The organism is Paenibacillus sp. R-74696 (assembly GCF_055814915.1).
Window position 1 is genome coordinate 1 of sequence record NZ_JBPULM010000021.1, and the last position, 57,671, is coordinate 57,671.

Genomic DNA, 57,671 nt, shown 5'->3' on the forward strand with positions numbered 1-57,671 from the left:
CTGCGCCGCCAGAGGACGGCGACAGCCGTTTCACCTTGCCTTGCTATTGTTCGTCAGTCAATCCATAAGCTATTCGGTCTTATTGCTGCCCTCATGGCGTCTTGGATGCTGCATATGAGCTTCGGGATCATTGTCATCGTCTTTGGGGATGAGCCGCGGATCGGTCCGCCCTTCATGATGGTTGTCGAAGTCCAGCTCCACCAGCCGCCAAGTCGCCGTCCCCATCTGGGGATCGGCTGGAAACACCTCGCCGCGCTCCAGTTTCTCTTCACGATTCCAATCGTTGCGGTATACACCCGCCACTTCAACAGGCTCGCCCGACATCGGCTTCATTTCATTGTATTGATGCTGCTGTTCTTGGTCCAATTGCTGTTCGTTCATCGTATCTCCCTTTCCAGGCCTGCATAGTCCGTCCAACATGACGGCGGGTCATTCTGCTATAGCATGCCTCAAAAGGGAATATGTATGAGTGCTAATGGATATAACGTTTTTCCAGCCGCTTGCCGCCGAACCACATCAGCACAATGACGATGCAGGCAACGACGATGCGCCAAGGCTCATGGGCGAAGTTTCCTATATCAAAGCTGAGCAGCGATACGCATAAAATCATGACCGCCTTGCCTAGAAGGGTTGCGATGATGAACGTGCGGAAGGGCACGGCGCTTAAGCCCGACACAATGTTAATGAGCGAGGACGGCGAAAATGGAAAGCAGGCGAGCAGGAACAGCGGCGTAAAGCCGCGATGCTCGATCCATTCGAAGAACCGCCCAGATTTCGGAAAGCGACGCTCGACTTTTGCTTTGACATTTTTCCCGAGCTTGCGCACGACCCAGAAGACGCCGATGGCCCCAGCAGAAACGCCAATCCAGGAAAATAAGAAGCCGAACCATAGGCCGAAAATATTGGCATTGGCCGCCACAATCGCCAGCAAAGGCAGAAAGGGCAGGAAGGCCTCCAGCAGAGGTAAAAGGATGCCAAGCAGCGGTCCGAATTCCCGATAGCTTTCCAGCGTGCGCTGCAGATGCTCTAAATCCATATGCTTTATTTGTTCTATCCAATTTTGCAGCAACGCCATACGTTAACACCCTCACTCACTTGATCAAAATATCAGCCGTTCTAAAAGACATCGTATGGCTAAACAATACCAGAAAATAGTGGTAGATGCCAAGCTCTCGTATGTGGAACAAGCCAGCCCTGCCAGCTCGAGCTCGTTACCCCTGCTCTAAAATAGACGCCTCGCGGTTGCGGATAAACTGCCGCAGCTTATTGGCAAGGTCCCGATTGATTTCTCCGCGCTCATACAAGGTTTGCACCTCGACCCGCTCCGCCTGAATGGCAACCCAATGCAAATCGCGCTGCACGTCGGCGTCGCCTCCATTCTTTTTCGGCGATATCGGCTTTTGAAGCTTTTCCTTTATAAAATGGTAATGGCTGATCAGCTCGCTCCGCTCCTCCGAGCCAGATTCGTCCAGCCGCTTATCGAAAGTGTCGATAACCGCATCGCAGGCTCGCAGCTTCGTCCTTCTCAGCGCCTCGCGATCGGCTTGGCCTATCTTGGCATAGGCAGGCGCTTTCGATTTTTTGAGGGAGAGCATCTCCAGCGGGAGCCTCATCAGCTTTCTCATAATAATCGGCCAAAAGCTTCGGCGTCCTGCCAGCATCTGCTCAAGCTGCTCGAGGCTTCGTTCGAACAGTTCGAACTGCTGCCCGCTGATTTCCCCTTGTGCCAGCATGCGGCGGGCAGCTTCCCGCTCCATGCGGAACGCCTCAAAGCGTAGATCAATGATCCCCTCATCCGCTTGCTTCGTTGTCAGCCGGGGCTTCTGAAGCTCCAGCATGCGGAACCAACGCTCATATTCGGCAAGGACGGCAGTCGTTTCCGCTTCATTTTCCTTGCTCGCCGCTTGGTGGATGGCCTCAATGGCCGCATTCATCATTTTGAGCTGCCCTTGGCGCTCCTTCTCCGTCCGTTTTGAAACATTACCCGTATCGCTGCTGCTTGCGAGTAGCGGAAGCACGGTGCTCGCGACGAGCAGCGATAATAGAATAACCGCAGTCGCAAGAAAAATAATGACATTCCGCTCGGGAAATGGATTTCCGTCGGCTAGAAACAGTGGAATGGAGAACGCGCCGGCAAGCGTGATGGCACCGCGTACGCCAGAAAGCGAGGTCAAAACTAATATTTTGAACGAAGGCTTCTCGCGCTGCTGCTCAGAGCCGAATAAGCGGCCCCCTCTTGTAAAGGCGTACGTCCACAAAAATCGCAGAAGCAATAGCAGAACGAAAATGAAGCAAGCATAGCCTGTCACCTGAAGCGAGTTAATCGCAGGATTAACAAAAACGGTACTGAAGACGACAGGTATTTGCAGTCCTAATATGACAAAAACGAGTCCATTCAGTATGTACAAAATAACCGACCATGTATGGTCAGGCACCTCATCATTCCGGGCCCGAGCCTTATCGTATTCATCGCGTTCAACGGCATGGACGACGCCTCCGGCTACAGCGGCCAAAATACCGGATACGCCAAGATGCTCTCCAGTCAAATAAAGAGCAAATGGCGTGAGCATATGGATAAGCATATGCAGCGTTGGATCTTCCAGACCAGACCGGCGCAAAACAGCGCGAAGTCCTGTAATCAGGAAGGCCAGCACGCACCCGACCGCAAGGCCGCCCGTTGCAATAACGACAAAGCTGATGCTTGCTTTCGTTAAGGAAAACGTGCCGGTTAGCGCAGCTGCCATCGCAAATTTAAAGGCGACGAGCCCGGAGGCATCGTTCATCAGTGCTTCCCCTTCCAGCAAATGCCGCAGGCTCTTGGGCAGATGAACTCGCCCCGCTAATGCGTTGACCGCTACGGCATCGGTCGGAGACAGCAGGGCAGCAAGTCCAAACGCTGCTGGCAGCGCAATGGACGGAATCATAAAGTGGATCGCATAGCCGATAAGAAATACGGTGACAAACACAAGGCCGACAGCGAGTAGGAAAATCGGGGCGCGAAGCCTCCATAATTCATTGCGCGGCGTGTGCTTGCCATCGTTATACAGCAGTGGAGCTACGAACAATATGAAAAATAGCTCGGGCTCCAGCGTCATATGGACGCCGGACGGTAGAAGCGTAATCCCAATGCCAAGCGCAATTTGGATAAGTGGAGCTGGAACAACCGGAAGATGCCGATTGATAATATTGGACAGCCCGATCAGAGCAAGCAAAATTAATATGGAAGAAAATATAGCCATTCCATCACCCTCTCTTGTAAATGCGTTCAGCTGCTGCTGCTGTCGCTCATGACGGGCTTATTTTCACCTGTGTAACTAAATTTTACCCATAATCAGTCTTATTGCTTTCTAGGAGGAACAGCAGGCTTTGCATGCGCTTTCAGCTTGGTTATGGACTTTCGGTTATGTATAATAGGAAGGGTATGGCAATCAAAAAAATGATTGAAGGAGTGACTTTCTTTTATGCAATACACTTATTTGGGTCAGTCAGGTTTGCGCGTTAGCCGCTTATGCCTTGGTACCATGAATTTTGGTGTGGATACAGATGAGAAGGAAGCGTTCCGGATTTTGGATGCCGCTTTAGATGCGGGCATTAATTTTATTGATACGGCGAACATTTATGGCTGGGGCGAAAACTCTGGACGTACGGAGGAAATTATTGGGAAATGGTTCAGTCAAGGCGGCGGACGCCGTGAGCGTACCGTGCTTGCGACCAAAGTATATGGCGATATGAATGATGACCATGATGGGCCGAACCGAGAAGCCGGCTTGTCCGCTTATAAAATTCGCCGCCATCTGGAAGGCTCGCTGCGCCGTCTGCAGACGGACCATATCGAGCTATATCAGATGCACCATGTGGATCGTAACGTCCATTGGAATGAATTGTGGAGCGCATTTGAGACGGCTGTCTCACAAGGCAAAATCGGGTATGTAGGCTCCAGCAACTTTGCAGGCTGGGATATTGCTGTGGCGCAGGGCGAAGCAAAAGCGAGAGGTATTTTGGGGCTCGTATCCGAGCAGCACAAATATAATTTGCTGTGCCGTTTGCCGGAGCTGGAGGTGCTTCCTGCATCGAAGGCGCTCGGTCTTGGCGTTATTCCGTGGAGTCCACTGGATGGGGGGCTGCTTGCGGGCAATCACCGCAGGGATAATGGCGGACGCCGCAGTGGAGACACCAAGCGTCTGGATAAGCATCGCGCGCAGCTGGGCGAATATGGCAAGCTTTGCGATGAGCTGGGTGAGCCTGAGGATCTCGTATCGCTCGCATGGCTGCTGGCGAATCCGGCGGTTACGGCTCCAATTATTGGGGTGCGCACGCTGGAGCAGTTCGAGCGCTCGCTTCGTGCGGTAGAGCTAGAGCTGGATAGCGCGACGCTCGCCCGTATCGATGAGATTTTCCCAGGACCGGGCGGCGATGCACCTAAAGCTTACGCTTGGTAATTGGTGATAGAACAGCCGATCGTCAAATTAATAAATTGAACAGTACAGGGTCTTTGTTCAGCTCGATGAAGGAATAGCCTTTCATCTGCATGCGACTGATCAAGGGCTCATAGTCCTCGCGGTGCTTAAGCTCAATGCCGACGAGTGACGGGCCATTGTCCTTATTGTGCTTTTTCGTATACTCGAAGCGGGTGATGTCATCGGTCGGACCGAGCACATCATCGAGAAATTCTCGCAGCGCACCCGCGCGCTGTGGGAAATTTAACATGAAATAATGCTTGTATCCTTCATAAATGAGCGAACGCTCCTTAATCTCCTGCATGCGGTCAATATCGTTATTCCCTCCGCTAATGACGCACACGACGGTTTTTCCGGCAATCTGATCCCTGAACATTTCTAGCGCAGCTATAGGCAGCGCACCGGCTGGCTCCGCTACAATCGCATTTTCATTGTAGAGATCGAGCATGGTCGTACAAATTTTGCCCTCGGGAACAGGCACGGTATCATCGAGCAATTCGCGGCAGATCGCGAACGTCAGCTTGCCGATCCGCTTTACTGCAGCGCCATCGACGAATTTGTCGATATGCTCAAGCGTAACGACTTCCCCGGCATCTAGCGATTCGCGCAGCGACTGCGCCCCTTCTGGTTCTACGCCAATCACTTTCGTTTCCGGCGAAATGGCTTTTACATATGAAGCTACACCAGCAGCAAGGCCGCCGCCGCCTACGGCCACAAATACAAAATCCGGCACCGTATCCGACGCTTCCATCAGCTCTTGTCCGACTGTGCCATTGCCGGCAATAATTTTCAAATCGTCAAACGGATGAATGAAAGCCGTACCGCTGCGCTCGCTCTCCTTAATGGCTTCTGCATAAGCATCATCAAAGGTGTCGCCAGTCAAAATAACCTCGACACTGTCGCCACCGAAGAAGGACACTTGGTTTACCTTCTGGCGCGGCGTTGTGCTAGGCATATAAATTTTGCCCGGGATGCCAAGCGCATGGCAGGAGTAGGCAACGCCCTGCGCATGATTGCCTGCGCTTGCGCAGACGACGCCTGCGGCAAGCCGCTCTGGCGGCAGTGAACGCATTAAATGGTAGGCACCGCGAATTTTAAAGGAACGCACAATTTGCAAATCCTCGCGTTTCAGCAGGACATTGCAGCCGTAGCGCTCGGAGAGCACGCGATTATATTGCAGGGGCGTGCGGAGAATGACGTCTTTCAAATGCATTTGGGCGTGAACGATGTCTTCAAGCCCAACTCTAGGCGAATGAGATGATAAATATTCCATGTGAGGCCACCTTCCGGGATTAACATTTTGCGAAAGCTTCCAAACGCACCACGCCGCCAAAGGAGGCGACAGCCGTTTCACCTTGCTTGTTGTTGCTCATTATAGCACTATCGCAGGCAATGCATAACCATGGAATTACAGGGGGAGGGTCAGGTAGTATGGCAAAAGAATGAACAACGGGCGAATGCTGCCCACGGCTAGGCACATTTTCCAATTTCGATAGATAATGATTGACATTAGGTATGAGAATAGTTATCATATACTACGAAAGTGATAATCATTATCAGTTTGTCCACCTATACAATGATGCAAAATAATATACGATAGTATATATTGATGGAGCTGGTTTAATCGTGGCAGAGTTTAATCGCAAGGAGCATCAAATGAATGATGCGCCAGCCGAAACGGGCAAGCCGTGGAATTGGCAGCTGTTCCCGTTCTCATCAGTGAAGGCGGGCGAGGATGCGCTGTACGTGGCATCGGTTGGTTATGGCGTCTATCAGATTAATGGCGAAGAGCAATGGTTGAAGCTTAGTGCAGGGATGCCGCAATCGGCAATGGTTAATCGACTGCAGCTGCAAAGCAGCGTGCTTCATTCCTGCACGAGTGAAGGACTTTATCAATATACAAATGGGCAATGGGTCAATGATGGTCTCGCCATTCCTTGCTATCAATACCGGATGCTTGGCGGCACAGGCTATGCGGCAACGGATTATGGGCTGTGGTCAAATTCCGGAAGCTGCTGGGAAAAGTCAGCCTGCTCCGACAAGCGGGTCTATGATTTCATGAACCTGCCGCAATATCTCGTTGTTGGTCATGAAAGCGGAGTCGCGCTGTACGACCGTTTTATGGATGAGTGGGCCGAGTTTGAGCTGGACCGTGCGGTTACAAGCCTTGCTGTATACCGAGGACATCTCATTGGCGTCAGCGATCGCGGCGAGCTGATGATTGGCGACAAGAAGGGACGGTTTGACCGCATCCGCTTCAGCAAGCAGTTTATTTTCTCCATTGTTGCGAAGGGGAAAGATATTTATGTATGTACGGATAAAGGCTTGTTCCAGCTCGCTTATATCCGCAATCAAGTAACGCTGCTGTCTGTGAAGCTGGGTATTCCGGTGACGGATGTGGATCTGCAGGGCGACAGCTTGTATATGGCCACGTTGTTTCAAGGTATTCAAATGATGGATGCCTAGTTCATATAAAATCAGCCATTGGCGCGCGGAGGAGAGGCTGCTCTCCCCCAGCTGATGGGAAACAAAGCAGCCGATTGTCCAAAATGGCGACGGCTATTTACACTTGGGAGGAATGTATAGGTGTCAAAGGTAATTGTGGTATACGCGAGCATGACGGGTAATACAGAGGAAATGGCTGAGGCGATTGTTGCTGGAGCACAGGAAGCGGGCGTTGAAGTTGTATCGAAGGAAGCTTTCGATGCAAATGCAGCTGATTTGCTGGAGTACGATGGCATCATTATCGGCGCGTATACTTGGGGAGACGGCGAGCTTCCAGATGAAATTCTTGATTTCTACGAGGAGCTTGAAGGACTTGACCTCAGCGGCCGCAAAGCAGCCGTATTCGGTTCAGGGGACTCCTCCTATCCTGTATTTTGCGGCGCGGTTGATACCATCGAAGCTAAGCTGCGCGAGCTAGGGGCAGAAATTGTCTCCGAAAGCCTGAAGGTTGAATACAACCCTTCCGATGATGAGAAAGAACAATGCAAAAACCTAGGCAAGCAAGTAGCTGGCCTTGTAACTGTAGCGGGCTAATAAGCAGGGCGGCTGTTGCTGCTTTATTTCTAAGTGACCCGCAAGAAAGATGAGGTGGCCGATTATGGTGCAATCCGCAGCAGTAAAGCTGATTGAGGATTACAAGTTGGAAGAGCTGCTGCGCTGCCCCTATCGGTTCATTAAACGGCAGACGGCGAAGAAGCGGGCAGGCGAAGTGAATGGGCGCCAGCTTATGCAATTCGCCGTCAGCCATATTGTGAATGATTTTTATGAGCTGCCGCCCCATGCCCGTACAGCTGATGTAGTGAAGCGGCTGGCGGAGCGCTGGTGGACGCCGCGAGTAGCTAAATTCGATAATGCGGAGCATTATTGGGACTCGAAGCTGCAAGCGGTTGCACATTTGACGGCTTTTTTATTGGAGGAGCAAGAGGCGGCGCCGATTATCCAATTTGAGCAGCATCGCACCTTTGTTGAGCCGCTCGATATGGAGCTCACGCAAATCTTCCAAATTGTCGCCGAAGATCCGTATGGGACGAATACCGATTATATTGTGCAAAAGTTTGTCGTGGACGAGGATGAGGATGTCATCGTTACGTTCCAGCATATGACCGCCGTATTTTGTAACAGCGCCTTCGGCAAGCTGCCGAGCCGGATCGATGTTTTGTCGGTGATGAGCGGTCAGCGGATTTCCTATTATCCAAGCGAAGCTGATATACCGCAGTCCTTGGATTATATGAGGCTCGTGCAGACTATGCTGCCCGAAGCCGAGCGGCTGCGCAAGAGCAACAATGCGGCGGAGTGCCGAAGCTGCCCGCTGCGCAGCGAATGCTTCAGCAAGACGTCAGAAGCAGCAGCTGAGGCTGTGCTGCAAAAGTCAGCAAGTCTTATTATGTAGGCTAGAGCATCGTTCGATGGTTCATCGATTGATGCTCCTTTTTTATGCTCACTATTAGGAAGACGCATCCGGAGGCAAAGGTAGACAAACGATTGTTAGTTATGTAACATGGGGCAATACATAAATACTAACTTACATAGTTGCACAAGGAGAGATTGTCGTGTCAGAGGAACTGCTGCTAACGTTTCGTTCGCCGCCGCTGCCCTTTTTTATAGAATCAAACCGTCGTACGTATCAAGCGGGTGAGGAACATCCGAACCGGACTAATATTGGCGTATTCGATATGCTGTTTGTGCATGAAGGCGCTCTGCATCTTGCGGAAGGGGACAATAAATGGCTGCTTGGCCCAGGGGATGTGCTTATTTTACGGCCGGACAGCTATCATTATTCGTATCAGCCCTGCCAGGAGACGACCGTGTTCGACTGGATCCATTTTCAAACGGTGGGTGCATGGGAAGAAACTGAGGGGAGTCAATCGGGCTCCTTGAGGGGAGACTATTATACGTATGCCATTCGGCTGCCGAAAAAAATTCACCTGTCTTACCCGGACGAAGCGAAGCTCATCTTCGCACAGCTGCATGATGCAGCGCAAAGCTCGTCGCATGGCGCGTTCTGGGAGCGGCAGCAGCGTTTTCTGCATTTATTGCAAATGCTGGATGAAGGCTGGCGTTCGGATGCCGCAAGAGCAGGCGTATCGGTGGCAGAACGTGCCGCGGCCTATTTGAAAATGAATTACCGCAGCCCAATCAGCAATGGCATGCTCAGCGAAGTGCTGCAACTGCACACCAATTATATTACGCGCTGTATGACCGAGGTGTTCGGTTGTACGCCGCAGCAATATTTGCTCTATTACAGGCTGGATCAAGCGAAGCTGCTCCTTATTAAGACAGACTGGACGATTGCCCGCATCGCGGAGGAAACGGGCTTCCGTCAAACGCCGCATTTCTCGCGGCTGTTTGCCTCCCACACCGGAATGCCGCCGCTTAAATTCCGCAAGCGTTTTACGACAAATTAAGCCAAGAAGTGAATAAAAAACCTCCTCATATGCAAATAATGGGCAAGACGATATTTTGAGCACAGCGGAATGCTTGCCCGCACAGCTTAGAGGGGGATATACAGATGATTGAGCGTTATTCGGTTAGGGCAAATGTCGATGATTTGGTTCGGTCGTTCCAGGTTGGGAATGTAATTGATTGTGATGTGACTAGGTTTAATATAGCGCCGACCCAGTCGGTGTCAATTGTAATGAATGACCGTTTAGGTGAGCGGACGCTTCAGGATGCCAGATGGGGCTTGTTTCCGTTCTGGGCGAAGGATTCAGTAAATGCGGATTGCGAGCGGTTGTCTGAAAAGCCATTTTTCGAGCGGATGCTGCGCAGGCAGCGCTGTGTTGTACCATGCAGCGGCTTCTTTGGCTGGCAGCAGTATGGGCAGGAGCGAGAGCCGCGGGCGATGCATATTGTTGTGCCGAGCCAGCGATTGTTTGGTGTGGCGGGGTTCTTTGATGCTTGGAAAAATTATCAGGGGCAGGAAGTGCGCGCTTTTACGATGATCACAGCCAGTTCTTCAGGGGCGTTATCCGGCTGGCAGCCGCGCGTGCCTATCGTGCTTGACGAGGAAGGGCTGGAAGATTGGCTCAATCCGCGCATTCATGATTTCCGTTCATTGCGCAAGCATCTCGACCCGCTGGAATCCTATCAGCTAAGAGCTTATCCGGTAACGAATGCGGTAGGGAACGAAGCATACGAGTCACCGGATTGCATTCAGGAAATTATGCCGGATTTTGCATAGCTGCGGCAGACAGGCTTGCCCTGCTGACCAGACCTATTTGAAGCTTGAGATAGAGCCTTCGTTCCAATGGAATTGTGGAAGCGGAGGTTTTTTTGGGAAATAAATGAAAGGGCTTACATGATTATGCAGCTAGTCTTTTTCGTTCTTAGGACAGTTGAAGACGGGCTGGATTTTCGCTATAATGTAACCTATATTTGGAAATATCTGTAGCTTGAAAGAAAGTGGATTTTTGCCGATATTAAAAAATATAAGAAGGTATAAGCTCCCCTAATAATGGGCTTATATTTCTCGGAATGAAACGCGCCGCGCTGCCAAAGGCAAGCGACAGCCGTTTCACCTTGTCAGAGAGGAGCTGGGATAATGGTTCAAGGCTGGGTCACTGCGCTGGTGCTGGCGTTCGGTATTGCGGTCGCTATTTTCGGGGTTGTCGCCTATTTACGAATGTTTCATAAAGACCGGAGCGCAGCTTCTGTCCGTTCATCCATAGAGCGCCATGCTAGTGCTGACGAGGCTTCCGCTGGTGAGGAGGAGCGTGATTCACCCCTGGACAGGACGCCTGACTAGTGCGGATTTCGCATAAATTATACGCTTGGTGGACGAGCCGGTCAAATGCATGCTTTCCCAAGTGTAGCATAAATGTTATAATAGTAAGAAAAGTTCAAACATTTTGAATCATCAAACCATGGTGACGCTTGACCGATGGGAGTCCGGCGGTGTTTTAGCCGAATGTGTTCTCGGAATTTGTTGTTTAGGACGACCATCCAACGTTAAGGGAGGAGATTTCATGGCGAAGCACAGCCAGAATGAAGTCAAGGAAAGCCTGAAAGAACTAACGAGAATTTTCCAACCCAAGGATTCACGCAAATTTGTTAGGGATTATATTCGAAAGTACCGGATTACCGGCGGCTACGAGGAAGAATTAACATTGCTGGTGGAAGATGAAATGGGCAAGCTCAACTCCTCAGTCGGCTAATCGCATGGTTATACGGGCTCTATTCCCTTCAAGGGGAATAGGGCCCTTTTGTTTGAAGGGAAAGAGAGAAAACAAAGCATTACACGAATTGTTCACATTCGTGAGAATGTCCGCTTTGCTCCTCGAATATGGTGAATAGAGGAGGGAGGTTTGGATATGCTGACGAAGCTTGCGCTTGGCACGGAAGAGCAGTATGTACAGCATGCAGGGAGCATTATAGCTGCATGCCATAAGGAGCTGTCAAAGCGGATTACCTGCGGGGTGACAACGCTTGAGATCGAGCGTTTTACGGAGCGATTCATGCTGGAAAGAGGGGCGTTTCCGGCCTACAAGGGGCGAAAAGGTTATCCGTTCGCCATTTATGCCTCGGTAAACGGGATGCTGCGCGGCGGGTTTCCCGGCACGGCTCCTCTGTCCAGCGGTGATATGGTCAAAATCGAGATGATTGCCGGGGTGGATGGCGGCGCAGCTGAATTCGCCTGGACGTATGCGATAGGTGAGCCGTCCCCGCTTGCCCGCAAGCTGCTGCGCACGGCGCAGCACACGCTGTATCGCGGCATTGCCGAGGCGAGAGTAGGCAGAAGCGCCGGTGATATCATCGTGGCTATCCATACTTCAGCGGCCAAGTCGGGCTGCCTGGTCATGAACAGCATGCCGGATATCGCGGTGCACGGCATTCTTCAGCGGCTGCAGCAGGGAGAGATGCGCCCGGTGGAGCAGCCAGAGGAGCTATTGGCAGAAGGCATGATTTTGACGATTGATTTAATTGTGGGATTAGGTACGCTGGCGGGTGACACTGCTAGTGTCGAGCCAGGACTTGCGACAGCGCATGTAAAGCATACCGTTGCGGTTACCCGCTCGGGCCCGGTTGTGCTGACAAAATGAAGCGGATAACGCTGTACGCTTAAGCAGACGAAAAGGAGATCACACCTCACGGAAGGCGAGGGTGATCTTTTTTGCTCTTTAAGCGCTTCTCTCTCAGCCTGTCAGGAGCTAATGACCAGCCTTCATAAATCGTTTTCCTCCTGAGAAGTGGCGTGCTGTCAGATATCCTATTAAAGGATCACCGTACAAGCCGTACAAGATATTTCAACAGTTCACCAAAGTTAAAATAGTTCAGTCGTAAAATGCCAAATTGTTCACTATGCTTGTATTGTTGCTCTTTCGGGCTGTGTGAGCATTGGGCTAAGCTAAATACAGACCGGAGGGGTACCATGATGTGCTTAGGAACGAAAATTCTTTTCAGCTATTTAATGAAAGCGCTTACCATTTATCCGGGCTGTAGAGTCAACGCGAAATAAATGTGGGAGGTTGAAAAATTGAAGAGATCCATAGCTGCACTATCCAAGCTTATGCTGGCACTGATGATCATTTTGCCGGGGATTATGCCTGTCTATACGGCAACGGCATCAGCAGAATCTGCGCTGGTCCTAGAGGAAACGGGAACTACAGCAGAGGGAGATCAGCAAACACAGCAGCAAAATGTAACAGGAGAGTCGCAAGAGGGACAAGGAGGAACGGAAGAACAGCAATTGCTCGTCGCTCAGGAGGCGGAAGCTGTTGCGAATGAACCGCTGTTTAAGGATGATTTTCAGGATGGCGATTTGCAAGGCTGGACGGTCAATAACAGCAATATTATTAAATCAGCAGTTGATCCGGCTGCGGCTAGCAATCAGGTGCTGTACGTTAGTGCTGGGGATGAGGCTATTGCCTCGGTCAATCAGGATATCGGCAGCGACTACGTGTATGAGGCCAAGGTGAAAAAAGTGGCTGCGGGAGCGTTTCCCGGCATTTTGGCGCGCTATAGCGATGTGAACAATTTTTATTTGTTCCAGCTGGGGGATAATCGGTTCTCCTTATCCAAACGGGTAGGCGGCACTACAACAACGCTCGGGGAATATCCGATTACGATTAGTGTGAATCAATGGTACACGATGCGTATCATCGTCGAAGGCAGCAAAATGAAAGGCTATGTGGACAATAAGCTTATTTTTAATGTATCAGATACATCCCTTGCGTCAGGGAAAGCGGGCTTCCGCTCCCGCTGGGAAAAAAGCGCGCTTGATGATGTAGGCATTTGGCAAATTCCAAATCCGAAGCCGGAGGCTCCGAGTGATTTGCAGGCAACGGGCATCACTTCGTCTGCGGCTACGATTAGCTGGGACAGTACCGTAACGGGAGCTACCTACCGCGTATATCGTTCAACCGATGCTACCGCGGGCTTCTCTCCGGTGTATGTCGGAACAGACAAGCACTATGAGGACACGGGACTGGCTTCCGGTGTGACTTATTACTATCAAGTTGCAGCGGAGGTCAACAAATATGAGGTTGTTTCTTCCTCCATCTCGCTGACGACGGTGCTGGTGCTGCCGGAATCGCCAGATTTGCTGCCGGGCATTGTAGCGGCATACCCGTTCAATGAAACGTCAGGGACGCAGGTGTCACCGCTTGGCGCTAGCAGCAACCAAGGCAAAGCCACGCTTACCGGAGGGGCATCATGGACAACGGGCCGATCAGGCGGGGCAGTCGATCTCAATGGATCAAATGGCTATGTCTCGCTTCCGGCAGGCATGCTGAAGGATTTGAATGAGGTCAGCTTTGCCTTCTGGGCGAAGCAGGATACGCTCAAGCAGTGGACTCGTGTGTTCGATATCGGGCTCGGCACGAACAATTATATTTTCTTTACGCCAGCCACGGGCGCTAATGAGTCGCGCTTCGTCTTGAAAAATGGCGGCAGCGAGCAAGTTGTCGGCGTTAGTCCTGCGCAGCAGGCAACCGATCGCTGGGTTCATTATGCGATGACGCTTTCGGGCTCTACAGGCGTATTGTATGTGGACGGCGTAGAGGTGGGGCGCAATGCCAATATGACGCTGAAGCCTAAGGATTTGGGCCAAACGACGCTGAATTATATCGGCCGCTCGATGTTTAGCTCCGATCCATATTATGATGGGAAAATTGATGATTTTTATGTGTTCAATCGGGCGTTGGGACCGAAGGAGGTGGCATTGTTCACCTATCCGGAGGATCAGGCTAAGGTGGCGGCAGATAAGGCGGCTGTGACGCTGCCTGGCGATTTGACCAAGGTGATGGCTGATATTTCGCTTCCAGCTAAAGGCGCTAACGGTTCGTCATTGGCATGGGAATCCGACCAGCCGGCTGTTGTTGATAGCGCAGGCAAGGTGACTCGTCCTGCCTACGGACAGCCAGACGTGGACGTGACGTTGACAGTTACGATTAAACGTGGCAATGCGATAGACACGAAGCCATTCCAGCTTAAGGTGCTGGCAGATTTATCAGACGAGGCAGCGGTCGACAATGACAAGGACGCACTTGTAGTCGCGCATGCCGATGGGGCAACAGCAAAGCTCAGCCTGCCGGATGCAGGAGCGAACCGGACGAAAATTTCGTGGCAATCGGATCATCCGGTTAACCTGCGCCCAGACGGCATGGTTAGCCGCCCCGCCATTGGCGAAGGGGATCTGCTCGTTAAGCTGACGGCGACCATTACGCGGGGCAGCGTATCGAAAACGCGAGTGCTCGACGTGTTCATTTTGGAGCAAGATGCGAATACCGCTTATTTATTTGCTTATAACAAGCTCGTCAGCGGCACGGAAACGCTGCATTATGCGGTGAGCCGCAACGGGAAAAGCTGGACGGAGCTGGGCACGAACGCCGCATTCGTCTCGCCTATCGCGAATGGAGCCGATACGTTCAAGCTGAATTCCGAGGATAAATGGCTGAAATATACGTATGCAGGCGGCGCGTGGACGCTTGCTTCCGCTACGGACGTAGCGGGTGTGTGGACGCAGGAGGCAGCCAGCTCTTTTACGCTTCCAGCCGGTGCGCTGGCGGGCAGCTTCAAACGCATGGATGAAGCGGATTGGAGCCGACTTGTACATGGCCTTTCTGTACCGAGAACGCTTGATCCGATCATGACGATCTACACGGAAAAGGGCGTCGCGCCAAGGCTCCCGGATCGGGTGAAAATCGACTATACGAACAATCAGTATACGACGGTACCTGTACAGTGGGATACCCTTGCTCCTTCTGCTTATGCTAGCGTTGGCAGCTTCAAAGCCGAGGGAACGGTAACGGGCACGTCTACCCGCATCAAGGCAGATATTAAGGTGCAGGACAATACCGGCAAAGCGGACGTTATTCGCAACGGCGAATACTGGTTCGATGACGAAGGTGGCATGATTCAGGCTCATGGTGGCTATATCCTCAAAGTAGCGGACACGTATTATTGGTTCGGCGAGGATAAAGGGCATAATTCGGCGGTGCTGAAAGGCGTCTCCGTGTATGCATCGAAGGATCTCAAGCACTGGGAATTCCGCAACAATGTGCTGACGACAGCCTCTCATCCGGAGCTGGAATCGGCAAAAATCGAGCGGCCCAAAGTGCTGTACAACGAAAAAACAGGCAAATATGTGTTATGGGGACACTGGGAGGAAGCGGGCAACTACAATCAGGCGAATATGATCGTTGCTGTATCCGACACGGTAGACGGGGATTACACATACGTGAATCGTTTCCAGCCAGGGGCGATGCAGGCCCGTGACTTTACGTTGTTCCAGGATGATGATGGCAGCGCCTATTTATTTGCATCCTCGAACAATAACGCCGACCTGAACGTGTTCAGGCTGACGGACGATTATTTGTACACCGAGCAGTACATGTATACGCTGTTCCCGGGTGTTAGAAGGGAAGCGCCAGCAGTTGTGAAGAAGGACGGCTATTACTACTTGTTCACATCGGGGCAGTCCGGCTGGTATCCGAATCAAGGCTACTATTCAAGCGCCAAGTCGATTAACAGCCTAAGCGATTGGTCCGAGCTTAAGCGGTTCGGCGATCCGGCGACGTATTATACGCAGCCTTCTTTTATTCTCAGCGTCTATGGCAGCGAAACGACCTCCTACGTATATGTAGGCGACCGCTGGAATCCGTCGGCATTGATGAACTCGCAATATATTTGGCTGCCGCTTGAAATGGATAAAGGCGTGGCATCCATTACGAATAGCGGAGATTTGGATTTGAATGCGGCGACGGGGCATTTTGAAACGGCGACCGATTTGCTTGTATCACAGGGCAAGCCTGTAGTGGCTAGCTCGCAAGCGCCGAGCAACCCGGCGACGATGGCGAATGACGGGATGTATTTTCAGGATACGAACAATGATGGCAGCAATGACAATTTCTTCGATTCGGGCAGCACCTCGTTTCCGACGACGCTGCGGTTCGATTTGGAACGGGAATATGATTTGAGCCGCATTGATCTGAGCTGGCGGGAGTGGAACGGCTCGGAGGTTTATTACACGTATAAGGTGGAAGGCAGCGTCGATGACCAGCAGTATGATCTGCTTATCGACCAAAGCGGCAATAAGACGCCTTCCTTCAACAGCGACAAGCTTGCGGGCAAATACAGGTATGTAAAGCTGACGATTTTGGGGCAGTTTGGACATACAAACAATGCCGATAGACCAGTCACCTGGTACAGAGGCCTGCATGAGGTGAAAATTTATTCGTCCGACATGCAGTTGGATATGCCGCAAGGCTTGCTGGCGACTTCTGTGAAAACATCGTCTGCTGCCGAGGTGACGACCATCAGCCTGAATTGGCAAGGCGTGCCGGGCGCAACAGCATACACGCTCTACCGTTCGGAAAGCGAGAACGGCACGTATGAGCAGGTGTATAACGGAAGAGCGATGGCGTATGACGACAACGGCCTTGTGGTCAACAAAACGTATTATTACAAGGTGAAGGCGACCCATCCGGGTGGCGGCTCGGAGCTTTCACAGTCTGCACAGGCGAGAACGTTCATCGCATCGTCTGATCTGGCTGAGTACGACAATACGAAGGAAAATGTGTGGCTTGATGATGCGGGCAATGTGACGCACACGCCAACGATTACGCATGACGGCTTTTTGAAGCTTGGCAATCTGTATTACTATTATGAATATGTGTCAGATACAGATGGATTTAAGCAGGTGAATTTGCATCAATCGACAGACGGGGTCAACTGGACGTTTGTGGATACAGTGCTGACCCGCGATTCCCATCCGGAGCTTGCGGCTAGCAAATTCGAGGCGTGGAATTTCACGTATAACGAAGCAACGGGCAAAGTTGTCATTTGGCTCCACTATGAAAACAACAGGGACTACTCGCTCGGCAGAGCGGCGGTATTGTCTGGCGATCCCGGCGGGGCGCTGACGTTCCATGGCAGTGTTCGTCCGGCAGGCAACGATTCAAGGGATATCACCTTCTTCAAGGATGATGACGGCAAAGGGTATATTGTTTCATCGGGCAATACAAATGCAGACTTGTTCATTTATGAGCTGTCTGCGGACTATTTGTCGGTAGAACGCGTTGTGCTCAAGGTGTATGAAGGCAAGCATCGGGAGGCGCCTTCGCTTATTAAAAAAGACGGCTATTACTACCTGTTCACCTCCGAGGCGGCAGGCTGGTACCCAAGCAAGGGCATGTATTCTTCCGCCACTTCTCTTGCAGGGCCGTGGACGGACCTGCGCAGAATCGGCAATAATTCAAACTTCTCGGCGCAATCCGGCTTCATTTGGAAAATGGAAGGCTCCGCGGGCCTCAGCTTCGTGAATATGGCGAACCGCTGGGTAGCAGGCGCGGGAGAGGCGAAGCAGCACTGGCTGCCGATTACACTGGGCAATGGCTATGCGAAATATGATTATTATGAAAACGTGTACTACAACCAGGCAACGGGTGAGGTTGTGCCTGAGCAAAACGGCGAGCTGCTGTCGCAGGGCAAGCCAGCCATAGCGAAAAGCGAGCTGGAAAACAGCCCAGCAACCTTTGCCAACGATGGCGACTACACCACAAACTGGGTCGCAGCGAATGGCAGCTGGCCTTCATGGTGGCAGGTCGATCTTGGCGATGTGTACAGCCTAACGAACATTCAGCTGTCGTGGTATTTGCATAACGGCTCGGAAGGGTATCACCGATACAAAATCGAAACGAGCTTGGACGGCGTTACTTTTACGACGGCGCTTGATAAGACGGACAATAAAACCTATGGCTTTACCTCCGATAAGCTGAGCGGCAAAGCAAGATATGTAAGGGTGCAGATGGTCGATGCTGTTCTGCGCAACAATCCAGGCAACTGGTATACGCCGCAGTTTGGCGAGGTGAAGGTGTACGGAACGAAGGTGAAGGAGGAGCCGACGAAGGAGACGCCAGTTGGGCTGAAAGTGAACGCGGCTACCGATACAGCGATTGAGCTGGCATGGACAGCGCTTGCTGGCGTGAGCGGCTACAACATTTATCGGGCGACGGATGAAAATGGGCCTTACGTGCTGGCAAGCGCTCAGCCAATCAGCACAGCATCGTATGCGGATAGTGGCCTGAGCGCCAATACGGATTATTTTTATCAGGTTTCCGCCGTTTACGCAGCGGGCGAATCGGATAAATCAGCCGTGCTGGCGGCGAAGACGCTGGTAGATCCGGGCACGCCGGGTGGCGGAACAGATCCGGGCACACCGGGTGGTGGAACAGATCCGGGAACACCAGGTGGTGGAACAGATCCGGGAACACCAGGTGGTGGAACAGATCCGGGAACACCGGGTGGTGGAACAGATCCGGGCACGCCGGGTGGTGGAACAGATCCGGGCACGCCGGGTGGTGGAACGGGTGGAAGTACGTCGGACGGATCAGGTTCAGGCTCGACGGGCAGTGGCACGAGCGTTGAAGTGGGCGCGAACGGGCTGACCGTGAAGGTGACAGCGGATGCGAGCGGCATGCTGCAAGCACAGCTGAGCGCAAGCGATATGGAGAAAGCGCTGGCTGGCCTGCAAACGGCCAATACGCTGCGCATTCAGCTTGAGCCAAGCAAGGCAGGAGCTGTGGCAGGAGCGAAAGTGGAGATTCCTATGGAATTGCTGCTGGCAGGGGATCAGCCAAAGGTGCGGTTCATCACCGTGCAAGCAGGTACTGTGCAAATCACGGTGGACATTACGCAGACGGCGGGAATCGTTGCGGCAGGCGCCAATAAATTGACACTGGAAGCCGTCCAAGTTGCAGCTTCGGATTTGCCGGCTAATGTGCAGACGAAATTAGGCGATCACCCTGTTTATGACTTCAAGCTTAGTGTAGACGGCAAGGAGCTTCATGCCTTTGGGCAGGCTGCGCCAGTAGCAGTGGAGCTCGCTTATACGTTAAAAGCGGATGAACAAGCGCATAAAGTCGTTGTTTATTATGTAGGCGAGGGCGGCGCACTGGAAGTCGTGCGCAACGTGAGGGTGGATGAGGCGGCTGGAGTCGTTCGCTTCCAGCCGGAGCATTTCAGCCGCTATGCGATAGCTTATGCGGATGTGGCTTTTAAAGATTTGGGCCAAGCGAAGTGGGCCCAAACGATGATTGAGGCGCTCGCAGCGCGCGAAATCGTGAGCGGAACGGGCGGCGGCAGCTTTGAGCCGTCGAGGGCCGTTACGCGAGCGGAGTTCGTCCAGCTGCTGCTAGGCGCACTTGGGTTGATTGACAAGCAGGCGACTAGCAGCCTGCGCGATGTAAGGCAGGGCGCTTGGTATGAAGCGGCCGTTGCTTCGGCAGAGAAGCTGGGCCTCGTGAAAGGGCGCCCAGATGGGACGTTCGGCATTCATGACGCGATTACTCGCGAGGAAATGGCTGTTATTTTGGCCCGTGCGACTACGCAAATCGCTTGGGAAAACACAGCAAGCACGAAGCCTTTTCCTTACTTTGCAGATGAGCAGTCAATCAGCGAATTCGCACAGGAGGCCGTCAGCGCAATGCAGCAGGCGGGCTTAGTGAATGGATTTGAAGACGGCAGCTACCGTCCGCAAGGGCAGACGACTAGAGCGCAAGCAGCAGCTGTGATTTTCAAGCTGCTGAAGCTCTAGGAGCAAGAGAATGCGGTGATAAGCCGCAGGCTTCAAGGATAATCGGCAAGGCAGGTCAGTACCGCAGCTTACAAGCTCGAAAATCCCGCTCGCTTCCTCATATGATGGGGAGCGCGCGGGATTTATTTTTTTCCAGCAGAGGCCGTTGTTTAGCTTTAATAGGTTTGCCATTATTCGAGGGCAATCTCATCCGCCGATTCAAGGCTGGTGAACCGCAGCCTGCGATTATTGCTGATACCCTACAGCTCCAGACACTAACTGCTTCTTTGGCGGACTGAGGTTCGCTATTCTAGCTTTTTATTCGATTTCAGGACATAAGCGGACAGGAGATCCGTTATCGCCCTCAATATCCCGGCAAAATGGCCATTTCCAGCTAAATAGCTGCTCCTGAGTCCGCAGCCGGGGCTAAACCCGTGATCTGGCTAAAATAGCGGCTGCTGTGTCCGCCAAAGTCTATCCTTAGCAAGGAGTGAACCACTGAAACGAAGCATACGAAGATTCTTTTCGAAATGTTTGCATGCACGCTCAAGCTTGAGCGGCTTTTTCCTGAGGCGGATTAGGAGATATAATAGGAAGAAAGAGAATGAAGCGGAGGTGAGCAGGCTGCAGTTGTATGTGATGCAAGCGGATGTAGGCGGGATAAACCGGAGCAAGACATTTTTGGAGGATAACTTCGTATGCTTGTATGGCCCGGGGCTTGGCAATTTGGAGCCCTTCGACGAGGAAGCGTCCAAGGCGCAATTAGTTGAGGTTTTTCAACTTGAGGGTGCAGCACTGGCTGGGCGTATTGCAGAGCTTCGATTGTTCGTGGAAGTAGTGGCAGACGGCGATTATGTGCTTTTAGTGGATGACGATAAGGTTCATTTTGGCGATTTTGGCGACTATTATTATGTGCTGGATGCAGATAACAGGGAGGACGGCAGCTGCCATCGGCGCGGTGTGACCTGGCTCAAAAGCTTGCCGCAGAGCAGGATTGCCCCGGAGCTGCAGTCATTTATAACCAAAGTGATAGTCGAAGGACAATTTCCCGCTAGGTATGAGCAGCCCGTAACCGATTGGCAGATGGAGCTATGGTTGAGCGGGGCTGAGGAAAGTAGCGTACAGAGTGAGCAGTCTTTTGACATAGATCATACGACAATTAGGGAAGCGGTGGATATTTTAAGGCTTGCCATGCAGTGTGAGGATGTAGAGCGCCGTGAGAGGGCAGCAGCTGCTATCTTGCAGTATGCGTCTCGTCCTCGCTCTTCGTGAGCGCTGTGAAGGTGCTGAATAAGGAACTCTACCGCTTGCATGCAAGTTGTGAGTCGTCATTAAAAGTCCCATTAACGAAAACAAGGTACAGCTATCCTCAATTTTTGGAGAAGTCTGTACCTTTCCTAGTTATCACTTTCACTTGCGGCCAGCAAGGAAAAATGTTTGATCGGGTTGTGTGGCTCGTTAATCTTTTTGTAATAAGCTGTTCATACTTTTGTAAGTACTTCGTTGCTGGTTGTTTAGCATTGTTTGCTATGCTTAGTCCGTCATTTCGTAATAGCTTGTGTCAGGCGTTATAATAGTATTAAAAAGCTGAGAAGAAAGAAAATGATAAGGCGCACATTTTAGTTGAAGATATGGAGCTTGGAAAGGGGATATCTCCGAATGAGTTCATTCATTGAACGTTTGCGCAAGGGCTATGGGAAAAAGCTGGTGTCGCTCCACGCTTGGAACGGGTGGATAGTGGTGATTTTGGCGTTGACAGGACTTATGCTGCTGGGCGGCTTTTGGCGGGGGTTTCTAGGAGAAGGCCGCGTGTGGTTAAAATGGCTGCACATCGTGGTCGGCATCGCTTCGCTGCTGCCCGTCGTGTATTATTTATTTCTCGCCGCTAAGCACTGGAAGCAAATTAAGGAAAAGCCGTGGCAGAAATTTAATGTAATCGTCGTACTGGCGCTGCTCACAGGCTGGTTTTTATCTGGTGTGCTGCTGTGGCAGTTTAGACTAGTGGGGCCTGAAATTTCGAATTCGGCGCTGCTCGTGCATGATTTGCTGACGTGGATCGGCCTGCCTTATATCATCTACCATTCCATTACACGGACAAAATGGCTGAAGCAGCCGCATCGTCGTACGATAAATCCGGTTCGTGAGGAGGTCATTCATCCTGCAGCGGGACCGCAGGCGGTTTATTCACGGAGACAGGTAATAAAATGGACGCTGGGCGCGGGGATCGCGATTGCGCTCGGGCCTTCTTTTCTAAAGTGGGTAGGCGGGGCGCTTGGGACAGGCTTCGGAGGAGCTTCGTCTATTGACGAGCTTGTTGCGGAGAATGGCAATAAGCTGCTGCCTGAGCCGCAGCCGCTTCCGGCTTCGCTTCCGCCTACGGGCGGCGGGGCAAAAGGAAATTTCCGCGTATACACAGTGACACCAATTCCGAAATTCGACAATAGCAATTGGTCGTTTACGATTGATGGCTTGGTCGATCAGCGCTTGCAGTGGAATTGGGAGCAGTTCGTGGCGCTGAAACGAACGGTGCAGGTGAGCGATTTTCATTGCGTGACGGGTTGGTCCGTGTACAACAATACGTGGGAAGGGATTCCGCTTAAGGAGCTGCTGAAAAGCGCAGGCGTTCAGTCGAAAGCACAAACGGTGAAATTTTATTCCGGCGACGGTGTGTATACGGATACGTTGACACTGGAGCAGGCGGATATGGACGACGTTATGGTCGCGGTCATGCATGACGGCAAGCCGATTCCAAGCGATCTCGGTGGCCCGGTCAAGCTGATTGTGCCGAAAATGTACGCCTACAAGTCGGTCAAATGGCTGAATCGCATTGAGCTAATCGAAGGGGAGCATGTCGGGTATTGGGAACAGCGCGGGTATGCGAATGATGCTTGGGTGTAAGAGGCTGAGGGGAATGGGCAGCGTTTGGAAAGAGATTAGGGAGAGTGAGTGAGGCATACCTTGGAGTTAGGTGACAAGGGTTATGCTTCAGATGCTGTTTAGAGATTTGTAAGAATTTAGAAATACATTTGCAAGCGGATCGTTCTTGAATGGTTAGTTTTGCTTGTTAAGCTGTACTTGCGAAACAATAATAACTATTTTTCAAGGGGGAAACGGTTGTGAAAAAAGGTATTCTGATGGTTATGCTGGTAGGAAGCATGCTTGCGCTGAGCGCGTGCAATGCGAATAACGGGATGAGTAAGGAGAAGATGAACGACACGAATAATATGAGTAATACTAGTCAGATGGAAGACAAGACAGACAAGACTGACATGGGCAAGATGGACGATAAAAAGGACATGGATGACATGGGCAAGATGGACGATAAAAAGGACATGGATGACATGGGCAAGATGGATGATAAAAAGGACATGGATGACATGGGCAAGATGGATGATAAAAAGGACATGGACGACATGGGCAAGATGGACGATAAAAAGGACATGGATGACATGGGCAAGATGGACGATAAGTCGATGAAGTAAGGCGACAAGTGGGCAGCAGTCAACATCGGAAGTAGAAAGATATAACGCTGGCAAAGCACAGCACAGCTGCGCATTGTATTTCAAAAACAGTTCCTCTGCCATTTGGCAGGGGATTTGTTGCTATATAAGAAGCTGGCAGGAGGAACCCGCATGAGCGCCAAAATTATAGTAGCAGATGATGAACAAAATATAACCGACGTCTGTCGCCGCTATTTGGAGAGGGAGGGCTGGACGGTATGGGTGGCAGCAGATGGCGAGCAAGCGCTTGCGCTGTGGAGAGAGCATCAGCCGGATTTATTGGTCCTCGACCTGATGATGCCGAAGCTAGGCGGAATCGAGGTGTGCGACGTCATCCGGCAAGTAGAGGAAACGCCGATTATTATGCTGACCGCCCGAGGGGAAGAAGCGGACCGGCTGCTTGGGCTTACGATGGGTGCAGACGATTATATGACGAAGCCGTTCAGTCCGCGGGAGCTGGTGCTGCGGATCAAAAATATTTTGCGCCGGACGAACCGGCAGGCAGCCGAAGCGGCGAGGGGACAGCAGCTTGTGGGGACTAGCGGAAGCGGAATTGGGAATGGAATCGGGCTAGGGAGCGGGACGGCAAACGGAATGGTGAATTTAGGAGCTCATGGCAACGGCAACGGAGACCAGGCTCTATTTTTCGACGGATTATCGATCTTCCCGCTGGAGCGGCGTGTCACGGTTAAAGACGTGGAGGCAGAGCTAACGGCGAAGGAATTTGACCTGCTGAGCCTGCTGGCGCAATATCCGGGCAAGGTATTCTCGCGCAGCCAGCTGCTGAATCAAATTTGGGATATCGCTTACGATGGCGATACGACGACGGTGACGGTTCATATCCGGCGCCTGCGGGAGAAAATTGAAGACAATCCGTCCGATCCGCTCTGGATCAAAACAGTCTGGGGAATCGGCTATAAGCTGGATGGGAAAGGGGCAGGCGGATGAGGCTGCGTCCTTATTTAATGCTGGTAAATACGATTAGCATTGCTTTTATTATTATTTTGCTGCTGGTGTTTTATCGGTATATGCTGCTGACGAGAGAGCAGTTCGAATGGCTGACGCTGGCGACGGTGGGAGCGGGGGTCGTGTCGGGCTTGATTTATTTTATGCTGGTGCGCCCGCTTGAAGTTTCGGTAAGGCGGGTGCGGGAAGGGGCGGAGCGTATTGCGGAGGGGGATTTGCAGGCGCGTATAGAGCAGAGCGGTTTAAGGGAATTTAAGCAGCTTGCTGATCAATTCAACCGCATGGGAGCGAGCCTTGAAGAAAGCTTTCGTCAGGTGAAGGCGGCGGAGTCGTCTCAGCGCGAGCTTGTTGCGAATATGGCGCATGATTTGCGGACACCGCTTGCGTCGGTACAGTCTTACGTGGAAGCGCTGGAGGACGGCATCATTCAAGATGAGGAGACGTTTAGAGGATATCTGGCGACGATCCGTACAGAAACGATTCGACTCGGCGAATTGATTCAGGATTTATTCGATTTGTCCACGCTGGATGCTGAGCAGAAGGAAGAGGGCCCACGTCAGGAGGCGGTGGTCGAGGATGTGCTGATCGAACTGCTGCCGCGTTTTGCGAAGCCTACGGAGCAGAAGGACCTGCAGCTTAAAGTGAAGCTGCCGGAGCGCTCACTCAGCTTGTTGATAGAGCCGCGGCATTTGCAGCGGATTTTGCAAAATTTGCTGGAAAATGCAGTGCGGCATTCGCCGCAGGGCTCGTTGATTTTGATTGAGGCGGAAGTGTTAGCTGATACCGATAATGTTTCCCTAGCTGCGGAGAGGGCAGCGGGTGATAGGTTTGAAACGGGTCAGCGAAGGGAGCTTAAGCTGGTGCGTTTCACGGTTTCAGATGAGGGCGACGGAGTGCCGGAAGCGGAGCGAGAACGTATTTTTGAGCGCTTTTATCGTTTGGATCGATCGAGGAACCGACAGAGCGGTGGCGCTGGGCTGGGGCTGGCAATTGCCAAGCTGCTCGTAGAACAATATGGGGGACGAATTGGCGTGCAGCAGGCAGGAATGCAGGGAAGCAAGTTTTGGTTTACGATGCATGAAGCCGGGACAGGCGCCCAGAGGCATGATCAGCCTGAAAATCGTAATTAATCTTCGAAGCAAGGCTGCCAGGGTAATAGACATAGAGGGCTGGCCGGAAGATGTGATTTTGCAAAGGAAATAGTGGGCAAATGGTTGCCCCTCATGGGATTTATCGGGTACGATGGCGGTATATAGCTGGGATAAGCCAGACAATAGGTTGGAGGAGCTGAGCGGAATGACTTATTTTAAAAAGGTAGATTGGCTGCTTGAGCGTTTGGGAGCTGAAAATACAGTAATTGTCGATACGCGTTATTTGCTGACTGAGCCTGAAACAGGTGGGAAATCTTATGAGGAGGCCCACATTCCGGGTGCCTATTATGCCGATCTTAGCCATGATCTATCGGGACCGAAGCGCCCGAACGGAGAAGGCGGGCGCCATCCTTTGCCGGAGCCGGAAGTATTGGCCGCTTTTCTGGGGCGGATTGGAATTGACAATCAAGCGACAGTAGTCGCTTATGATAACCAAGGCGGAGCCATGGCCTCGCGCCTGCGCTGGCTGCTTGAGTGGATGGGGCATGAGGGGCAAGTGTATGTGCTGGAAGGCGGATTCACTGCTTGGCAAGCAGTAGATTATCCCGTTAGCTCAGAAGAGCCAGTTGCGGTGGAAGGGGTTATTTTTGAGCCAGCTTTGCGGGATGAGATTCTAGTAAGCCGCTCTTATGTGAAGGAGAGCATCGGCAAGGACGGGATCGTGATTATTGATTCGCGTGAAGCGCCTCGCTATCGGGGGGAAGTCGAGCCGATGGACCCGGCAGCCGGACATATTCCGGGGGCGATTAATCATTTTTGGGTGGAAAGCCGTCATGTGGATGGCGTGTGGAAGTCGCCAGAGGAGCAGGCGGAACGCTTTGCCGCGCTGTCGAAGGACGATGAGATTATCGTGTACTGCGGTTCTGGCGTTACCGCTACGCCTAACTTTTTTGCGCTGCAGGAGGCAGGGTTTAAGAATGTGAAGATTTATGCGGGGAGTTGGAGCGATTGGAGCGCGAATCCGGAGAATCCGGTTGCGGTGGGGGAAGAGTAAGAGCTGTGAGGCATTTATAGTATGTGTATCTTGAATACATCGCCATGGGGCTGAATGCTCGGGGCGATGTATTTTTTATGCTTGAAATCAACACGGAGTCAACGCACATATTGTGTCCCGCATGCGGTCTTTCGGAAAATACGAATATATTTTGTTGAATTTTATGGCTAAGTATGGGAAAATTTAATTAACATTCTAATTTATCCACAGTGAGGAGTTATTGGTTTATTTATGGATCTTGATGAAAAAAATGAAGAGATGAGGAATAAAATATGAGAAGAGCAATTGCATTTATTTTGACGTTATCTTTGATATTCGCGCTGTCTCCCATGCAGACTTTTGCAGCGAAAAGTCAAGAATTAGTGCTACTGGAACAACAAAAGGAGATTTTTAAAGATGGAGAAATTATTGGAACAACATATAGAACTATAACTAGAACTATTATTGATAATAAGATCCTATTAAATACTAAAGAAATTAATAACTTTAATGATGGTAGTGTTACAGAAAATTCAGATATAACAACAATTGAAGTGATTAATGAGAATGAGGCACAAATAAATGGTGAAAAGTATGATCTAAATGAGGTGATTTACAGTGATTCAAGCTATGAGAACACACCAATGAATCAAAGGTCTTCATATACAGTTCTCGGGAGCGGAGGACGCTATTCCTACATCACTTGGGAAGATCGATTTGTTCCAATGTATCTTCCTACTCCTTATGTTACAACCATGACAACTGCTTCTGGAATTAAAAATAGGCTATCAATCGACGGATCAATGTTTTTAGATACTGGTGGAGCAAAAGATGATGCAATCACCAAGTCAGCACTTACAGATGGTTCGAATAAATTAGCAGTAATAAATTTCAAGCATTATGCTGGCGATGTTGTAGCAGCTAGAAATACCATTAATATAAATGCTCCCTTACTTATGGCCGCATTAGGGTTAACAGTTTTGACAGCAGCTAGTGTCGTTGGTGCTATTGGAGGAGCAATAGGTGTTGCTGGATTCGCAGCTGCTATTTGGTCTGCGGGTAGCGATGCCAATAGTTCGATGGGTAGCGCTTATGCAATTCTACAAAGCATCTGATGAATAGAAATCAGTAATTTCAAGCACATAAGTAAAACTGATTAGCTAATCATTTTTACTTATGTGCAATTTTTATGTTAAACTGCACATATTGGAATTAGGTAAATCAAGTGTTTTAAAATGGAAATAAAGATAATTAAGGAAGTTGGAGGTGGACGGATATTACTTCGGAAATATTATTAATTATTTTGGTTAGCACATGGCCTTTGTTTATTTTATATGCTCTAATATATAAGAAATATAAAACAAAAAAAGAGAAGATAGGAATAATAATAAGTGGATTATTGTGGATAATGTTCCTGATCGCTAATTTTATTATATAAGAGTTTTACAAGAGCCTCTGATTTCGTAACTAATCAGCCGACTAGATCCTCCTTTCCACCTTAATTCAATACGTACTGTAGTTTCTTAGTTATTTTACCTGCCAGTCAGTATTTGGTTTAACTCATTTGCAGCCTTATAGTCCACTCCATACGTATGGCTGTACCTATCCAAAGTGATGCCCACACTTGAATGGCCCAATCGCTCACTAACTAGCTTAGGGTGTACGTTCTGCTGTAGCAATAATCTGGCGTGTGTATGACGCAAGTCGTGGTACCGGATTTTAGGTAGTCCAGATTTCTGAAGCATATCGCGCCAGCGAGATTCAAAATAGTATGGACTTACTGGGTAGCCAAACTTGGTTTGTGTAAGTAGCCCATGGTCGTTATACTTGGCTCCAGCGGCAAGTTTGTCCTGCGCAAGCAGGACTTTTTGCTTTTTCAGAGCGTCTATTGTCATTTGTGGCAAGGAGATAGTGCGTACACCTGCCTTTGTTTTAGGCTCTTGGAAGATATGACCACGTTCCCCACGCGTGTACGACTGAACAACTGTTATCGTCCCCTTGGCGAGGTCTACATCCTCCCAGCGCAAAGCAATAGCTTCGCCACGGCGTAAGCCGCACGTAGCCGCCAGCAAAATGATCATGTAGTAGCGATATTGTTTGGCGTAGTTAAGGAACATTACAAGTTGTTCGTCTGTCCAGACGCTCATCATAGTTTTCGGACTTTTTGGAAGTTGTACAATGGCTACGTTGTGTTTTAGTGTTTCATGGCGTAGGCATATTACTAAACCATTATGAACTACCCCGTGCATATATCACATTGAAACTCTACTGACACCAACAATATTTCGGGAAAATTCATATATTAATCTTTCTGAAAGTCTCTCTCTTGAAGTAAAATGATGCCTTCAGAACACATGAAAGAAGAATTCTGTCACCTATTTACAAAACAGCTATGGGTTCTTGCATCCAACGTGAGGGTTATAAGAAGCGTATCACATTGAAACAAGCTATTCAGTATATAGTTTTGTAATACTTTCGCCATGTTCAACTAAGTTTTCATATGCAATAATAGCTAAAAGATTATAGCATCAAGGAGGAGAAAGATATAAATATTGACCACATTGTCAATGCGCTAGAAAATGAAACCAGACAAAGGCTTAAAGAATTCGATGAAGCTTTTGGTTGGTTACTTGACGTAATAACTCACTCTGCAGAGGTGGATTTTTCTTCATATCAAGTTATTCATGAATATTTTCAACCTGAGACGGAAGAAGAACGTTTGGAAATGGTAAATTGTATTGTTAATTATATGAATAGAATGACAATAAACTTTTATGAAATTCTAAAATTGAACTATACACAGATTGAAGGAGCTTTTGCGGAATTAATAAAGAAGATGAATGCTACTGATGACTACAATAAGAGTGTTAAGAATTTAAACGGGTCCAATTTAAAGAAAATGTATGAATATATCGATAAGAAAAATGAAAATATTTTTAATGATTTTGAGCTAAAATTGCTAAAATTTATAGGTGGTACGATAAGGAAAGAAAGGAATGATAAAACACATAATTCCCTTAAAGTGGCTACTATTGAAACTGTATCGGAATTTATAGGCGATGGTGTTGACTTGAATAGTAAATTGCGAGAGTTTCATAAAATCCATATGAACGGTATGTACCAAATATCTTATATTTCAGTAAAAAATTTATTTATATGTAAAAGATGTTATAATATAGTTCGATGACACCTTGTTTTATTAGAGTAGCAAACCAAAGTTTGGAAATCAAAATGAAACAAGAATCGTGATGAATTGTATTAATCGCTGCTTGAATAATCGTCTTTAATTCGAGTAATTGACAGACTGGAGTTTTCCGTGTTTTGCTTTTTTTGAAATTATTGAACTAGCACTACAAGCGCTTAATTGTCCTTCACTGGACGATCAGGCGCTTTTTTTGCGGTCAAAATGAGGCTATGGAGGATTGTTAGTATGCGTGGATGTGTGAGTAAAAGAGGTAGTAGTTGGTGTTACGTTGTTGAATTCGGTCGTCACCCTGAAACTGGGCGTAGGCGTCAGAAAAGCAAATCTGGCTTTGAGTCCAAGGTCGAAGCTGAAAAGGCGCTTGCCAAAGTGCTTCACGAGCTTAATACGAATACATATATTGAACCGACAAAGGAGGATCTAGCCACCTACATGGCTTCATGGCTGGCACAGAAGAAAATGAGTATCCGACCAGGAACATATAAAACTTACCGCTGGTTAGTGAACTTCCACATCATTCCGCGTCTTGGTCAGCACAAAATGACTAGCTTAGCTCCACAGCACGTTGTTGAAATGTATGATCAGTTGCTAAATGGAGATCACAAGCTATCGGCTCAAACCATTACCCATCTCCATAAGGTACTTCACGATGCAATGGAGACGGCGGTTCAGTGGGAGGCTATAACGAAGAACGTGGTTAAGCTGGTGAAACCACCGAAGATACCAAAAGCTGAAACGAAAGTATGGGACGAGGAAGAATTAGGGCAATTTCTATCTTTCACAAAAAATGTTCGTTATCATATTATCTTTTTGCTGGCGGCGACCACAGGTATGAGGAGAGGAGAGGTTCTCGGATTGAAGTGGGAGGACATCGATCTAGAGCATCGAAAGCTTTCAGTAAGGCGATCATATACACAAGGAGATAAAGGGTATATCTTTCAGGAGCCTAAGACGGCATCAGGGATTAGAACGATTGTATTGTCGAAAATGACGGTCAATGCTTTGTTGAGGCAAAAGGAAATGCTTGAGGAAGACAGGAAGAAAGCCAAGCTGGCAGGGACGGAATATAAGGACTTTGGTTTGGTTGCTCAAACGAAGAACGGTATGCCTATTAATCCAAGTTTTTTGGAGGCACGTTGGCGTGAATTAGTTCTAAAATCAGGGTTAAATAGGATTAGATTCCATGACTTGCGTCATAGTCATGCGAGCATTTTACTCAAAGCTGGAATTCATCCAAAGGTGGTTAGTGAGCGGTTAGGCCACTCCAGTATTCTTATCACGCTAGATAGGTATTCACACCTTTTTCCCGCGCTGCAAGAGGATGCGGCCAAACAGCTAGATGAGATGTTGTCAATAGTAGAGCGTGGAAGTAAGGATGATATTCATATGAGGGACCAGAAAAAATAATGCCAACTAGCAATGCTTGAGTACAGACATGATTAGAAGGATTGTAGGTTGGTTCTTCTCTAGAAAATTCATTTTGAGGTATCTTTGCATAAACAAAATAGCCGATGCCTTCCTGATAATCGGGAAGGCATCGGCTATTTTTTGTGTTTGCCTTTATCTAAATAAATCGCTTGTCGTCTAAACGCCGCAGCCACCGTTCCCCGTGCAGCTATGGCCTAGATGCCTCGTTAGCGGGTATATTGATGTATGCAAAAAATCGTAAGAAGGGGTCAGATACACTATGAAAGATTCATTCAAATTTATTCCAAAAATTACAGTTATAAATTTACAGTTTTGTCCGCCAGGCTTTGCAAGCCGCCGCGAGGCGCCTCCGTAAGGGGGCTTTTCAAGCTCCGCTTCCATCTCATATAATCAATGCCTAAATAGCTAAACCGACTAATTAATGAGGGGTGTTTCAGTGGGAGAAGCATACATGGAAGTTCAAATCTCAGGAGATGCGGTTGAATTAGTATCTGTATATGAACATAAAGAAATTATAACAGCTGTAGTAGAAATCAACAAGCAAAGAGCCGGGATTACGCTTAGATTTACTGAAATTGTTTTGAAGTGCCATTCCCATGTTGTTCATAATAAGGGAAATGACTTTGCTATCTTAAAGTTGAAAACGTGAGCTGTCAGCTGAAATCAAGCCATAGTATAAAAGACTGACTGAGGGCTGCTCATTCGGAATATTTGAATACTCTCTTGGTGAGTGGACAACAAAGCAAAAACTATATTTTAATTGTTAATTTATAAGAAAAGATTGAATCGGATATATTGACTCAATGAAATTACGCATTATACGATTAAATATAACAAAATATAACTGTGTTTTTTGTTATAACGAATACGGTGAGTAGGTGAGGATATGGAAATAGAGGAGCAATTAAAGCTTCTTTGTGAACGATTTGTCAATCGCACCGATATATATGCTGAACATCACAATGGGAATAAGAGTAAATCAGGTAAAGAACTAAAGTGGTTGTATGCTAAACACTTAGATACTGGAAAATATAAAGAAATGACAGAATACAATAATCCTCTAATTCGTCATTTGGGCTCAGGATATCAGTTTGGAACAAGTTCTGCAGACTCGGAGGGGCTTTCAAAATTTTTCTTAATAGATCTTGATGATAAAGGTGGCAAAGCCCAAGAACAGCTTTACAAGGATTGTACAGCCATTGTCCAAGAAATGAATCTGCCATTTTTAATGGAGCGTAGTCGGGGTGGGAAGGGGATTCATATTTGGTATTTTTTAGATGGTAAAGTACACAGTGGAGCTTTGAGCCAGCTCATGCAGGAAGTGATTAGTAAAGTCAAACCTGTTACCGCTATCGATTTAATACCTAAAAAGGCTGCTGTACAAGGAGGAGCCTTGCCGCAAATCGCTGGTATCCCCATGTGTGGAAGCCGACTTAAAGAAGAATGCACTGCAATTCTTGATCCTGAGACTTTTTTGCCATTGCCAAATGAGAGCGCTTGGGAACGAATTAGGGACGTGGAGCTAATATGCTTGAGCCATCCCCTAATTGCTGAATGTATTCAGAGATTCAATTCAAATATTAGCCGTGACATAAAAGGTAGATCTGAGACGGTTGGTAATACGATAGAAGAGAAAGCAAGATTATGGGAGGAGTTAACGCGGTTACCGAATCAATTTGAACGCATGCAGCAATGTGATATTTTTAATGCTGATCCTAATCTATTTAATAACTTTGCATGGATGGGGATTATCAGCAATATAGCATTGTACGGTTCAATAGCGGAGGGGCTCGCCCATGAGGTAAGCAGAGGGTATGACCGCAGAATAATAGACAATGATCCAAGTAAGGTATATGACCAAGAAGAAACTGAGCGGATGTTTCATACAAAGATGGATGATCTCAGGCGTGGGATGCCCAGGCCAATGAGTTGCTCGAAAATCATGGGCGAGAGCGGATGGGAATGCCCAAGCTATTCAGCAGGAACCTGTCGTCACAGATTTATTGCTAGATTTGGCCTACCAGCCCTTGAAGATCCAGAGTTACAGCCAATTGATTCAAACACGGTAAGCATTATAAGGCAGATGAAAGAAGGGAAGATATTCTCTTATTACAAGCAAATGGTCCTTGTAAACACAGAGTACCAGATGATGAACGGAGAGGGGAAGTGGTGGGTCCAACGGCATTGGAGTAATGGCAAATCAACTGGTATTAAAGAGATAGATCATCATGTGCTGTTCTATCATTTGCTGGGTGGAACTGCAGTTAAAATCCGTAAAAGTTACAATGGTCGTGTGAGGTGGACTATGATCTCGTCCAAGACTATCGAAGAAATGAACGTAGTTAACGAAAAGCTTAATCGAGCAAATTTTAATGTATATAACGATAAAAACACTGAGACGCAGGAATTTCGAACCTTTATATTCTGGAATAGCATAATTAAGGAGTCATTTGCTTTAGAGATCATTCATGAACGTACAGGAATGGATTTGGCGCTTATTATTCAGTTGGACTGGGAAATAGCCCCCTTCAGTGTTCGTACTGTTCTTGAAGGAGGTGAGGTAGCCATCAAGCAATTTATAGGGCTTAAGCTTAATGATCCATTTAAAAGTTAAAGTAGCTTATCCGTACGCCCCGAGCGGCGCGGCAACGCCCTCGGCGGCTCTCTCATTAATTTTATGGGTCGATTTTATCACGAAGTGCTTTCGGTAGCAAGGTATGAAACTTAAATCATAAGTGAAAGAAGGAATGGAAGAGTGAAACTGACCAATGAAGAGCAACAAACGTTTGTCCAAAATGTGCTACAAAATACGGACTTGAGCATTGTGGAGAAGGAAAATGAACTCGATGCCTATATGGCTAAAGCAATCAAGGAAAACGCTGAATTCGACGAGAAGCAGTTCGAATTGCTAGTTCAAACCGAGATGCAGTGTTTGGCTGATAATACCGCAGTTTCAAACTCAGAAGTGTCGCTGCATTCTGTTTTTCCTGATGCTCCACACGGTGCCATGTTTAATCTGCCCAAAGGGTATTACTTTGACCCTGTGCGTGGTATCCTTCGTGAACGAGCAAATGGTCATGTAGAATCTATCATGCCTTATGTTGTGTTTCCGTGCCAGTGGGTACAAGATGAAGCGGAACGATATAAGTTGGTTAGATTGACTAAGTGGAATAACAGCAAGCAAAAATGGGAATACCATCCGACTCCTGTTCCACTAGGAGAGATCACAGCTTCACGTGAGATTAAAAAGTTGGATTCTTATGGTGTAATTGTTGTGGGTGATAATCATAATCGTGAATTAGCTTCTTTCTTTACGAGTCTTGTGAATGGAAACAATGGACTTGAAGGGCTTAAGACTGTAGGGATAGTCAAGGCTTGCGGTTGGACGCCAGAAGGGTTGTTTTTTCCCTTTACCACCAAATCAGCTATCCAATCTGGAGACTTGATTTTCGCGGGAGATCCAGGGACGACAGTTCATGGGATTTATGAGAGAAGTAAGCAACTCCCCGTCGGTTCTTATGATGTTTCTTTTTCCATTCTGAAACAGCTACAAGATAGCTTGGTGTTTTGCTTCATGCTTGCTGGATGCTTAGCAAGTCCATTAGTGCCTAAGCTTACAGGTGAGCTAAACGAGAATATTGGAAGTGAACTTAATGGTCTAACATCAGGTGGTAAAACCACTATCCAAATGTTGGCTGTTGAAATCGTATTTGGGTTAGGAGAAGAGTTGAAGAACACTTGGTCGAATGCGCGTGTTGCGGGATTGTGGAACTTTGCGAGAAGTATAAACAATCTTCCGATGATTCTAGACGACACACACAGTATCAAAGACGCTCTGAAAGCGATGCCCCATGAGCTTCTTAATGGAAAAGAAGGAAACAAGAGCATCCAGACTGGCGAAAACTCATGGGGCTCTAAGGATGCATCCAAGGACACTTATCGCGGAACGATCTTGTTTAACGGTGAAAATTCAATTTTCTCTGTATCGCCAGAAGATAGTTCTGGTATTTATGGGCGTGTTTTATCTGTTGCCCTATCACCGTTTCCGGAAAACTATAGTGGTGAAGACGTTAAGACTCTAATGCGACAAGCCCGACTCAATGGTGGGCATTTTGCAGAACCGTGGCTGAACTTTGTGAGTAAAATGAATATTGAAACTGTGATTGAGGAATTGCACGAAATTGGGAAGTACTTTGAAGAAAAAGGTGATAAAAATAATCTTCGTGGTCGGCTTATCACCAAAGCATCAGTCCTTGTATATTGTCTTCAGGAGTTTAACAAACTGTTCGAAATTGATATGAACGTGGAGGCCATGAAAAAAATGCTGCTCACGGAGGCGATCAGGCAGACGACTGAAAGTATTGGCGTAGCTGACCGTATCATGAGGAAGATCGTTGATTGGATGCTGGAACAAACGACTCCTTGTTTACCAGACGAAAAGGGATATTACATTGTATTTGATCCACACAAACATGCGCCAATGATTATGTACAAGCCTACAGAATTTTTTGTTATAACCGACACAGCCATGGGTGAGGCGCTAAAAGGATCAGATTATGGTAAAAGCAGCGAAGTAAGGGCGAGATTAGTGAGTGCCAAGTACCTTGCGACAGAAAAGGCTAAAGGCCACAAATACACGGGTGATAAAGGTCATCAGCATCGGCTTCATGGGTTTAGATTTGAATATAGTGCCTTTAAAGCTTTTGTTGACGAAAATGAAACTACTGCTGTGGAGCCGCTGGGGCTGCCAGAACTGTAATACGTGTAATGTTTAAGCCATGTGATGAACTTTCTCTAAGTTCGGGCAAGTATGGGCGAAGTTGGGCGAAGGGTACAGGCGAATACACCATGGACGTAGAGAGGGAGTCCTAGAGCTAGGGCGAAAAGAGCAATAAAAATATAATATTATTTAGAATTAAAGTGATATTGAAAGTTTCATTTCGATGGTTTAAAAAGGATAGTGTTATGTTTGGATTGCCCTTGTTGCCTTAGTTTGCCTACCCGTGGACAAGGGGCTTTGTGGCTTTGCCTTAGCGTTCGCCCGGCTTCGTCCTTGTTGCCCGTCCATCCACAAAACTAGCGAGAGCACAACTTACTTCCGTTGCACGGGAAGTTATTTCTCTTGGCTTCAAGGCGTGCCTAGCTACTGCAACCCACCAAAGTTGTTCAAGTCCAAGGGAAGTACAGTCCCGTGGCTCGGACGAGCTAAGAAGTTATCCCACATATCTCGCAATTTCTGTAGCTGATAGCCCTACCATGCTTCCGTGGATATATCGTTAATAGTGTGGCTCAAAAAGTTTTGTTTTTCAACAGTTGTGCTATCCGTATAACTATCCGAGCATATCGTTTAGTAATGCTCGAAGCTCTCAGATCCATGCTTGTGGCTGGATAAACAAAACGCATGATAATAATATAGTTCTGAGCCCTTTTCTCTAAAGTATATCTTAATCGCTTTTGAGAAAAGGGCTCATGTTTATCTATTGATTCACTGGATTCTGAACAATTAGAAACTACTCAATGTGATATTAGGTAATTGGAAGCATATGTTGTAATTGTGTTTGGTAATCAAAAAGTGCGGAGTTTTGCCACAACGAAGTTTGTCTTTTTGCAGCGTAATAGGAGGTCTTATGCATAGATATTTCATGGTGCTTCTAAGCGGATAATTCCTAGTAAAGCAGTGAATCCTGCTGCCCCACAGAGGCTGGTAAGCTTATGTTATCCACCTCTCCTTATTCTTGCTTCACACACAATGGATTTAAAACTAAACACTTTTAATGTCCAACAGACAAGGAGGGATATCGGTTTCTTTACATATTTGTCTTTAGCTTCAGCTTGAATCTGCTCCGTGAATGTTTTGTAAAGATCACCGAAAGCCATTTACTAAATAAAGAAGTCAGTGTATTCTTGCCCGGGAAGCAATCCATTTTGTGGGGATATGAATTGGTGATGCCTAAAATCACACTATACAAGACATTTCAACATCCATATTTAAGGTTAAAAGAAAAAATAAGATTATTAAGTATATATTTATTAAAAATCAATGAGGCAAATAACCTATTTACAAGGAAAATTATAGTTGATATACTTTGAAAGTCGACTTGGTAAATATTTCTTAGAATATACCATTCTTTTCTGTGGGGCAAATTAGACTGTGCTAATACCAGCTGGCCTTTGACAGTGAGCTGGTATTGGCTTCGATAGTCTAGCAGTTTTATTATACAAATGGTAGAGCTGTTGGTGCTAAATCACAGTTGGGTGGCATATGTCAAGTTCGATGATAAGCTGGCCAGCTATCATAATTGAGTGTTTATCATATTATTTGGAGGAATGTTATCAATGAAGAAAAAATTGATTGCGCTAACAGTTGGGGCACTACTTATTCTCCCAGTAGCTGCATTCGCAGAAGTAGTTAACGAAGGTTCTGCATCGGGATCTTTGAATATTGATGGGCAAAGAGGAAATGGTGGGTTTCAGTTATTCACTCTAGTAACTGAGAATGCTGGTGGAGGTTTTTGGGCTCATGGTTTTTATGATGATGCTCCAAAACATTTCTCAGAGTATTCTCATAACTCTAAAGTTCATAGTGCAGCTGCTGGAAACTATAATGGTAGTATTTCATCCGGATGGATTCAACCAGGGTATCTGGCTCAAGCGATTTGCGTTGATACTGCTTGGGGAAATACAGTCAACTGGGGCGTTCAATAAATTGAAATAAATAGATTTGCCAAAATATTTTTTGGCAAATCTATTTTTCTTGAAGGAGTTTGCTGTATGAAAGTAAATTATGTTTTTCTCTCTGTTTATGTCCTGGCGTTAACCTTATTTGGCTTCAGTTTCACTTTAAACCAACAAGCAGCGAACCTGTTAACGAAAGATCATTTAGTTATGGAAATAAACTTTAAAGACACTAATCAAAACAATGAACTTGATTTCATTAGGATTTTAAAGGATTTTTCTGTTAATGAAGGTGTGAATATATCGCAGTACAACTTTCTTGATGAGCATACACTAAATATATACTCTTCAAATATAGAAAAGGATCCAAATGTACACTTAGAAAGTGGTTCTTGGCCTGAGTCAGATCAGTTTATAGCAAATGATAATTTAATAAATGATAAACAAATCGGACATGTTTCTTTTCCAATATCCGTGTGGAAGGTACGTTATTATAATTTTGATCAAGTCAGTAATGTTGGAGTAGGGAGTACCTTTTATGTGTCATCAATAAATCCTAGTATAGCAAAGAACGCTTCCGTAGCCTTTTCGCATTTTGCAGATGTGAAGTTCCAACAGGTAAGCCTGAGCCCTATTATGTTTGTTGATAAGACACTATTATATTTGATGGTATTCGCTACATTGATTCTTTTTGTCCATATCTTTTTTCAAATTTATAAAGGCCGCAAACAGATATATTTGAAAAAACTATGGGGCTATTCTTTCATGCAATCTTATTTCTCTATGTTAAATCAAATGCTCAAAACGTATTTCTTTATTATTTCTGGACTTGGGGTGCTTCTAGTTCCAGCCGTTTTTCTTTATCATCAATCTCACTTTTGGTTTGCGATTTTGATTACATTTATTGCTATCGCCTTTTTTTCATTATTCTTAATCTCGGGAATGGTATTGTTTTCAGTCATATTTATTGATCGGTCATTTTTTGGCAATGTAGCTTTGAAAGGTAAGCCGCCTTTTGAAAACTATCAACTGGCATCAATCATTATGAAACTATGTACAGTTGTAATACTTCTATTTATCATTAACTTGTCACTTTCCAGCACAATGGCACTGAAACAGAATTTGGATAATATATCGTATTGGAAACATACAAAAAACATGTATCAGATAAGAGTTCATCTTCCCAAAACAAACGGTGACTTAGCTAAGGAGAAAATTGTTAATGATAAAATTAATAATTTTTATCAATTACTAAAAGCAGAAAAGAATGCTTTTGTAATTAATGCGATGCTATTTTTAAACAATGAATCACGTGCAGATAAGAGTCCTATTTTCACATATGAACTAAACACCAAGGGAGAAGAACGAGTTTATGGTCCATATGGCAGGAGAATTGATATAAATGAAAATTATTTATTGTACAATCCCATTGAAACTGCTAATGGAAAGGACGTACTCGAACAAATCAACTCTGATTCTAATGTGTTGAATATATTAGTTCCTGAACAATTTAAAAAGTACGAAGGCTTAATCCGTTCTAATTATAAAGGGTATTTTTATTTTCAAAAGGTGGACATACCTAATATTTATAATAAGTCAATAGATAAACCATTGAATACAACCTCAGAAGACGAATTAGATATTAATATTATCTACACGAAAAGCAATCAACTGTTCTTTACATACAACAGCAGATTAGGTTCATTACAAGAAAATAATTATATTAAAGACCCAATAGCAATAATAATTAATGATAGTTACGATTCCTCTACAATTACTGCGAATGCAACATCGAGTTTGTTTTTTGAGGATAGTTCACAGGGAGAAGCGTATAACAGCCTTATTCCATTACTAAAACAGTCTGATACGCAGGAATATATACATTCAGTGGCTTCTGTTTATCAAGAACAAGGTGAACTTATAGCAAGTTTGTGGAAGAGTTTTATTCAGCAGCTCGTCTCGATTTTATTGATGATTGTATTGTCAGTGTTATTCTTAGTCATTTATATATGGAGTTACTATAAAAATAATATTTATGAACTTAATCTGAAATATTTATTCGGATATTCATACTGGGATCGAAATAAATCATTAATACTAATTATGTTATGTGTTTATACTTTCAGTGGGATTATTACTTTATTGTGGTTCAAAGATATCGTAATTATTTTTGCTGTTTTGGTGCTTATATGTATTGAGATTTGTTTAATATATATCTTCACTAAATACTTCAATACTAAAAACACTTCAAAAATTATTAAAGGAGAAAGTATATGATTCAACTTGAGAATGTTAGCAAATCATTCGATGGAAAAATGGTATTATCAGATTTGTCCGTATCTATCCCGAAAAATGAATTTGTTACCGTCATGGGGGAAAGTGGATCGGGAAAAACCACACTATTAAATTTAATTGGTTTGTTAGATGTCCCGGATAAAGGAAATATTAGAATATTGGATTATTCAAATCCGAAACCAAAAGACATTGAAAAATTAAGAAGGTATCACTTTGGATATATATTTCAAAATTATGTACTCATGGAAAATAAAACTGTGGAAGAGAACCTTCTTCTTTCTACTAAGTTTCGTCTCAAATTGAATCAAGATGGATTAAGGCATGCTCTAAGTCGTGTTAAGTTAGATGAGAGTTATTTAAAGAAAAAAGTATACCAATTAAGCGGCGGAGAGCAACAGCGATTAGCCATTGCAAGAATTATTATCAAACCATGTGACATTATTTTTGCTGATGAACCTACAGGGAATCTAGATGAACATAACAAAAAAATTATCCTCTCCCTATTTCATGAGTTACAGGAAGAAGGCAAAACTATTATATGCGTAACTCATGATAGAGAGATTGCTGAGAATTCGAGCAGAATTATTAATTTATAGTTCTTTTACAAACTAAATATTTCTAGGAGGATATAACTTATGATAAGGGCTTTAGGGTTTTCATTTGTAAACTGTTTATTATTTATTGTAGCAGGTATCATTCATCGAATAGTGATTAGATATTCCAATTTACCTATAAATAATGCTCCGATTTATTGGGGGGTTTTTGTGGGCATATTTTTCTTGGTTTCATTGGTCGTCTTATTAATTTTCAATCCTAAACGGTCAAAGTAATCTAAATCGCTGGTGATTCTATTGAACTATAACTCCTTGAAGGGCAGGATGCCGGTTCGCCTATCACGGGAGCAAAGAAATTTCCAGAGGCAGCTCGGTATCTGCTAGAATTTGTTATCCGAGGTTGCATTTTCATTGGTTAAAAGGGGCATGTTATGTTTGATTTGTTCTCGTCACCCCAGCGTGCCTGCCCATCTACAAAACTTACGATAACAAACCATGCTTCCGTCACACGGGGTTAGTTTTCTTGGCTTCAAAGTGTGTCTAGCTATTGCAACCCGCCCGAAGTTGCTTAAGTCCAGGGGAAGTACCGTTCCGTGTCACAGTTGGGAATGGACTTTCAGGTTTCACCACCTTTGGCCACTAGCAGTTTCAAAGCTGCTTGTTCTTGCGGTAGCCAATGAAACTAGAGTCCTGATCGCTTTTCTCTATAGCATATGCTGAGTGTCGTAGAGAAAAGTGATCATTTTTGTATTCAATTTTTAGGAAATACGAGTAATAAATAACCACCTAACGTTGGGTCAAGTGGCTAGGAGCTAGCATTTGATCGAGCGTATCAACAATTTCCTCTTCCATTTGTGGTAGTACGTGAGCATAAACATTCAGTGTCATGCTGCTTGATGAGTGCCCAAGCCTTTGCGAGATGGCTTTTATTCCTACTCCATTTGCCATTAGCAGCGATGTATGAGTATGACGAATGCTGTGGAAACATACCCTTGTTATTTGCTCTTTATCTATAATGCGTCGAAACTCCTTGTAAAGACTTCGAGGGTTTACAAAGTTTCCTTGTCTCGTATGGGCAATAAAGTCCATCTGTTCATTAAAGAGTCGAGTCTCTCCAGCTAGTTGCAGCATTCTTCTGCTACTGAGTGCCTCCATAATCGCTGGTGGCAAGGCTATACAACGGTTGCTGGAATCCGTTTTAGGCTTGCCAACTTCATATCCTTTCATAGCTTTTGTTATGGATTTAGATATGGTTACAGTACCTTGCACAAAGTCAATGTCCCTCCATTGAAGAGCAAGAACTTCCCCCAAACGCATTCCGGTATAAGCGCTGAGAAGGAACGTGGCGTAAAAGCGAGAGTCTTTAGCTGCTATAAGGAACCGGCTAAGTTCTTCTGCCGTCCAGAAACGAGGTGCTGTTTTGCGAAGGCGTGGAAGTTCGGCATGTTCGGCTGGATTTTCTGCTAATAGTTTTTTGCGTACAGCAAACCGTAGACCTTGTACCAGCAGCCTATGGGTGTAGCGAATAGTTTGAGGCGAGAGTTTCAGTTCCTTTCTCATCTGCCGGTACATCCATTCCACGTGGAGGACAGTCAGTTTAGAAAGAGGGATATTGCCCAGTTGTGGTTGGATATAATTCTGAAAGTAGGAGTTATAAGCCTTGTAAGAGCTAATAGTGATATTGGCTTCTTTTTGAAGCAGCCAAGCTATAAAGAAGCTTCCCACGGTCTGTGTCGGGCTGGGTACCAATAATCCATGTCCTCTATTAAAGTGTCCTTGAATATACGCAGCTTCTGCTGCTTCGCGTGTCGCAAAGCCACCCTTGGTAAAACGTTGTTTCGTCCCATCGGGCTTTTTACCAAGAGGTATGGAGAATTCCCACTTCTGATTTTGCTTGCGAAATCGAATATGCCCATTTAAAGCTGCCATCTGAAACAACTCCTTATTGTGCTTTATTTAAATTTTACCATCCGCTAACATATGCACACAATTATGGGTGGGCGTTTCTATAGGGATGGCGTGTACAAAAGAACAGCAGGTTAACAAAATGATGTTGCATGCTTCTGTGCTTTTTCAACGGATGGAAAGAGACTGAGGAATATTTATTGTGGTGATGGCCAAGGGAAAATATAATGAGGCATAGTTTCTCACAAATGAAAGCAAAGAGCATAAAGGCATCTCCAACCTCTAAATAGAGATCAAATCATAGTGGAATCACTCCTGATGTGAGTGAAGTTAATCGTTTGGTCTCTAAACAAATATGTAAAGTGATATGGGTGACGGCATGTAAGAAGCGATTTGGTGAACGCTGATTACACCAAAAATGCAAGCTAACGAGGAATTCACCCAGAGGGGGATGGCTGAATATGAAAAGGATAATGACCAAGTCGTCGATTCAACGGGCGCATAAACAGAAGCCTAATAACGACAAGCTTCCCGGAATAGGTTGTGACTACAGAAAAGCCTACAGCAAGTTTCTTTTGTTATTGTATACGTTTGATGGACTAACGTGTAGGCAAATAGCGGGCTTATTAGGCCTAAGTATTAAAAATCCACAGACAGTAAGCCGATATATGCAAGCTTTTAAAGAGTTTGGATGGGTTGCAGATGTACGTTTAGCAAGTGGGCGTGTGTACTGGCATATCTTGCCGAAAGCGATAAGGTTACTAGAGCGATTATTTGCTTTTGAGAATGGGTTGGGGGATCGAGTGTTTGAGCAACGAAAAGGGACGTATAGGCTGCCTGAAGCGGGTAGCCTGGAGAATTATAGGCCGAAATATTCACCTAAACATGATGCCTACGTGTCTGATGTGTTATGTAGAATGATAGAGGTTTGTCCGAAAGAAGGAGGAGTGGAGAAAGCGTATGGCCCGATTGTCACCAAAATGCTATATCCAACGACGAAGAGTACAGTAATCGGGAACAGGGATGTTTTATATAAAGAGCCCGTGTATTGGCCGGATGGGTTCCTGCAAATACGGATCGGCAATAAAAGTCTAGGAATTAATATTGAAATGGATACATCCAGGCAAAATTATGTCACGCTGATTGAAAAGGTGAGCAAGCTACGTATATATGCTCATCTAAACTCGAAGCTGTGCAAGATAGATCAGCATGTCATTATGTTTGTGGTGAAGCAGGGTAAGAAAGGAACTAACCGACCCAGCCGAATTGCAGATTTATTTAACCCTAAAATTCCGACGGATAATAATAGTTTTAGCGAAGGCGTTCAAAGAGAACGCGCAGCCTTTTTCAAGGGGATTGCCGTAGCACCATTGGTCATTGCTACAACTTTGGAGGAGGTATTGGAGGGAAGTCAGCCTTACGAGAATTCTGTTTGGGCATCCAGCGATAAACAGGGCTATCTATTCGATCTGAAGGGCATTGTCCAGTGGCGGGGTGTTAATGTGGGAGAAGCAAGAAAGGTCTATATAGCTAGTTCGGAGTGGATAGAAGCTTTAAATGCGGAGGATATAGAGCATATTTGGTGGAAATAAAGGAGCCTGTGTGTGGGGCTCCTTTTTGGTTTACATATTAAAAATCTTGTAGAGTTCATCGCGGGCCCATTGGTCAGGTGCCAGTTTATCAAGGTAACTCGCAAAAAACTTCTTTTGTCCTTCAGTCCAAGGCCTACTTTCTTCTGCTTCAATAGTTGTAAGATAACCAGGATAACAGTTAGGGCAATCACACATGTAAAATTCACTCCTTAAAATTTTGGGTGAATTTTACATTATGAATACGTAGCCTGTCAATTATATAGGTAACAGAGAGAAGAGTTAAATTTTAAGGAGGTGGAAGTAATGCTACCGCCCATCGTCCCCTTGTTTATATACTTCCAGCTACCCCCAGAATAGCCCATCTGCCATACCTGATAAGACTTTATGGTAGCTCCAGCTGGGACGTTTAGGGTTGTGGTTACTGATTGTGTTGAGTTTGAACTAGTGATTTGTCCGGAAGCAAATGGAACAGCTGTTGTTATATTTTGAGTAGCCCCTAAAACTACTGTTGGCGCAGGGGGCAAGACCCCTACGCCAACAGCTAGAATTAGAAGGAGGGCTATTAATCGTTTGCCCATCCGTCTTTCACCTCCGTAAGATACATGGGAGAAATTTTGTTATAACGTTCTAAGTGAATTGGGAGAGCGCCAAAACGCTTGATCTGCCCAGCTACCCAAGTCTTAGGAACGTACCGTATATCATAGTTATACCCTTTGGTACCTACCTTATCCAACGAAAGCAGGAGACGGCTTTGGTAAATCCCTGCGTAATCACGTTGAACTTGGTCATCCATACTACCCTTCCAATAACGGTCGTGTAGGATCACTCCCCCACCTTCACCCTCAGTATAAGGATAGAAACTTCTTTGGGTGCTTTGGAGACCGGAGGAACTCGCCTTTACCTCTCCAACTACCTTGAACAGGTACACGTAGTCTTTTGAACTGTAAGGACCCGTGCCAAAGGTTGCGTCTTTCCAATACTCCGAGTAAAGCTCGCTTTTGTCTGCCGGGTCAAGGATCATAAATTTCTCAATAACTGCATCGTAACTCTTGTTGATGCTGAGACGATGCGGGAACTTGACCAGATCGTTCTGGTTGAACATTGTGATCATGTTATGACCATGCCACTCGACTTCCGCGTAGGAACTTGCACCCTTATCGAAAGCCAACTTATTGCCAGCCTTGATCTTGGCTAGACGTGCTTGCAAAGTGCTGAGTTGTGCCTGAGTGATGATTCCATCTGGCGAAAGGGTTTCAGCCTTAGTGCCTGTTCTGGACAGGAGCCCCAGATTAATGGCGCGGAAAAACAATTCATTAGAGTTGCCCGTTTTACCTGAATACTCTGGAAGCAACCCTCGTACAGCCAATTTAGCAAAATCTTCTCTAGTAGCTTCTTTACTTAGACTACCTTCCATGTCCCCGGCTACGTAGATTCCTGCCCCTATAAGCAACGATTTATGATTTTGGCCTGTCAGCTTGAAGGAAGCTGCAATTGTTTTTAGAAGCTCTGCTCGTGTTACGGAGGGGGAGGTGGTTGTTTTGGCTGCCAAGGCATGGTTTGATGAAAAAAGCCCCATAACTAAGAAGATAGCCATTACTAAAGTCATTATTGCCCTTGTGTTATTGCTCATACTGCATCTGCTCCTTCTTACAGTTATCTAAATCCATTTTGATTGCTAACTTCTGTTGAATATACGGTTTGACAAAGATAGATGCTAGTACGGAGTAAGACAAGGCCAGTGCTAAAGCATACAGCAAAAATTTTTTATCTTTAAGGTAAAGCTCACTCATATGTTTATCCACGTGCGACAACAATGACTGATTTCTCGATAAATTAATCGAAAATATGTAATCAAAACCTATACTGAGTAGAGCAGTTAAATATGGAACAAGTAGAAAGAGAAGTGCATTCACAAACGGTATCAGTGCCAGAATTGAGCTAATGGTACTAACTAATAAGCCAGTGCCAAAACTAATGAATAAAACAGGAAAAAGCTTACGCAGACCTACTTTCAAAACGTTCTTTAAGGACAAGGAGTTCTTGGTTGCCAAATAAGGCAGGAAGTACAGACCTGTTTGAAGGATTTTAATAATGCCACCTACAAACAGTAGACCAAATCCGTACTTAATTACTTTTTTGAGCACTTGAAATAATATTGCTCCTGTCACACTAGAATCTTCAGAATATATTAGGACATAAAAATGATACAAATCATTTGCTAAACTAATAATTGTATTGATAAATAGTAAGGAAGCAAAGACGACAGGGATATATGCAATTAGTAGGTGATATTTTAAAAACACCAAATATTTCATACTCGCGTTGTTGCTATTCATAGACTTACTCAAGTACAGGGTTTATGAGAGCAGTATAATTGCTAGTCCAACTTGTTCCTGTTGTTGTAACTACCAATTGGACGATGTTTGTGACATCTATTGATATAGCCTCGTTAAGACCGTTATATCCTATAGATTGTTCATCTATGAGTCTACCGTTCTCATCCTTAAAAATTAAATTTGTACTTGCGCTCTTTGAAGATCTATCATCAACACCTAGAGAATAGGTCAGTTTCTTATACTTGCTATCCAGATTGATTTTAAAAGCGCCTTCTGGATCGTCAGAACGGTAATTACTATATAAAACGATACTAGGGGCATTATAAACTTTGTTGTTAATCGTCACTTTGTTAGGATAGGAAACAGACTCGATGGCTTTACTATAGGATGCGAGCCCTTTAATGACTTTCCCCTTCATTTTCTCCCCGATAGTAATTGTTTTTGAGGCATTATCCCAAGTTACACTTACGTCTAATAGATCGGCAGCAGCTTTTACTGGCAGTAGCACTCTTCCATTTTGAATAACTGGTTTCAAATCACTTGCGGTTGGTGTTTTATCAATTCCGTTTTGAACAATCTTGAGAGACCCAGTTGCAGCGTAAGAAACTCCTGAGAAAAATAGTGCCCCTGTAACAAAGCCGATAGTAGCGGATTTTAGATTGATTTTTTTCAACATTATATTTCCTCCTGTTTTATGGTGATTTAGGTTGTATGTTTAGCTGTCTATTTGAAATTCATTAATAAAAGACGGGCTTCTTCTGCCAACCACTGCTTGTCTTCAGAGTATAAATTTTTTTGCACATTAATAATCCCACTTCGTTTAGCAAGTCGATCCATCTGATTTTTCATTAACTTGGAGTTGCATAGACAAATGACTTGAATACAATGATTAACGAACCAAAATTGAAGCTTCTCCCAAAGTTCCATCACCTCATTCGTAAAAACAATTGGCTGGCCTTTTGACATCATTGAGCTATTATCTACCAAAAGGCGGACTTTACCCATCTCAAGCTTCAGACATATAGCTTTTAACTCTAACGAGATTTCCCTTACTTCATCAGCATGTAAAGCACCCGTTACTTTCCAAGAAAGTAGGTTCCTTGGTATATCTACCTCATAGGCGAATCGTTCTGCAAGTGGACGTGATAGTTCTCTTTTCAGAAAAGCAGTATGCAGAGAGAAGCGCTCGTCATCGAAAAAATAGCTGATGTCCACATCCAATGTATTGCATAGTAACTCAATGTTTTTTAGAGAAACATTGCGTTCTCCGCGTTCAACCCCTCCAATATACGTTCTGTCCAAACCGGATCGTGAAGCAACCATCTCCTGCGACATACCTGATCGCAAACGTAATTCTTTTAGGCGTCGACCGAAGTCTTCTAAAATGTCCATCTAAAGCACCCTTTTACATCAATTGGTTTATAGGAAGATTATACTATAATAGATGTTTGGAAGGCGACGGACTATAAGTATCATTTTGTTATTTTTTGTTTATTGTTGTCGAACAAAGGGGATAGAATTACAATGAAGAAAGCATTATGATGCTGGTTATGGAGGGATTAGGGTTGGATACTGTGCTGGATAGCATTCTCTTTAAAGGCATTGAGGTTAAGGATAAGGATATGGTTTTTGCCAAGTTTAGTTTGCGTAAAATAGCGAAAAACTCTGTTCTCTTTTACCAGGGAGATCCAGGCTATGAGATGTATGTTATCAATACAGGAACCTTTAAAATATACCGTGAAGAAGCAGAGCGTGAAATAGTATTCGGGCATCAGTTTCCAGGTGAAACGATTGGTGAGCTTGAAGTATTACATTATGATCACCATCGTTTGGCAACCGTAGCTGCACTGGAGCATTCAACCGTGTGGGTAATCAGGAAAGCGGGATTGGAAGAGCTTATGCAAATTTACCCGGAGCTTTGGCGTAAAATGTTTTATATAATGGCCGAGCGCCTTGGGCAAGCAGACCGCAAGCTAGAGTACCTTGCCTTTCTCGATACGGGAGTAAGAGTAGCGAATCTGCTCCTTGACTTAAACTCCAATTTCGGTGAAGTGCAGGAGGACGGAAGTTTCTTCATTAACTGGCGTGTTACCCACCAACATTTTTCCAATATGATTGGTGTAAGTCGTGAGTCTGCTACACGAGCATTGCATGATCTGCAAAAGGCAGGGGTTATTGTTATTAAACAACGTATGATCACCATTCTTGATAAACCTCATTTGGAGAGCTGGGCAGGAGGAAGCCCTCGTCCAGATGAATCTCGCACGTGGCATTCACATAGCAAGTATGAACTGACGGTTAACTAAATCCATTGTAAGATAATATGGTTATAAGTTCTGTGATCCACGCGGCAATGAATTTGTGATCCGCATCACAAAAGTACCTTCAAGAGGTTTAGGACAACAAAAGGACAACAGAAAAGTTGCTGTTTGATTGAAGATTAGATGATGAAATGTTTTGTCTAAATCGCTTTTGGAGTATAGCATGTTGGTATAATACGTAATTGATTAAATGATGTGGGGGAGGCTTCATTGGCACAAAGGAATATACGGTGCTGCAACAGAACCCCACTTATTAATCTATTATTGTTGAGCCACGGAGCGGTATCTTTTTTGCTTTGGAGTAGTCTGGTTGGATGTTAGCAGCTGGAACAAGCTAAAAAGCAAGGACAATATCCTTCCGTGGCTCGGAAAACAATAGTTTGGAATTGCAAACAACAATCAACAGCTTGCCAACACGAGTGTAGAAGGAAATGTTTACATAACCAAGGCGGAGCGATGGCCTCGCGCCTGCGCTGGCTGCTTGAGTGGATGGGGCATGAGGGGCAAGTGTATGTGCTGGAAGGCGGATTCACTGCTTGGCAAGCAGTAGATTATCCCGTTAGCTCAGAAGATCCGGTTGCGGTGGAAGGGGTTATTTTTGAGCCAGCTTTGCGGGATGAGATTCTAGTAAGCCGCTCTTATGTGAAGGAGAGCATCGGCAAGGACGGGATCGTGATTATTGATTCGCGTGAAGCGCCTCGCTATCGGGGGGAAGTCGAGCCAATGGACCCGGCGGCCGGACATATTCCGGGGGCGATTAATCATTTTTGGGTGGAAAGCCGCCATGTGGATGGCGTGTGGAAATCGCCGGAGGAGCAGGAGGAACGCTTTGCGGGGCTTTCGAAGGATGATGAGATTATCGTGTACTGCGGTTCTGGCGTTACCGCTACGCCTAACTTTTTTGCGCTGCAGGAGGCAGGGTTTAAGAATGTGAAGATTTATGCGGGGAGTTGGAGCGATTGGAGCTCGGATAGCGAGAATCCGGTGGCTACGGGGGAAAAGTAAGAGCTGAGAAGCCATGTCGGACGAGGGTTTGGGGGCTGTGACAGGTTGCCTGGTAGTGACCTGTTGCGGCCCTCTTTGGGCTTTTCTGTAAACAGCTTGTAAACGAGAGGTAGAGAAAAGCAGTTGCAAGAACCCTGGAGTCAGCATAGTCCGGCAGTTGGGTAAGATTGTGTTGTTGAATAAGAAATGTGATGGAATTACCGCACACGGCAGCCAACCAAGCGTTGTGCATTCATGTACGCAGCTAGAGGTTCCATAGAAATAGAATGGATATCAACCGAGAACGCAGAGTATGATTTTGATAGCATCATCTCCTGTTGTAATGGTTGCTGGATTGCTCCCGGAAGTCCATATAAAAGTATGAGGGGAGCACTGCATGTCATTGAATATGCAAGAAAAACGGGCATCCTCTGCTGGGGACAATGTAGGGGATATCAGCATGTTGTTATAGAGTTTGCTCGATTACGAATCGATGATGCCGACCACGCCGAGCACGATCCTTACGCCTCTAAATTAGTAATTGGCAAACTTGTCTGCTCGTTAGCAGGGCAAAGATACATCAGTTATAAAACGTTGATAGGCCACCTCTTTTTCGTAAGCACCTTGTTCGTGCCTCAAGCCCGATCTACTCAAGAGAGCCCACATCTATTAGTCTCATCGTTTATTCAGCATGTAATTAACATCAGATAACTGCGTCGCAAACACGGGTTCAACACTGTGCAAACAACACGGTTGCAATTCGGTCTTTTCAAGTGCTATCTTGCTTCACTTGGCCTTTTGTTGGAGTTCTGTTCGGCTTGACCAAGCTAAGGGATGTGGGGGAGCAAGAAGCTGGTCGGATTGGTTTTCTTACCCGCAAAAATGTAGCGACAGGCGATGAGGAAGAACAATGAGGCGTACAACAGTAGGAGGGTTTGCTCATGGAGGTTTGCGCGCATAAACATCCCCATAAAGCGTGCTTGTTGATTGTTAAGTAAAATAGCTCGAAACTCGAAGCTACCGGACTGTTTCATTTCCAAAAATAAAAGCCGAGCAGCGGTATTAGCGATGCTCGGCTGAGGATTGCAAAAAAATATGATATCTAAAATGTAAACGTGATTCAATGAAACGCTGGACAGTCTTCTAAACGCACATTGGGATTCCTGCTTGTTGGGTAGTCCATTCCTTTGTTGTATTAACTGTTGTAGTCATTACTTTGATAAGTCCAACGTTTCCAATGGACAGCCACGAATCTACTTTAACGGTAGCTGTCAATTCAACTTTAGCTCCGGAACTAGTAACTTTAGCCCCAACAGTTCTACTAGAGATTGTGAAAGTCGTGAGAAGATTATCGTCGTTATCTACTACTGAAACAGTCGCATTGTTTACAGAAGTGAATTTGTTCCATGAATAGTTTGAAGCTGCTTCATATGCTAATTCAAATGACCCGCCGAGATTAGTTGTGTAATAGAGCATTTGTAATCCAGTGCAAAAAGTAGACGTATTTTGAGGGGCTACTACACTTTGAGGAGCTATTCCATTGCTGTTATCCAGGGATGTAACTTTTTTAGGCGCTTGTTGTAATTGATTAAGAGCTTGTTGCAATTCCCCCACAGTAATAGCAATGAAATCGTCCGAAGCATCGGCTTTTTGCAAATCACTAGAATCTAAACCCAAATATTCCACAACTTGCTTCACATTCTCTTTAGTTACAATTGTGTCAGGCGACAAGGATCCGCTTGCGCTAACCGGTGCGCTAACCGGTAAAATTAGAGCGATAGATAGACATAGAGTAGTGCACAAACTAGTAAATTTTCTCAACATTGTATTACCTCCTTTTTTTTGCCATAATACCATGATAGAGGGATATTTTCCAATATAGTAATTTATTAAAATGCGAACTAAATGGCGTTTTATGGATTGACGATTCGTGTTATTGTATGCGATTTTTATATGAAGAGTAGGGCAGGATAAGCAGATTAACCAAGAGATCCCCTTGAATTCAAGGATTTAATGAGTTCACATGTCCGCAGGAACTTCATGTAAAAACGATCAGACTGCCAAACCTGACTTGAACCTATACGCACTAGCGTTGCATAAACCCTGACCAAAGATCTGTCTGAAAATTAAGAAAATTTTTCTGGATGCAAATCCAAAAGGTTGAACTCTTCTTAAAGGTAGCACCTTCCATTTGGATGAATTGTGTAAATTTGTTCACATGAGTAATTACAAGGGCTTGCCGATTAAACGGTTGTTTCTCTTCGTCGTCTTCCTTGGGATTAACGGCTCGGCTTTCGCTTCATCCGAATTAACCACTCGGCGTAGGCTGCCACAGTAGTTTCGTCAGCCAACGGGTCAGTTGCAACAGGCTGTGCGGGGCCTTTGTCTCCAACTTTACAAGTAAGAGCAAGCAGAAGGCGATCAACGCGATCCAAATCTGGTTGTGAACGGCATGATCACTTTGTCCGTGAAAATGCTTAATCCGCAGATGCTGCTTCATCCACTTGAAGAACGTTTCAATCGCCCAGCGACTTCGACACATCTCACTTATTTCGTCGCATGAAAGGTCAAATCGGTTCGTGACCAAGAATAGCAGATTACCTTGCGAGTCTTCGGTTTGAACCATCAGCAGCTTATGTTTCATTTTCTTCTGCTGCGAACCCACATGCACGATGACGTCTTCGCTGACGCTGCTTTATGTTTTGATGTCAAGGAATTCAAGCGGCTCCACGCAAGCGTTATTCTTGAACCGAGTGACGAAAGAAATGTCGCTCTCGCAGTAGCGATCGAATGCTGCATAATCGATGTAGCCACGGTCAAACACATAAGTGACGCCAGGTTCATCGACTAGCTCATCGAGCTGGGTGCGGTCATTCTTCTTAGTTGCCGTGATCGTCGCCTTATCCGGTATAACATCATGTTCGCCGAAAAATGCCAGTCGCATATGGAGTTTGATGCCCGCCCTCGTCTTACGAAACGTTGCCCATTTGTACTGTTGCAAACAGAGGACGACCGTTGATGAGTCAATAATCTTGATTGAATGACGATGAGCCGGAGCGTGGTAGGTTGCAAAAATCCGTTTTACGAGACGCTCGAACACCTGCTGAAGCAGCTCTGGATTCACCTGTTTGTGCTTACGACTGAGCTGAGCTGCCGAAATCGATGTGAGCCCAAGTTCCTCTTGAAATGCCTTGCTGAGTACATCGTCAGCGATATGCCGAAGTCCTTCACTGCCTTGCAGCTGTGCATGCAAGAACAGCTTCAGGTACGCAGAAGTCGTTAACTTTTTCGCGTACAAATATTAACAGGACAGAAAGTTATGAATATTCAGATAAAATTTATGCAACGCTAGTGACCTATACCCTATAGCAAAGAGATTTATTATTGATGTATATATAGGCTTACGTTACAATAAAAGGGTAATATTCACTTCCATACTGATTCATTATAGTGCTTCTTATCGCCGGGATCAGCATTTTAGCGCACTTTGATGGATCAAGGAAACCTTTGTTCCATCTCTTCGGCGAATGCGTAGAGGCTATAGATAATTGAAAGAAGGAGTTGTGACGAAATGGAATCTATAGAAACAGGACTTAAACTAGCTGTGTTTATATTAATTATTTCGCTATTTTTTGCTTTGGTAGGTTTTCTGGTCAGAAAATTTTTTGGTGACTCTTTCGATAAAATATTCGTAAAAATAGCTGCTTTATATAAAAAAAAATTTAGAAAGTAGGACTGACCATTTTGTAATTTTCTGAGGATTCAATCGTCGGTGCGGCAATTTTTAATGAAGCTGCCGGATCGCTAAGTTCTAAAATCTACGCTCAGAAATGAGATAATAGCGGGAATGCTAGTAGAAGGTCATTAAAATACCATAACAGAAACTTTAACTGGAGCGATTGGAGTTCGGATAGTGGGAATCCGGTTGCGGTGGGGGAGAAGGAGAAGGCTTAAGCGAAATAATAGTATATGCATCTTGAATACATCGCCATATGGGGCTTGTGCCTTGGGCGATGTGTTTTTTTATTTGGAGTAAACACGAAAAAAGGCGAAACTCGATTCGCGCCGAAGTAGCGCAAGAGAATCCTTCGGATAGGGATTAAATGTCCAACCTGCATCTTTGGGCCTGAGTTGGAATTCAACTCGGCTTGTTTCAGAAACAGGGTGGATGTGAACGAGAAGACCAGACATACATGACAATGTCACGGGGGATTTTGAAATGAGTATATTGATATTATTTAGTAGAATAATGTTATTCGAAAAGAGGTATACAACGTGCATATTAAGCCATCAACGACAATTAGACAGGACTACAATGGGTTTTCAAAGCTTTGTCATGAACGGAATGAACCCGTAATTCTGACCCGTAACGAGGAAGCAGATTTGGTTGTCATGAGTCATGGGCATACCAGCGAATGGATGCACGCATAAAACTGTAATCCAAGCTTTTGGTCGCAGAAAAACAGATTTACGAGGGGATGCAATTGCTTGATCATGATCAAGTCATGGCAAGGATGCGAAAGAAGATCGATGCAGCCCAAGAAAAAAATTAGTTATTCTCCGAATATCTATTGAAGCAGAGCAAGGTGAGTTTGTCGCCGTCGCTCTGTATTTTTTTATGGAGAAAAACCAACGCCACGTTGTGCTAGTCGAGCATGTTACTTACGCTACTTATGATAAAATTTATGGAAAAAGGTTGTATCTTTTTAGCTGTTCGGTCGTCTAACAAGAAGCTGGCAGAAGGGAGGGAAGGGCTGGAAAGCTTTGCTGATGTCTATAAAATGTATGCGGATCAGGTTTATCGATATGTGTTGTCGATGACAGGTGATTGGGATCAGGCGGAGGATCTAACCCAGGAGACTTTTTAACGTGCTTACTTGCATATTGGTGGATTTAGAGGCGACAGCTCCTTATATACCTGACTATGTCAAATTGCGCGTTAACTATACCTGAATGCAGGGAAGCGAGGAAGCAGGGAGCGCCGCAGCAGTCAGTACATGGTGTCCGTTCATTGCATGTCAAACACTGATACTGAGGTTGAGTCATTATTTAGAGAATAAAAAGGATAATTGTCAAAATAAATCGAATACCGAATATATAAATGGATTAATCAGCTTACGGAGGAATCAATCATGATTAGAAGCACAAAATTTCTTATTCCCCCTGCGCGAAAAGCACTGATCGAAAGGCCTCGGCTGACGCGAAAACTGGAGGAAGGCATGGAGGTCAAGCTGACGTTGCTGTCTGCCCAAGCCGGCTACGGCAAAACGACAGTATTAAGCGAATGGGCGCGGCAATGCGGCTCTCTGGTTGCCTGGGTTTCGCTGGATAAATACGATAACGATTGGAGCGCGTTCTGGAGCTGTATTGTGGCGTCCATACGAGAAAGGCTGCCGCGTTTCGGTGAATCAATAGGCTTTCTGCTAGAACAGGAGTCGGCGGCTTCCATTGATTCCGCCATTGCGGCGTTTTTAAATGAACTTAGCACGATTGACAGCGATTTTGTTCTGATTCTGGACGACTACCATGTAATTTACAATGCACCTGTCAACGAATCGATCCGATATATGCTGCAACATCTGCCTCAGCATGTCCATCTCTATATCGCATGTCGTACCGAGTTGCCTTTTCCCACGACCAGGCTTCTTGCAAAAGGCGAGATGCATGTCATTAGAATCGAGGATGTGCGATTCGAGCTGGAGGAGGGGATTGTTTTCTTCCGGGAGACGACGGACTTATCGCTAACGAAGCAGCAAGTCGTCGCATTATTTCAACAAACGGAGGGCTGGGTGAGCGGACTTCAGCTTGCGGCCATCACGCTGAAACGAAGCGGCAATATCGCAGATACCATTCGTCAGTTCAACGGCCGACAGCGTCAAATCTCCGATTATTTATTGGAAGAAGTATTCGGGGACTTGCCGGAATCCTTGCGGAGATTCCTGCTATCTACCTCCGTTCTGAGCCGTATGAACGGGGAGTTGTGCGCAGCGGTAACGGGACAAACCGACAGCCAGGGCCAACTTGAGCGATTAGAGCAGTTGAATTTGTTTATTATTCCTTTGGACGAACAGCGCTATTGGTTCCGGTATCACCATCTTTTGGCCGAGTTTCTGCAGCAACTGAGCGCCAAGGAACATCCGGAGCTGTGGAAACAATCTCATCGTCGGGCTGCGATTTGGCATGAGGCTGAAAGGCTCTACGAAGAGGCGGTGGAGCATTACATTAAGGCGCAGCAGTCAGAGGACGCCGTTCGGCTTATCGAACGTATTATGCCGGCTCTCCTATTATTGAAGAGCAATGTGCTTTTAAGATGGATTGCGTCCTTGCCGGAGAGCAGCTACGCACACAAGCCGACGTTCGAATTGTTCTATATCTCTAAATTATTGATGGATGGAAAATGGAGTCAAGGGCTGCACAGGACCGAACAAGCAGAAAAGCGGTTCCAAGCCATGAAAGCCTTTATCCCTGAGCCCGAATGGAATCAGTTGATTGGCAATCTCTATTATCTAGGCGGGATTTTCTCGTATTTACAGCAGAACTTGCCGCTGACTTCACGCTATTTTGAGCTGTCGGAGCTGTATTTGCCGGAGGGAAGCAGTTTCCAGCAATCATCAAGCAAACGGTATCAGGGGCATGAAGGGTTTATGGATCTTCTCTCGCTGACCGACGAACTTCGCGAGGTGGAACAATTTCTGCTGAAGTGGATTAAGGCATGGGAGAAGAAAAGAGTCTATCCGCATATCGGCTACCTGTATTTGTCGTATGTCCTGCTTCTATACGAGTGGAATCGGTTGGAAGAGGCGGAGACGTATCTCGGACAGGCGATGAGCCGAGAGGATCTGCGGACCAACGTATGGATTTGGATTCAGCTCGGTATTGTCTCATCTGGGCTTCAACAGGCGGTGGGAAGTGGATGTCAAGCGGTCGAATGGCTTGGCCAGTTCGGCTCGAACGTCGATTCGCCCGATCAGCAAGTTATTTGGAAGAGAATCATAGCGGAGCAAGCCCGGCTTTTCCTGAATCAGGGGCAGCTTCGGGAAGCATACGATTGGTTGGAGCAGAGTGGGATGTCGCCTTCTGATGAAGTCTCGGACCGCCATTACGAGGAGTATCTGGTTCTGGCAAGAGTTCTTGCAGCGAACGACCGGACAGAGGACGCACAGCAATTGCTCGAACAACTGGAACGTCTGGCAGACAAGGAGAATCGTTTGCGGGGCCGAATCAAGCTGAAGATCGTGCAGAGTATGGTGCTTCGGCAATCCGATCGTCCTGAAGCGGCGTTTGCTCCCTTGCAAAGCGCCTTGCAGCTCTCGGAACCGGCGGGCTATATTCGCAGTTTCCTCGACGAGGGTCCGCTGATGGTTGAAATGCTGGCCGATCTTCTAAACGAACGGCAAGAAGCTGCGATGTCACCGTCGCAATTGAAATATATCCGCCTGCTTCTTGAAGCTGCTGGCAATGGTCGGTCCAATAAGCTTTTGCCGGATGAGGTGCTGACTGAGAAGGAAGAGCAGGTGCTTGTTTTGCTCACGGAGGGCTTGATCTATAAGGAGATAGCCGATCAACTGAGTATTACCCTGGACACGGTAAAGTTCCATGTAAAGAATGTCTATCGCAAGTTAGGGGTACATAATCGGGTGCAAGCGATTCAACGAGTCAAAGCAGCACCGGCATCCGGTTTGAGGCGATAATAGCGGGGATAAAGCTCTTAGACAGTGCCTATAGGTACTGTCTCTTATGCGTTCGGCAGAGCATGCAGCGATAAAAAGCCTACCCGATTTAGTGTTGCCGACCTACCCGAAAGGGCGGGTCAAA

General features: G+C 46.1%; 43 protein-coding genes and 1 pseudogene. 32 read left to right on the top strand and 12 right to left on the bottom strand.

Going from position 1 to position 57,671, the window contains the following annotated elements:
- Positions 1 to 69: 69 nt before the first annotated feature.
- From ACSR9A_RS05890 to ACSR9A_RS05900, 3 genes are all read right to left on the bottom strand, one after another.
- Positions 70 to 381, bottom strand: a complete 312-nt coding sequence (locus ACSR9A_RS05890; RefSeq protein ID WP_473756153.1) for a transposase — start codon at positions 379 to 381, stop codon at positions 70 to 72.
- A 91-nt stretch (positions 382 to 472) separates the two neighbouring features.
- On the bottom strand, positions 473 to 1,075 hold the full coding sequence (locus ACSR9A_RS05895) for a TVP38/TMEM64 family protein (RefSeq protein ID WP_056031795.1): 603 nt from the start codon (positions 1,073 to 1,075) through the stop codon (positions 473 to 475).
- 136 nt (positions 1,076 to 1,211) lie between these two features.
- Positions 1,212 to 3,239, bottom strand: a complete 2,028-nt coding sequence (locus tag ACSR9A_RS05900) for a Na+/H+ antiporter (RefSeq protein ID WP_473756154.1) — start codon at positions 3,237 to 3,239, stop codon at positions 1,212 to 1,214.
- 222 nt (positions 3,240 to 3,461) lie between these two features.
- On the opposite strand from ACSR9A_RS05900, the gene ACSR9A_RS05905 reads away from it, so the two are divergent.
- The gene (locus ACSR9A_RS05905; protein WP_341280715.1) at positions 3,462 to 4,439 is read left to right on the top strand and encodes an aldo/keto reductase; all 978 of its coding nucleotides are present in this window, start codon (positions 3,462 to 3,464) and stop codon (positions 4,437 to 4,439) included.
- A 22-nt stretch (positions 4,440 to 4,461) separates the two neighbouring features.
- On the opposite strand, the gene ilvA is transcribed toward ACSR9A_RS05905, so the two are convergent.
- Complete coding sequence (gene ilvA / locus ACSR9A_RS05910) at positions 4,462 to 5,730, bottom strand: threonine ammonia-lyase IlvA (RefSeq protein ID WP_473756155.1); 1,269 nt, start codon at positions 5,728 to 5,730, stop codon at positions 4,462 to 4,464.
- A 353-nt stretch (positions 5,731 to 6,083) separates the two neighbouring features.
- Between ilvA and ACSR9A_RS05915 the strand changes: the two genes are divergently transcribed.
- The 16 genes from ACSR9A_RS05915 (at position 6,084) to ACSR9A_RS05990 (ending at position 27,679) form a co-directional block, all read left to right on the top strand.
- A complete protein-coding gene (locus tag ACSR9A_RS05915) occupies positions 6,084 to 6,923 on the top strand; it encodes a hypothetical protein (RefSeq protein ID WP_473756156.1) in 840 nt (279 codons plus the stop codon).
- Between the two features lie 120 nt (positions 6,924 to 7,043).
- On the top strand, positions 7,044 to 7,496 hold the full coding sequence (locus ACSR9A_RS05920) for a flavodoxin (RefSeq protein ID WP_056031783.1): 453 nt from the start codon (positions 7,044 to 7,046) through the stop codon (positions 7,494 to 7,496).
- A 64-nt stretch (positions 7,497 to 7,560) separates the two neighbouring features.
- Complete coding sequence (locus ACSR9A_RS05925) at positions 7,561 to 8,352, top strand: hypothetical protein (protein ID WP_473756157.1); 792 nt, start codon at positions 7,561 to 7,563, stop codon at positions 8,350 to 8,352.
- Positions 8,353 to 8,512: 160 nt separating this feature from the next.
- Positions 8,513 to 9,367 carry a helix-turn-helix transcriptional regulator gene (locus ACSR9A_RS05930; RefSeq protein WP_341280719.1) on the top strand — a complete coding sequence of 285 codons (855 nt, stop codon included), beginning with the start codon at positions 8,513 to 8,515 and terminating at the stop codon, positions 9,365 to 9,367.
- A gap of 104 nt (positions 9,368 to 9,471) precedes the next feature.
- A complete protein-coding gene (locus ACSR9A_RS05935) occupies positions 9,472 to 10,143 on the top strand; it encodes an SOS response-associated peptidase (RefSeq protein WP_341280720.1) in 672 nt (223 codons plus the stop codon).
- Positions 10,144 to 10,503: 360 nt separating this feature from the next.
- A complete protein-coding gene (locus ACSR9A_RS05940; protein WP_473756158.1) occupies positions 10,504 to 10,707 on the top strand; it encodes a hypothetical protein in 204 nt (67 codons plus the stop codon).
- A 220-nt stretch (positions 10,708 to 10,927) separates the two neighbouring features.
- Positions 10,928 to 11,116, top strand: a complete 189-nt coding sequence (locus tag ACSR9A_RS05945; RefSeq protein WP_046229494.1) for a hypothetical protein — start codon at positions 10,928 to 10,930, stop codon at positions 11,114 to 11,116.
- A 156-nt stretch (positions 11,117 to 11,272) separates the two neighbouring features.
- Positions 11,273 to 12,001 (top strand): M24 family metallopeptidase, encoded by a 729-nt coding sequence (locus ACSR9A_RS05950; protein ID WP_473756159.1) that lies wholly within the window; start codon positions 11,273 to 11,275, stop codon positions 11,999 to 12,001.
- A 434-nt stretch (positions 12,002 to 12,435) separates the two neighbouring features.
- Positions 12,436 to 19,995: a family 43 glycosylhydrolase gene (locus ACSR9A_RS05955; RefSeq protein WP_473756160.1), complete on the top strand. Its 7,560-nt coding sequence runs from the start codon at positions 12,436 to 12,438 to the stop codon at positions 19,993 to 19,995.
- Between the two features lie 594 nt (positions 19,996 to 20,589).
- Complete coding sequence (locus ACSR9A_RS05960; protein WP_473756161.1) at positions 20,590 to 21,246, top strand: hypothetical protein; 657 nt, start codon at positions 20,590 to 20,592, stop codon at positions 21,244 to 21,246.
- A 387-nt stretch (positions 21,247 to 21,633) separates the two neighbouring features.
- On the top strand, positions 21,634 to 22,872 hold the full coding sequence (locus tag ACSR9A_RS05965; RefSeq protein WP_473756162.1) for a molybdopterin-dependent oxidoreductase: 1,239 nt from the start codon (positions 21,634 to 21,636) through the stop codon (positions 22,870 to 22,872).
- 218 nt (positions 22,873 to 23,090) lie between these two features.
- Complete coding sequence (locus ACSR9A_RS05970; protein ID WP_473756163.1) at positions 23,091 to 23,456, top strand: hypothetical protein; 366 nt, start codon at positions 23,091 to 23,093, stop codon at positions 23,454 to 23,456.
- A gap of 150 nt (positions 23,457 to 23,606) precedes the next feature.
- A complete protein-coding gene (locus ACSR9A_RS05975) occupies positions 23,607 to 24,422 on the top strand; it encodes a response regulator transcription factor (protein ID WP_473756164.1) in 816 nt (271 codons plus the stop codon).
- Positions 24,419 to 25,570, top strand: a complete 1,152-nt coding sequence (locus ACSR9A_RS05980) for a sensor histidine kinase (RefSeq protein WP_473756165.1) — start codon at positions 24,419 to 24,421, stop codon at positions 25,568 to 25,570. Before ACSR9A_RS05975 ends, ACSR9A_RS05980 begins: the two co-directional genes overlap by 4 nt.
- Before the next feature lie 166 nt (positions 25,571 to 25,736).
- Positions 25,737 to 26,585, top strand: coding sequence for a sulfurtransferase (locus ACSR9A_RS05985; RefSeq protein ID WP_473756166.1), 849 nt, complete (start codon positions 25,737 to 25,739; stop codon positions 26,583 to 26,585).
- 272 nt (positions 26,586 to 26,857) lie between these two features.
- Positions 26,858 to 27,679: a hypothetical protein gene (locus ACSR9A_RS05990; protein WP_473756167.1), complete on the top strand. Its 822-nt coding sequence runs from the start codon at positions 26,858 to 26,860 to the stop codon at positions 27,677 to 27,679.
- Between the two features lie 417 nt (positions 27,680 to 28,096).
- Here the strand turns inward: ACSR9A_RS05990 and ACSR9A_RS05995 are convergent, their stop codons facing one another.
- Positions 28,097 to 28,714 carry a site-specific integrase gene (locus ACSR9A_RS05995; RefSeq protein WP_473756168.1) on the bottom strand — a complete coding sequence of 206 codons (618 nt, stop codon included), beginning with the start codon at positions 28,712 to 28,714 and terminating at the stop codon, positions 28,097 to 28,099.
- A 569-nt stretch (positions 28,715 to 29,283) separates the two neighbouring features.
- Between ACSR9A_RS05995 and ACSR9A_RS06000 the strand changes: the two genes are divergently transcribed.
- The 9 genes from ACSR9A_RS06000 to ACSR9A_RS06040 all read left to right on the top strand — a co-directional run bounded on the left by ACSR9A_RS06000 (position 29,284) and on the right by ACSR9A_RS06040 (position 40,994).
- Positions 29,284 to 29,751 (top strand): hypothetical protein, encoded by a 468-nt coding sequence (locus ACSR9A_RS06000; RefSeq protein ID WP_473756169.1) that lies wholly within the window; start codon positions 29,284 to 29,286, stop codon positions 29,749 to 29,751.
- Positions 29,752 to 29,994: 243 nt separating this feature from the next.
- On the top strand, positions 29,995 to 31,173 hold the full coding sequence (locus tag ACSR9A_RS06005; RefSeq protein ID WP_473756170.1) for a tyrosine-type recombinase/integrase: 1,179 nt from the start codon (positions 29,995 to 29,997) through the stop codon (positions 31,171 to 31,173).
- Positions 31,174 to 31,645: 472 nt separating this feature from the next.
- A complete protein-coding gene (locus ACSR9A_RS06010) occupies positions 31,646 to 31,843 on the top strand; it encodes a hypothetical protein (RefSeq protein ID WP_473756171.1) in 198 nt (65 codons plus the stop codon).
- Between the two features lie 237 nt (positions 31,844 to 32,080).
- Positions 32,081 to 33,808: a TOTE conflict system archaeo-eukaryotic primase domain-containing protein gene (locus tag ACSR9A_RS06015; protein WP_473756172.1), complete on the top strand. Its 1,728-nt coding sequence runs from the start codon at positions 32,081 to 32,083 to the stop codon at positions 33,806 to 33,808.
- A 141-nt stretch (positions 33,809 to 33,949) separates the two neighbouring features.
- The gene (locus ACSR9A_RS06020) at positions 33,950 to 35,953 is read left to right on the top strand and encodes a DUF927 domain-containing protein (protein WP_473756173.1); all 2,004 of its coding nucleotides are present in this window, start codon (positions 33,950 to 33,952) and stop codon (positions 35,951 to 35,953) included.
- Positions 35,954 to 37,530: 1,577 nt separating this feature from the next.
- Positions 37,531 to 37,899, top strand: coding sequence for a lactococcin 972 family bacteriocin (locus ACSR9A_RS06025; protein ID WP_473756174.1), 369 nt, complete (start codon positions 37,531 to 37,533; stop codon positions 37,897 to 37,899).
- A gap of 66 nt (positions 37,900 to 37,965) precedes the next feature.
- A complete protein-coding gene (locus ACSR9A_RS06030) occupies positions 37,966 to 40,146 on the top strand; it encodes a DUF1430 domain-containing protein (RefSeq protein ID WP_473756175.1) in 2,181 nt (726 codons plus the stop codon).
- Positions 40,143 to 40,760 (top strand): ABC transporter ATP-binding protein, encoded by a 618-nt coding sequence (locus ACSR9A_RS06035; protein ID WP_473756176.1) that lies wholly within the window; start codon positions 40,143 to 40,145, stop codon positions 40,758 to 40,760. The genes ACSR9A_RS06030 and ACSR9A_RS06035 overlap by 4 nt, the downstream gene beginning before the upstream one ends.
- A gap of 39 nt (positions 40,761 to 40,799) precedes the next feature.
- Positions 40,800 to 40,994 (top strand): bacteriocin-like WGxF protein, encoded by a 195-nt coding sequence (locus ACSR9A_RS06040; RefSeq protein WP_473756177.1) that lies wholly within the window; start codon positions 40,800 to 40,802, stop codon positions 40,992 to 40,994.
- 510 nt (positions 40,995 to 41,504) lie between these two features.
- Here the strand turns inward: ACSR9A_RS06040 and ACSR9A_RS06045 are convergent.
- Positions 41,505 to 42,647, bottom strand: coding sequence for a site-specific integrase (locus ACSR9A_RS06045; protein WP_473756178.1), 1,143 nt, complete (start codon positions 42,645 to 42,647; stop codon positions 41,505 to 41,507).
- A 437-nt stretch (positions 42,648 to 43,084) separates the two neighbouring features.
- Between ACSR9A_RS06045 and ACSR9A_RS06050 the strand changes: the two genes are divergently transcribed.
- Positions 43,085 to 44,215, top strand: a complete 1,131-nt coding sequence (locus ACSR9A_RS06050) for a hypothetical protein (RefSeq protein WP_473756179.1) — start codon at positions 43,085 to 43,087, stop codon at positions 44,213 to 44,215.
- A 562-nt stretch (positions 44,216 to 44,777) separates the two neighbouring features.
- Here the strand turns inward: ACSR9A_RS06050 and ACSR9A_RS06055 are convergent.
- Genes ACSR9A_RS06055 through ACSR9A_RS06070 form a run of 4 tightly spaced genes read right to left on the bottom strand, consistent with a single transcriptional unit; the run spans position 44,778 to position 47,943 of the window.
- Positions 44,778 to 45,845, bottom strand: a complete 1,068-nt coding sequence (locus ACSR9A_RS06055) for a hypothetical protein (RefSeq protein ID WP_473756180.1) — start codon at positions 45,843 to 45,845, stop codon at positions 44,778 to 44,780.
- Entirely contained in the window at positions 45,835 to 46,530 is a 696-nt protein-coding gene (locus tag ACSR9A_RS06060; protein ID WP_473756181.1) for a hypothetical protein, read from the bottom strand. Before ACSR9A_RS06060 ends, ACSR9A_RS06055 begins: the two co-directional genes overlap by 11 nt.
- Before the next feature lie 25 nt (positions 46,531 to 46,555).
- Positions 46,556 to 47,227 (bottom strand): stalk domain-containing protein, encoded by a 672-nt coding sequence (locus tag ACSR9A_RS06065; protein WP_473756182.1) that lies wholly within the window; start codon positions 47,225 to 47,227, stop codon positions 46,556 to 46,558.
- Positions 47,228 to 47,274: 47 nt separating this feature from the next.
- Complete coding sequence (locus tag ACSR9A_RS06070; RefSeq protein ID WP_473756183.1) at positions 47,275 to 47,943, bottom strand: helix-turn-helix domain-containing protein; 669 nt, start codon at positions 47,941 to 47,943, stop codon at positions 47,275 to 47,277.
- A gap of 182 nt (positions 47,944 to 48,125) precedes the next feature.
- Here ACSR9A_RS06070 and ACSR9A_RS06075 point away from each other — a divergent pair, with 182 nt between their 5' ends.
- Together ACSR9A_RS06075 and ACSR9A_RS06080 are read left to right on the top strand one after the other, a co-directional pair.
- Positions 48,126 to 48,857, top strand: a complete 732-nt coding sequence (locus ACSR9A_RS06075) for a Crp/Fnr family transcriptional regulator (RefSeq protein ID WP_473756190.1) — start codon at positions 48,126 to 48,128, stop codon at positions 48,855 to 48,857.
- 471 nt (positions 48,858 to 49,328) lie between these two features.
- Complete coding sequence (locus ACSR9A_RS06080; protein WP_473756184.1) at positions 49,329 to 49,877, top strand: sulfurtransferase; 549 nt, start codon at positions 49,329 to 49,331, stop codon at positions 49,875 to 49,877.
- 1,122 nt (positions 49,878 to 50,999) lie between these two features.
- On the opposite strand, the gene ACSR9A_RS06085 is transcribed toward ACSR9A_RS06080, so the two are convergent.
- The gene (locus ACSR9A_RS06085) at positions 51,000 to 51,680 is read right to left on the bottom strand and encodes a hypothetical protein (protein WP_473756185.1); all 681 of its coding nucleotides are present in this window, start codon (positions 51,678 to 51,680) and stop codon (positions 51,000 to 51,002) included.
- A 484-nt stretch (positions 51,681 to 52,164) separates the two neighbouring features.
- Positions 52,165 to 53,154 (bottom strand): annotated as a pseudogene (locus ACSR9A_RS06090) (IS4 family transposase).
- Positions 53,155 to 53,427: 273 nt separating this feature from the next.
- Between ACSR9A_RS06090 and ACSR9A_RS06095 the strand changes: the two are divergent.
- From ACSR9A_RS06095 to ACSR9A_RS06105, 3 genes are all read left to right on the top strand, one after another.
- Positions 53,428 to 53,589, top strand: a complete 162-nt coding sequence (locus ACSR9A_RS06095) for a hypothetical protein (protein ID WP_473756186.1) — start codon at positions 53,428 to 53,430, stop codon at positions 53,587 to 53,589.
- A gap of 952 nt (positions 53,590 to 54,541) precedes the next feature.
- Positions 54,542 to 54,724 carry an RNA polymerase sigma factor gene (locus tag ACSR9A_RS06100; RefSeq protein WP_473756187.1) on the top strand — a complete coding sequence of 61 codons (183 nt, stop codon included), beginning with the start codon at positions 54,542 to 54,544 and terminating at the stop codon, positions 54,722 to 54,724.
- 264 nt (positions 54,725 to 54,988) lie between these two features.
- The gene (locus tag ACSR9A_RS06105) at positions 54,989 to 57,547 is read left to right on the top strand and encodes a winged helix-turn-helix domain-containing protein (protein ID WP_473756188.1); all 2,559 of its coding nucleotides are present in this window, start codon (positions 54,989 to 54,991) and stop codon (positions 57,545 to 57,547) included.
- The last annotated feature ends 124 nt before the right edge of the window (positions 57,548 to 57,671 follow it).

What these genes read in the sequence shown, in the direction of transcription:
- ACSR9A_RS06070 (WP_473756183.1), bottom strand. Translation starts at nt 47,943, where the DNA reads ATGGACATTTTAGAAGACTTCGGTCGACGCCTAAAAGAATTACGTTTG.
- ACSR9A_RS06045 (WP_473756178.1), bottom strand. Translation starts at nt 42,647, where the DNA reads ATGGCAGCTTTAAATGGGCATATTCGATTTCGCAAGCAAAATCAGAAG.
- ACSR9A_RS05895 (WP_056031795.1), bottom strand. Translation starts at nt 1,075, where the DNA reads ATGGCGTTGCTGCAAAATTGGATAGAACAAATAAAGCATATGGATTTA.
- ACSR9A_RS05945 (WP_046229494.1), top strand. Translation starts at nt 10,928, where the DNA reads ATGGCGAAGCACAGCCAGAATGAAGTCAAGGAAAGCCTGAAAGAACTA.
- ACSR9A_RS06105 (WP_473756188.1), top strand. Translation starts at nt 54,989, where the DNA reads ATGATTAGAAGCACAAAATTTCTTATTCCCCCTGCGCGAAAAGCACTG.
- ACSR9A_RS05990 (WP_473756167.1), top strand. Translation starts at nt 26,858, where the DNA reads ATGAGAAGAGCAATTGCATTTATTTTGACGTTATCTTTGATATTCGCG.
- ACSR9A_RS05985 (WP_473756166.1), top strand. Translation starts at nt 25,737, where the DNA reads ATGACTTATTTTAAAAAGGTAGATTGGCTGCTTGAGCGTTTGGGAGCT.
- ACSR9A_RS05975 (WP_473756164.1), top strand. Translation starts at nt 23,607, where the DNA reads ATGAGCGCCAAAATTATAGTAGCAGATGATGAACAAAATATAACCGAC.
- ACSR9A_RS06005 (WP_473756170.1), top strand. Translation starts at nt 29,995, where the DNA reads ATGCGTGGATGTGTGAGTAAAAGAGGTAGTAGTTGGTGTTACGTTGTT.
- ACSR9A_RS06060 (WP_473756181.1), bottom strand. Translation starts at nt 46,530, where the DNA reads ATGAAATATTTGGTGTTTTTAAAATATCACCTACTAATTGCATATATC.
- ACSR9A_RS05925 (WP_473756157.1), top strand. Translation starts at nt 7,561, where the DNA reads ATGGTGCAATCCGCAGCAGTAAAGCTGATTGAGGATTACAAGTTGGAA.
- ACSR9A_RS05890 (WP_473756153.1), bottom strand. Translation starts at nt 381, where the DNA reads ATGAACGAACAGCAATTGGACCAAGAACAGCAGCATCAATACAATGAA.
- ACSR9A_RS06015 (WP_473756172.1), top strand. Translation starts at nt 32,081, where the DNA reads ATGGAAATAGAGGAGCAATTAAAGCTTCTTTGTGAACGATTTGTCAAT.
- ACSR9A_RS06035 (WP_473756176.1), top strand. Translation starts at nt 40,143, where the DNA reads ATGATTCAACTTGAGAATGTTAGCAAATCATTCGATGGAAAAATGGTA.
- ACSR9A_RS05980 (WP_473756165.1), top strand. Translation starts at nt 24,419, where the DNA reads ATGAGGCTGCGTCCTTATTTAATGCTGGTAAATACGATTAGCATTGCT.
- ACSR9A_RS06030 (WP_473756175.1), top strand. Translation starts at nt 37,966, where the DNA reads ATGAAAGTAAATTATGTTTTTCTCTCTGTTTATGTCCTGGCGTTAACC.
- ACSR9A_RS06010 (WP_473756171.1), top strand. Translation starts at nt 31,646, where the DNA reads ATGGAAGTTCAAATCTCAGGAGATGCGGTTGAATTAGTATCTGTATAT.
- ACSR9A_RS05940 (WP_473756158.1), top strand. Translation starts at nt 10,504, where the DNA reads ATGGTTCAAGGCTGGGTCACTGCGCTGGTGCTGGCGTTCGGTATTGCG.
- ACSR9A_RS06100 (WP_473756187.1), top strand. Translation starts at nt 54,542, where the DNA reads ATGGAAAAAGGTTGTATCTTTTTAGCTGTTCGGTCGTCTAACAAGAAG.
- ACSR9A_RS05900 (WP_473756154.1), bottom strand. Translation starts at nt 3,239, where the DNA reads ATGGCTATATTTTCTTCCATATTAATTTTGCTTGCTCTGATCGGGCTG.
- ACSR9A_RS06085 (WP_473756185.1), bottom strand. Translation starts at nt 51,680, where the DNA reads ATGTTGAGAAAATTTACTAGTTTGTGCACTACTCTATGTCTATCTATC.
- ACSR9A_RS05935 (WP_341280720.1), top strand. Translation starts at nt 9,472, where the DNA reads ATGATTGAGCGTTATTCGGTTAGGGCAAATGTCGATGATTTGGTTCGG.
- ACSR9A_RS06025 (WP_473756174.1), top strand. Translation starts at nt 37,531, where the DNA reads ATGAAGAAAAAATTGATTGCGCTAACAGTTGGGGCACTACTTATTCTC.
- ilvA (WP_473756155.1), bottom strand. Translation starts at nt 5,730, where the DNA reads ATGGAATATTTATCATCTCATTCGCCTAGAGTTGGGCTTGAAGACATC.
- ACSR9A_RS06055 (WP_473756180.1), bottom strand. Translation starts at nt 45,845, where the DNA reads ATGAGCAATAACACAAGGGCAATAATGACTTTAGTAATGGCTATCTTC.
- ACSR9A_RS06040 (WP_473756177.1), top strand. Translation starts at nt 40,800, where the DNA reads ATGATAAGGGCTTTAGGGTTTTCATTTGTAAACTGTTTATTATTTATT.
- ACSR9A_RS06095 (WP_473756186.1), top strand. Translation starts at nt 53,428, where the DNA reads ATGGAATCTATAGAAACAGGACTTAAACTAGCTGTGTTTATATTAATT.
- ACSR9A_RS05995 (WP_473756168.1), bottom strand. Translation starts at nt 28,714, where the DNA reads ATGATGAGCGTCTGGACAGACGAACAACTTGTAATGTTCCTTAACTAC.
- ACSR9A_RS05965 (WP_473756162.1), top strand. Translation starts at nt 21,634, where the DNA reads ATGAGTTCATTCATTGAACGTTTGCGCAAGGGCTATGGGAAAAAGCTG.
- ACSR9A_RS06050 (WP_473756179.1), top strand. Translation starts at nt 43,085, where the DNA reads ATGAAAAGGATAATGACCAAGTCGTCGATTCAACGGGCGCATAAACAG.
- ACSR9A_RS06065 (WP_473756182.1), bottom strand. Translation starts at nt 47,227, where the DNA reads ATGTTGAAAAAAATCAATCTAAAATCCGCTACTATCGGCTTTGTTACA.
- ACSR9A_RS05950 (WP_473756159.1), top strand. Translation starts at nt 11,273, where the DNA reads ATGCTGACGAAGCTTGCGCTTGGCACGGAAGAGCAGTATGTACAGCAT.
- ACSR9A_RS06080 (WP_473756184.1), top strand. Translation starts at nt 49,329, where the DNA reads ATGGCCTCGCGCCTGCGCTGGCTGCTTGAGTGGATGGGGCATGAGGGG.
- ACSR9A_RS05905 (WP_341280715.1), top strand. Translation starts at nt 3,462, where the DNA reads ATGCAATACACTTATTTGGGTCAGTCAGGTTTGCGCGTTAGCCGCTTA.